The organism is Microcoleus sp. Pol8_D6 (genome assembly GCF_036700965.1).
In the GTDB taxonomy this organism is placed as follows: Bacteria; Cyanobacteriota; Cyanobacteriia; order Cyanobacteriales; family Microcoleaceae; genus Microcoleus.
In genome coordinates, this window is sequence record NZ_JAUBPW010000021.1 from 1 (window position 1) to 57,671 (window position 57,671).

Here is a 57,671-nt window from a genome sequence, read left to right on the forward strand (position 1 = left end):
TCTTGGTAATTTACTTTCATACAATCGTCCTTTTGCTAGAAGTGCTATTGTAGCATATTTTTGGAGAAGTGGTATTATATTCGCGTATAAAATTTCTCTAATTTTCTCCTCTTACTGTTCGTCCCCCTCTGCTGGAACGAAAGTTTGACTCTTAAGCGATTTCAATGGCAGAATGATCGATAATATAATCTACGATCGCCCGAATTTGATATCATAAGTAATAGCGGGAGATAATATTATAGTTTTGCACTAAAATGTCAGTCACGACTCATCAATTAATTCAGTGGAAACAACAAGGACGGTCAATTGTTGCCCTGACAGCTTATGATTATGCGATCGCCCAACTCCTCGATCAAGCAGGCGTAGATATCATCCTAGTCGGCGATTCCCTCGCCATGACAGTCTTAGGCTACGAGACAACCCTACCCATAACCCTCGATGAAATGCTGCACCACGCTAAAGCAGTGCGTCGCGGAGTTAAACAAGGATTAATTGTTGTCGATTTGCCGTTTTTGACTTACCAAGAAAGTCCCCAGCAAGCCATGCACTCGGCGGGGAGAGTTTTGAAAGAAACTGGCGCTCAAGCTGTAAAATTAGAAGGTGGATATCCAGCAATGGCTGCCACGGTTTCGCAGCTAACATCCGCCGGAATTCCGGTGATGGGGCACGTTGGTTTAACTCCGCAGTCGGTACATCAACTCGGCTACAAAAAACAAGGAAAAACGACCGAAGCAGCCGATCGCATCTTAGCAGAGTCGATCGCCCTTCAAGAAGCCGGTGCCTTTGCGATCGTGCTAGAACACATTCCCGCAGACTTAGCCGCTCAAATTACCCAAAAACTAACTATTCCGACAATTGGTATCGGGGCCGGGCCGCACTGCGACGGTCAAGTTTTAGTTACTTCCGATTTGTTGGGACTTTCCGAAAAACAGCCACCTTTTGCAAAAGCTTACGCCAATTTGCGAGAAACAATTACCCAAGCTGTGAAAGATTATTCCCTTGAAGTTAGAGAAGGCAAATTTCCCGAATAGCTTCGTAGTGAGGACATGAACCCTTAAAAAGAAGGACTAAAATCCTCACTACAAACCTAATTTACACTTTCGGCTGGCCCTCTTCCTCTTTATCCTTCTCAACAGCTTCATCCTCAGATTGACCAACCCCTTCCTTAAAACTCCGCAACGTTTTGCCCAAAGCATTTCCTAACTCAGGAATCTTCTTGGGGCCAAAAATTAGTATGGCAACCACCGCAATAATGCCCATTTCGGGCAATCCCAGACCAAACATACAAAATCTCCTGTAAAACTTGCTCGCTCGTAAGTCAATCTACTGATATTGTTAAAGTATCTACCTTTTTTCCTGCATCTTGCAACAGTAGAATCAAGTTTTATTAAGCTATCCCCCGATAAATAAGAATGTTAGAAATATCCCAGCCTTCTCTGCGCGACCAACAGCACCATCTCATCCGCGATTTAGCCGATCGGATGGAAGCAGTATGGCATCGCTATCTCGACCTCGAACCCTACCACCTGCCCGCTGAGTTGGGATACGTAGAAGGCCGCTTGGAAGGAGAAAAACTGATCATTGAAAACCGCTGCTATCAAACGCCCCAGTTCCGCAAAATACACCTCGAACTCGCTAAAGTCGGCCCCTTGCTTGACATTCTGCACTGCGTGATGTTTCCCAGACCGAATTATGCTTTGCCGATGTTCGGTACGGATATCGTAGCAGGCAAAGGCCAAGTTAGCGCCGCGATCGCAGACCTTTCTCCCCTCAATCGAGATCGAACTTTGTCGGAAACCTACCGAACCCAACTGGCAATATTGCCGATCAAGCAATTTTCTTGTCCCCGCCAAATTCCCGAATGGGGGGATATTTTCTCAGAATTTTGTCTGTTTGTGCGGCCAGAGTCGATCGAAGAAAACAGTCGGTTTTTGGATATTGTTGAATCCTACGTTGAAATTCACTGCAAACAGGCAGTCGCTTCCGAACCTGTCTCTGCCGCCGAAGCATCGGAAATTCTCGACGCTCAAATTTACTACTGCACCCAGCAGCAGCAAAACGACAAAACCCGCCGCGTACTGGAAAAAGCTTTCGGTCAAGATTGGGCCGAACATTACATGACCGAGGTGCTTTTTGATATCCCTAAATAGCTTAAATGTGTTTACAATATAGTAGGTGGACAAAACTTAATTAGGAAATCACCTACTTTATAAGTAATGGTAAAGGAATCACGGGTCAAGGATAAATCATTTTTAAAACCCCCAGGGCGAGGAATCATCGGTTTAGCGATCGCTGCAACTCTCATTACCACAGGAGTCGGTTTTTGGCAAGTATCTCAAATTAGAAAAGCCGAAGAGTTAAAGGCGGCGGCTGGTGCGGCTGCTGCAACTTCCGTCGCCACCCGCAACAGTGTTACCGCTTTGGGTAGGTTGACTCCGCAGGGGGAAGTTATCAAATTGTCAGCCCCTTCGGCGTCGGAGGGAGCAAGAATTGAACAGTTGCAGGTGGAAGAGGGCGATCGAGTCAGTCAAGGACAAATCATAGCAGTTCTCGATACGCGCGATCGGCTCCAAGCAATCCTCCAACAAGCCGACAAAGAAGTCAAAGTCAAACAAGCAGAATTAGCGAAAATTCAAGCAGGCGCAAAAACAGGGGTTGTCGGCGCTCAAAAAGCAGAAGTTGCCAAGTTTGAAGCACAAGTGCAAAGAGAAACCGAAGGCGAAGCAGCCAATATCGCCCGCTTAGAAGCTCAACTGCGAAGAGAAACCGAAGCCGAACAAGCTAACGTCGCAAAATTCGAGGCACAACTTCAAAGAGAAACCGAAGCCGAACAAGCTAATCTTGCCAAATTGGAGGCACAACTAGAAAGAGAAACAGAGGTGCAGCAATCCAAATTGGCTAGGCTAGAAGCTCAATTGCGCGGCGAAATTGCCTCTCAAAACGCTACAGTCGATCGGCTAAAAGCCGAATTGAAAAACGCCGAAGCCGAGGAACAACGCAATAAAGAACTCTCCCAAACAGGCGCAATTTCTGCTTCCGCCTACGATACCAAACGCTTAGCAGCAGAGACGGCTCGCCAGAGAGTAAAAGAAGCGCAAGCTGTATTAGAAAAAACAGTGCAAACACTGCAAGAGCAAATAGTCGAAACCAAAGCAACAATCAAACAAACAGTAGAAACAGGCAAGCAGGAAATTAATCAATCCCGCGCCAATCTCAGACGCAAGTTAGAAACAGGCAGGCAGGAAATTAACCAAGCCAGAGCCACCTTAAATCAAAAGATAGAAACTGGTAGAGAAGAAATCAATCAAGCCGAAGCAATACTCAAACAAAAAGCAGAAACAGGCCAAGAACAAATCAATCAAGCCAAAGCAAATCTAGACCAAATTGCCGAAGTCCGTCCCGAAGACGTGCAAGCCGCCCAAGCCGCCGTCGAAAGTGCGATCGCCACCAAACAAAAAGCTCAAGTAGACTTAAACTTAAGTTACATCAAAGCACCCGTATCCGGCTACATCCTCAAAGTTCACAGCCGACAAGGAGAACGTGTCAACACTCAAGATGGCATCGTAGAACTAGGCGGCACCGACCAAATGTACGCCGTAGCAGAAGTTTACGAAACCGACATCGCCAAAGTGCGACAAGGCCAGCGGGCTACCGTCAGCAGCCCCGTATTTGCAGGCACTGTGGAAGGAACAGTCGATCGCATCGGCAAACAAATCGGCAAAAAAGATGTCCTCAATACAGACCCCGCCGCCGACACTGACGCGAGAGTTATCGAAGTAAGAATTCGCCTCAATCCAGAATCTAGCAAGAAAGTTGCAGCCCTAACAAACTTGCAGGTTGAAGTGAAAATAGACATTTAAAATCGGTAATTGGTAATTGGTAATTGGTCACAGGAGCGATCGAGCTTGTTACTCATTACTCGTTCTTCCCTCTTCCTCCTTCGTTCTTCCCTCTTCGTTCTTCCTTCTTCCTTCTTCCTTCTTCCTTCATTGTATGGCAAAAATACCACTAGCTTGGGCACAATTAACCCGCGAAAAAATGCGCTTAGCCGTCGCACTAGCAGGCATTGGGTTCGCCGACTTGCTAATGTTTATGCAGTTCGGGTTTAGAGACGCGCTATTTGAAAGCTCCATCACCTTTCACTCGAAGTTAAAAGGGGATATTTTTATCACCAGCACTCAGTCAACGGCTTTAATAGCCATGAAAAGTTTTCCCCAGCGTCGCTTGTATCAAGCTTTGAGTTTTGACGGCGTTACAGCAATCAGCCCGGTATATTTAGGCTTTGGATTGTGGAAAAATCCTGACCCCAACCAGCGCAATACCCGCCAATTGATGGTAATCGGTTTTGACCCCGCTCATCCCATCTTTGATCTGCCTGAAATCCAAAATAATTTGGACAAAATCAAAATTTCGGATGTGGTTTTATTTGACCAAGCTTCCCGCCCGGAGTTTGGGCCGGTAGCAGAATATTTTAAACAGGGAAAAGTTGTTGAAACTGAAGTTGACAATCGCCGCGTTAGGGTAGATGGTTTATTTACTATAGGGGCCTCTTTCGGTGCCGACGGAAATCTTGTCACCAGCGATTTGAACTTTATGCGAATTTTTTCGACGCGGAGAACAAGAGGTTTAATCGATATAGGTATTGTTCACTTGCAGCCGGGAACAGATGTTAAGGCTGTTGTTGATAAAATGAGGGCAACTTTGCCAAAAGATGTGAGAATTTCTACTAAAGAAGAGTTTGTAGATTTTGAAAAAAAATATTGGCAGGAAAGTACATCAATCGGATTTGTTTTCACTCTCGGCGCGGCAATGGGATTTATCGTTGGGATTGTGATTGTTTATCAAATTCTTTATACTGATGTTACCGACCACTTGCCGGAATACGCGACGCTGAAGGCGATGGGATATAAGGATATTTACTTTTTGGGTGTGGTGTTTCAAGAGGCTTTGATTTTGGCAATTCTTGGCTATTTGCCAGGGTTTGGAGTTTCTTTGGTGCTGTACAATTTAGGGAGAAGTGCTACGAGTTTGCCGATGTATATGACTTTGGCGAAAGCTATGACTGTTTTTATTATGACAGTTGTCATGTGTTCTGTGTCGGGGGCGATCGCTGTTAGGAAGTTGCAGGCGGCTGACCCGGCGGATATTTTTTAAGGAAGAAAGAAGTTCGGCAACGGATTCTGTAACGGATGTCACGGATGTCACGGATGTCAGGAAGAAGGAAGAAGGAAGAGGGAAGAAGGAATTACCAATTACCAAGTATAAATTACGAATGAATACTTTACCAGTTGTCTCAATTAAAAATCTCAATCATTCCTTCGGCGAAGGACAACTTCGCAAACAGACATTATTTGACATCAACCTCGAAATTTATCCGGGTGAAATCGTGCTGATGACTGGGCCTTCCGGGTCTGGTAAAACCACATTGTTAACCTTGATTGGAGCTTTGCGATCGATCCAAGAAGGTAGTCTTAAAATTCTTGGCCAAGAATTGCGGGGAACGCCGAAAAATAAATTAGTTAAAGTCCGGCGGGACATCGGCTATATTTTCCAAGCTCACAATTTGCTCAAATGCTTGACAGCTAGGCAAAATGTGCAAATGTCTTTAGAACTGCACAGTCATCTTTCTCCCCAAGAAACTAATGATAAAATAGAGGAAATGCTGCAAGCTGTAGGCTTGGGAGAAAGAATAGATTATTACCCGGACAGCCTTTCTGGCGGGCAGAAACAAAGAGTTGCGATCGCCCGCGCATTAGTCAGCCAGCCGAAATTAGTATTAGCAGACGAACCCACAGCAGCCCTAGACAGTAAATCAGGTCGAGATGTGGTAGAAATTATGCGAGGTTTGGCTAAAGAACAGCACTGTACTATTTTGCTTGTCACCCACGACAACCGCATTTTAGATATAGCCGATCGCATTATTCACATGGAAGACGGCTACCTCGCACAAGATACATCAACAACGGCGGCAACTGGCGTTCTTTCGGGAAAATAATATTAACCCACCTAAACTTATTTCCGAGAACCGGGACGCTTTGCTCCTACCTTGGCAGGACTTTTCGTTGCACCTTTGGCTGGAGTTTTAGAACTACTTTTGCCACTTTTTTGACCCTTAGCTCCTACCAATTGGCTATCATTGGCATTGGTAGGTCTGCCGGCCGGCGTTCTCGTAGTCCTAAAGGTAACATTCACCCCTTCATTCGACTGTTCCAACACCAACATCGGCGTCGGCTTGGCTTTTTGATCCCACTCAATATGAACGATGCGACCTTGAATTGTCGGCTGCCAACTGTCGTGGTCGTCTGAAGGACTCAGATAAGTTTCCAAACAGTCAATAATTTGATTAATTGTTGCTGAGGTTGCCTGAGTCGGCAGTTTCATCAGCTTAATTTGAATCCGAAACAGCACTCGTTTTTCTATTTTTACCGCCGGATCGCCAGTTTCGTATTCGATATCAAACATCGAATCCACTTGCCTGCCACTGCCCGCATTCCCGTTTTTATCTCCCACTGCTGCCTGAGTCGGACGCAGGGCAATACTAATTTTTTCTTTAACTTTTACCTTGATCTGGTTCACAATGGCAAAGTGAAATACTTCTTCCGCCATTCGCATTCTCAGGTAGTCTAAATTAAAGTCTCGTGAGTGGATAAGGTCGGGATTCTTTTCCATCTTTAACATGGTTTCCAGAGCCATTTTGTATTTTTTCTGGAGTTCTCGATTTCTAAACTCCTCAAATTTGAGCTTTTTGCTCAAATCGTCGAGTTTTAGCTTGGTAAACACCGCTAAACCGATAAGCAATAACAACAGTAATCCCGACCCTCCCATTAAGAGTTGGTCTGAGGACGGATCTCCGGGTTTAGCCTGTTTAGGTTTGGGAGAGGCTACTGCCAACCTTGGTTCTACAAGGATTATTTGGGTTGACATGGGCTTTTAAAGGGTAAAATTTGACGCTATATTTCTACAGGACTCCAGAGTAGAGCTGGTAGTGCAACTGGATCAACCAACATTGACATCATTCCACCATCATCTTGGTACAACTGGATTTCTGCAACTGGAGCACGCACCCTCTAATTAATACTTTATCTTTAACTGCAAGCAGCTTCCCGAAATATTGGAAAATCCCGCGCTGGCACTGGCCAATAGAAATGGTGAATTGTCTGTAATATATTATACCAATATTGCTAAAAAAAATGTTTGTTCGGCGGTCTCCGTTTCTAGAAAAATAAAAAGAAATACACATAAATTAATAGTAACTCTGGGAGCGAGCAGCGGAAAACATCAAGCAGAACAGTCGATCGCCCGGACGATCGAGGGGCGGACGTTGGGAGGGTGCTAATTCCTACTGTTGGCTGACTCTCGCCGTGCCAGCCGACCTGGCGGCGTGCTGTCAAAGTCGAGCTCTCTTTGCGATCGAACAACGTCTCCTTAGCTAAGATTACAGCTAATACCACCAATATTCGATCGTGACCTACGAACCCCTGCACCACAAATATCGCCCTCAGACATTTGCCGAATTAGTCGGTCAAGAGGCGATCGCTCAAACCCTCACCAGCGCCATCCTACAAGAGCGCATAGCACCAGCATATCTATTCACCGGCCCCAGAGGCACCGGTAAAACCTCTAGTGCCAGAATTTTCGCCAAATCTCTCAACTGTATTTCTACGGTTGCCCCCACCCCCACACCCTGTGGCAAATGCAACGTTTGCCAAGAAATTGCCCGAGGTTCCACACTAGATGTCATCGAAATTGACGCCGCCAGCAACACCGGAGTAGATAACATTCGGGATTTAATCGAAAGAGCTCAATTTGCTCCCGTACAATGCCGCTATAAAGTATATGTAATCGACGAAGTTCATATGCTCAGTACCCAGGCATTTAACGCCTTATTAAAAACCCTAGAAGAACCGCCAGATCGCGTTGTATTCGTTCTCGCAACAACCGACCCACAAAGAGTATTGCCAACTATTATTTCTCGTTGCCAAAAGTTCGACTTTCGCCGCATCCCCCTCGATGCAATGATTGCTCATTTGCACAAAATTGCCAAATTAGAAAATATCAATATTGCCAGCGATGCAGTACAAATGGTAGCTCAAATCGCCCAAGGAGGTCTCCGAGATGCCGAAAGTTTGCTCGACCAACTAAGCTTATTTCAGGGTGAAGTAACAGTCGAAAAAGTTTGGGATTTAGTCGGTGCAGTTCCTGAAAATGATTTAATGGATTTGCTGCAAGCTATTGATACAGATAACGCTACAGCATTAATAGACATGACCCGCCATCTCATGGATCGCGGTCGGGAACCGCTAATCGTGCTGCAAAGTCTCGCGAGCTTTTACCGAGATTTGCTAATAGCCAAAGCTGCACCGAAACGGTCAGATTTAGTAGCTTTAACATCGGCAACTTGGGAAAAACTGGGGGATTTTGCCCGCCATTGGGATGCGGAGTTGATTTTGGCAGGTCAGAAACATTTGCAAACCCACGAAGTGCAAATTAAAAACACTACTCAGCCGCGTTTGTGGCTGGAAGTAACGCTATTGGGATTGTTGCCCTCAGCAATTAGAACTCAGCAGCAAACAACAGCCGAACCAGCGAAAAATGTTGCTCCATCACAAATTCACCCCTCCCAACCCAGGGCGGGCACGGGGGCACCGCCCCTACAATCGGGGGGGAGTCAGACATCTCATATTGAACAATCTGCAGTTCCCAATTCGCAAAATCATCCGCCTCAGTCGCCGCCTGTGGCTAATCGAACAGAAAGCCCACCTCCTGCACCAATTCCCGCACCTGTACCAACTCCTGAAACGAATCAAACAAATTATTTACCGACTAATTCAGCCGATGAAATCGATTTAAATCGAGTGTGGGAACAGGTACTTGACCGCGTGCGGCCGCATGGAACTCAATCGCTGCTTCGCCAACATGGACAGCTAGTAATTTTTAGCAATAATACTGCTCATGTTAAGATTAGTTCCCAGCCGTTGCTGAATATGGTTAAAGACAAAGTAGCTAATATTGAAGAAGCTTTTTTGCAAATTTTTAACCGTCGAGTAACAGTAAAAGTGGGATTGACAAATCCCGCTGAAACTAATAATTCCCGCGCTAAGGATTTGCCAAGTTCTAACGGACGTGTTGGCGAAAATCCCAGGAATTCTCATCCTGCGGATGATGTCGACCAACAGGTGCAGAACTCGGCGAGTTCGGAGATTACAGATGATTTTTTGGGGAATAGGGGAGAAGAACAAAAACACCTGCCAGCGCCTGAAAATACCGCCGTTAATGTGCCCCTAATTTCCGAATCGCGATCGCCCACAAACGGCTCTACAGAATCTCAAAATGACTTTAACGCTCAGGCTATAGCGGTGCGTGATGACGCTCAATATGTCGCGAATACGGCTAGGCAATTGGCTGATATGTTTAACGGGGAAGTAGTCGATTTGTCTGATGACTTGGAGATTTGGGAGGCGGAAACTTTTAGATTGGAATCGGAACCGGATTTTCCCGAGTTATCTTCTGAGTTAGGTGAGGATGATTTTATAGATTGGTAAATGGGAATTGGGCATTGGGAATTGGCTTGACATATAATATTAAGTCCAGTTGATCTTACATCTTGCACTATTCTTAGGAACGGGCTCTCCGGCCTGTTCCACAACGCTCCGCAGTCAAAATCCAGTTTATGCCATAACCGCCAAGGCTGTTGCTATTATAAAACTGTTTTCAGGGTTTCCGCCGAGTATGTCGCTCTCCGCTATTTTGAGTCTGGTAGGTATTATGCTGTGGATATCTGTTGGTATCTGGGATTTTATAGCTTCGGAACTTAAAGAAACCTTGTTTTGGGCTAGGCTTGCAGCACCAGTTATCTTAATTGCTATAATAATACGTGCCGTCCTGTTGAGGTAGATAAAAAATGAGAAAAATTTTGAGCGAATACGATTTTCCTTTTTTATTAGCAATTGATTTTGAATCGGAATGGAAGAGAGTGTTGACCGTAGTTAAAAAACATCCTTGGTTAACTGTTGATGGGTATTTTCAGACTGAACAACAATACCGCGATTACAAAATTAGAATGGGGACAGCGGCGAGTGAATTTAAGCTTTGGCAAATCGAAAATTGGAATGATAAATATTATCTTGACCAAATTTATCGCTCTAGATATTGGCTGAGTCAATTAGACTTGATCAAATCGTTTAATTATGAAGATTCAAGTTATGGGTTGAAACACGATTGTGAAAATTGGTGGGGTGTAGAGAAAAGTAAATTGGGTATTCAAGACACTGTGTCTTATGTTGCTAATGGTTGCTTGATTGTAGGAGCTTTAATTTTAGAATGGAAATTCACTGATACTTACCAAGGACATCGATCCCTTAATGTGTGTTTTCCGATTAGCAAAAAAAGTCTGAAACGATTGAAACCCGATTATCGAGGTTAAACCCGAAATGACTAAAAATTCAATTCTGTCCCTCCCTAGCTTTGCCCGACTTTTCCTCCTTTCCACAAATAGATTTCATACTTGATTCTTTAGTCTCTCGTTGCGCTGATTTCGTTAAATAATGCTTTAGAGCGGGCTATAAGAACCCACCCCCCAAGAAAATTTAATTTTTGTGGAACAGGCACGATGCCTGTTCCACGAGAATAGTAAAATATCTGAACTTAAGCCGACTCTGGCTTGGGCAGCGAAGACGGAAGTACCAACAACTCGGCGGTCGATCGCTTCTCGACCATTTCCTTAGTAATCGTACACCGAGCAACATCCTTGCGCGACGGCAACTCGTACATCACATCCAACATCAATTCTTCGACAATTCCACGCAGCGCCCGTGCTCCAGTTTTGCGGCGGTATGCTTCCTGCGCGATCGCCCGAATCGCCTCTGGCTTAAAGTCCAACTGCACATTATCCATCTTCAGCAGCTTTTGATACTGCTTAACCAAAGCATTTCGGGGTTCCGTCAAAATCGCCATCAGCGTTTCCTCATCCAGCGGTTCCAACACCGCCGCCACAGGCACCCGCCCAATAAACTCAGGAATCATCCCAAACTTCACCAAATCATCCGGTTCCAGTTGCTTGAGTACATCAGCAGCCCGCTTTTCCTTCGGCTGAGCTTCTCCGGGCTGAATAAAACCCATTGACTTTTTACCCGTTCTCTGCTCTATCACTTTCTCTAGACCGACAAAAGCACCGCCGCAGATAAACATGATATTGCTGGTATCAATTTGGATGCAGTCTTGGTAGGGATGCTTGCGGCCGCCTTGGGGAGGTACATTGGCGATCGTCCCCTCCAGCATTTTCAGCAGCGCCTGCTGCACGCCTTCACCCGACACATCCCGCGTAATCGAAGGATTTTCGCTCTTGCGGGCTATTTTGTCAATTTCATCAATATAAATAATTCCGCGCTGCGCCTCTTCCACGTCCATATCTGCCACTTGCAGCAGCCGCAGCAAAATATTTTCCACATCTTCCCCGACATAGCCTGCTTCCGTCAGCGTCGTCGCGTCAGCCACCGCAAACGGCACGTCCAGCATATCCGCCAAAGTCTGAGCCAGCAGAGTTTTTCCGCAGCCCGTCGGCCCGATTAACAAAATATTCGATTTTTGTAGTTCTACTTCTTCCGGCGGGTGCTTGCCGCTATTTTTGGCATGGATAAAGCTGAGGCGCTTGTAGTGGTTGTAAACAGCCACCGAGAGCACTTTTTTCGCCTCATTTTGCCCGATCGCGTTTTCGTCGAGGTAATTTTTAATTTCCCTCGGCTTGGGAATTTGGCTCATCGACATACTTTTGCCCGAGGTACCGCGGCGCTTTGGCGTCGTTTCCTGCTTCGGAGCCACCGCAGCAGCAGGCACTGCACTCGAATCAAACAACTCCTCATCTAAAATTTCATTGCACAAGTCTACGCATTCGTCGCAGATATACACCCCGGGCCCTGCGATCAACTTGCGTACTTGCTCTTGAGACTTGCCACAAAACGAACATTTTAGATGGGAGTCGTACTTAGACATAACAGCCTCTTAATTCAGTGCAGTGACATTCTCTCCCGCCGCCGGAAGGTTTTCTTTAGCGATAACTCGATCGACCAAACCGTAATTTTTGGCTTCCTCGGCTGACATAAAAAAGTCACGCTCTGTATCCGCCTCTAATTTGTCGATCGGTTGACCTGTGTGGTGCGCTAGCAGTTGATTCAGCTTACGCTTATGATAAAGGATTTCTTTGGCTTGAATCTCAATATCCACTGCTTGACCTTGAGCGCCTCCAAGCGGCTGGTGGATCATAATCCGGGAACTCGGAAGAGACATCCGCTTACCGTGGGCTCCTGCTGTCAGTAGAAATGCGCCCATACTCGCTGCCAAACCGTAACAAATCGTTACCACATCCGGGCGGATTTGCTGCATTGTGTCATAAATTGCCATCCCGGCTGTCACCGAGCCGCCGGGGGAATTTATGTACATTTGGACATCTTTTTCTGGGTCTTCGGCATCCAGATACAATAGCTGAGCCACTATCGAGTCAGCAACTTCGTCGGTTACGGGAGTTCCTAAAAACACAATTCGCTCCCGCAGCAAGCGCGAGTAAATGTCAAAAGCCCGCTCACCCATCCCCGACTGTTCTAGTACCATCGGCACTACATTGCTGGGGCTGGAACTGACATCAAAATCGTTATAGCTTGTAATTAGGTAATTGGAAGATTGAGATACAACCATAAGACACCAGTCAAGGATTCTAGACAATTTGCTGCTGCTGATGAAAGCTTTAAATTAAGCCGCCAGCTTTTAACTATTATGCCTCTTCTGAACGGATATCGGGGGAATGGGGAGTTTTGAGTTTTGAAATTGCTTTCTGCGCTGGGCGCAACGCTGGATTGACTAGCTAGGCTCGCAGGGTGAATGAGTTAAAATACTTACTGGTAAATCCTCGCTGCTTCTAGTGGACACCGCGAGCTTTTAGTAAGGCTCAGGCGCACCCGGAGCTTGTAGTTAAGGATCAGGTGCGCCGTTAAAATCACGGTTGATTTCATGCCCCCAATTAGGACATTTGAACACATTAAGTTCTATTCTTCGCCTACGACTTCCACTTCGACGCTCGTGGCTGCTTCTGCTGAATCTCCAGCGTCTGATTCTTCTGATTCTGCTGCTGCGGGAGTCAGAGAGCCTTCAGGTACGAGTTCGATTGTCCCTTTTTCTTCCAACCATTTCAGGGTTTTTTGTTTGAGCAAGTCTTCTGCTACAAATTCCTGCAACCTTTGGGGGTCAAAATCTCCTTTGGGAAACTGCTTTCTGATTTTTGCTACTTCGGCTGCTACTTCTGCTGGTTCCACAGATAAGGATTCCAGCTTGGCTACTTCTGCCAGAGCTAAATTCTGCTTGAGGCGCTCGATTGCTTCCGGGCGCGAGCGTTCCCGCATCGGGCCCATATTTTCTTCGGTAAACAGTTGGTTGATATCTATGCCGTAATTTTTCAATTGGACGGCTTGTTGATTCAACAAATAATCGATTTCGCGATCGACCATTGTTTCGGGAATTTCCACGTCTATTAGCTGCACGAGGGCTGCTGATATAGCTTTTTCCTTATTAGCTGATGTCTTGTTTTCTTGGTCTGCTTTAAACCGAGTTTCGAGCGATTCGCGCAGTTCTGCTAAAGTTTCAAACTCACTTACTTCTTGGGCGAAGTCGTCGTCCAACTCCGGCAATTCTTTTTCCTTAAGTTCTTTAAGGGTAATCGTAAAGACTGCCGGTTTTCCTGCTAGTTCTTCACTGCTATACTCATCTGGGAACTGCACGGAAACTTCTCTAGTTTCTCCCGGATTCATCCCGATCATGCCTTGGATAAAGCCCGGTACAAACTGATTTTCCGATAATTCTACTTGGAAGTCTTCTGCTTCGCCACCAGGAATTTCTGCGGGAGTTTCGCCTTCGGCTGCTTCCGCAAATCTACCGGAGAAATCAACCAAAGCCACGTCTCCCAACTGAGCCGGCCGGCCTTCTACGGGGATTAAAGTAGCTTTGTCCGATCGATATTTTGCCAGTACCTCATCCACCTGAGCCTCATCATACTTAGCTTCTTCTGCTTGAAGCTGCAAACCTGTGTACTGACCCATTTTCACTTCGGGTTGTACATCAACCTTCGCCGAAAAAATCAGAGGCTGTTCTGGATCGAACTTCTCTAGTAATTCTTCAAACTCGGTGCGAAGTTCAAAACTGCCAATTGCGGCAATTTTTTCTTGTTCGAGAGCTTTTTGCAGGGAATCATTGATCAAATTTTCCAAAGCCGTCGCTTTCAAGCGAGTCTGGCCTAGGCGCTGTAGCAAAACTTGACGGGGAACTTTGCCTTTGCGGAACCCAGGAATATTAACCTCGCGAGCAAATTGTTTAATTACTTGCTCGTAAGCTTGTTTTGACTTTTCTGACGGTACTTCGATTTCCAGACCAATTTGGCTAGCTGGAAGTTTTTCCTGGGTTACTTTCATCGGCTTTTGTGATATTTAACAATAGTGTAATAAAATACATACAAATCTGACTTTGCCTGCATTTTAATTTTGTACGCTTTGACTCGTAACGGCACAACTACAACACCTTTACCGGATGAGACTGTAAGTCATTGCCGGCTACTTTTTTGGCTCTTGCCAAATAGTTTTGGTTTGAGGATACTAGCTTTTGCTGCTAGGAATGTGGAGGTTAAGTCCACTAATTGCCGATGCACCATAGCACATATCGCCCTGTGATGTCAATCTTGCCGACCTCTGCGGCCAGTCAAAGTCAATGGATGCGCCTGCGAAAATGCAGATATATCGCAAAACTTAACCGGATGCGGATTGGGCGTGGGCGAGCGGCAAAAGATGCTAAACTGGCATTGGGTACGCTCGCCCGGATCAATCGGGAAGTTCGATCTGCCTTTTCGCTTAACTGCACCATTGCTATCCTCTCATGCTCCTGATATCGCATAACATTAATTAAGTTTGATATTGAGAATTGCAGTTATTTAAATTTTTGATTTCGATCGTTTAGACTTTAATTTTCGGAGGAAACTAATTTGTCTCAATCCTATCGAGTTGCCATTTTAGGAGCTACCGGCGCAGTCGGTGCCGAGTTGCTCGAACTATTGCACAGCAGGAGTTTTCCGATTTCTAACTTGAAGCTGCTGGCTTCGGAACGTTCAGCAGGCACAACTTTGCCTTTTGGCAGTGAGATGCTGCAGGTAGAAGCAGTTTCGGCGCGATCGTTTGATAATGTAGATCTGGTGCTGGCTTCGGCCGGCGGCTCTACTTCTAAGTTATGGGCTCCGCAAGCGGTGGCAGCCGGGGCAGTGGTTATTGACAATTCTAGCGCTTTCCGCATGGATGCGACCGTACCGCTAGTGGTTCCAGAAGTCAATCCCCAAGCGGTAGCAGCTCACCGAGGTATAATTGCTAATCCCAATTGCACGACTATTTTGATGGCAGTTGCCGTTTGGCCACTTCACAAAGTTAGGCCGGTACAGCGCATAGTTGTAGCCACTTACCAGTCTGCCAGCGGGGCGGGGGCGAGGGCAATGGAGGAAATGAAAGCTCAAGCAAGAGCAATTTTGCAGGGGGAAACGCCCAAAACAGATATATTTCCCTACCCCTTAGCATTTAATTTGTTTCCGCACAACACCCCGATTAATGATTTGGGGTATTGTGAAGAAGAGATGAAAATGGTAAACGAAACTCGGAAGATATTTGGTACGGACGAGATTAAAATTACGGCAACTTGTGTGCGGGTTCCCGTACTCCGCGCTCATTCGGAAGCGATTAATCTAGAGTTTGCAGAGCCTTTTAGCGCGATCGAGGCCAGGGAAATCTTAAAGCAGGCAAGCGGGGTTAAGCTGGTAGAAGACTGGCAAGCTAATTATTTCCCGATGCCCGCAGAAGCCAGCGGTAAGGATGAGGTGTTAGTTGGCAGGATTCGCCAAGATATTTCTCACCCCTGCGGGTTGGAGATGTGGCTGTCGGGCGATCAAATTCGCAAAGGGGCGGCTTTAAATGCGGTGCAGATAGCTGAGTTGCTGGTAGAAAAAAATTTGTTGCGAACCCAAGCGGCGGTGGCTTCTAATTAGGGGCAACCCTGGCAATTTGGAAATTCAAATTGGGGATTTTAGATAAACCGTTCATCTGAAATCAAAAATTTAAAATCAAAAATCAACAGTCTAAAATCGGAGAAAGTGTGGTAAAGTTTGGACGTGTTCTGACTGCAATGATTACGCCGTTTAAGGAAGACGGCAGCGTTAACTATGCGGTAGCAGAACAATTGGCAGTTCATTTAGCCGATCACGGTACGGATAGCTTGGTAGTGTGCGGCACTACTGGCGAGTCTCCCACTATGACCTGGGATGAAGAGTACGAATTATTTCAGGTAGTACAAAAGGCGGTGGCCGGTAAGGCGTTGGTAATCGCAGGAGCAGGCTCTAATTCTACTTCAGAAGCAGTCGCAGCTACGAAAAAAGCAGCTAAACTCGGGTTAGATGGTTGTTTGCAGGTGGTTCCTTATTACAACAAACCCCCGCAAGAAGGTTTATATAATCATTTTCGGGCGATCGCGCAATCTGCTCCAGAATTGCCTATAATGTTATATAACATCCCCGGTCGCACTGGTCAGAATATGTTGCCGGAGACGGTGGCTCGATTGGCCCAAATCCCCAACATTGTGGCCGTAAAAGAAGCAAGTGGCAACTTGGATCAAGCAAGTCAAATTCGGTGCTTGACATCCCCTGAATTTGCCATCTATTCTGGAGATGATTCCCTAACTTTGCCAATGTTGGCGGTAGGAGGATCTGGTGTAGTTAGCGTAGCCAGCCATCTGGTAGGAGAGCAACTGCAACAGATGATCAAAGCTTTCGAGGCCGGTCAAGTTCAAGTCGCTACCCAGATTCACTTGCAACTTTTTGACCTGTTTAAAGCTCTTTTTCTCACCACAAATCCCATTCCCGTCAAGACAGCTCTCAAACTTCAAGGCTGGGATGTAGGGTCCACCCGTCCGCCCCTGTGCGATCCGCCCGTTGAGGTAACTCAAAAGTTAAAGGACGTACTGAGTCAGCTAGCAGCAGTATCAGCTAGCAAGACGAGCGAGAACGAGTTTTCAGACAACTGAATATTGGTTGTTATCAGTCATTAGTTTTGAGTCATCAGTCATTAGTAATTAAGTGTTAGTAAGTAGCTAACAGTCAAGGATTAAAGACTGAAGATAGAAGAATGAAGGCCAAAGACAACTGACTGTACGGGAGAGTAAAACCCGCCAGGGATTTTTCCATAAATATTTGGAAAAATATCGCCCTACCAACGAACAGTAGACGACAGACGACAGACGACAGACCAAAGACCACAGACCAATAACAAAAATAACTAACAAAGGATACGCATGATCAAAAATACAACTGCATCTGCTCTAAAAGTTATTCCCCTCGGCGGGCTGCACGAAATCGGTAAAAACACTTGTGTGTTCGAGTACGGCGACGAAATCATTCTTTTAGATGCCGGTTTAGCGTTCCCGACAGATGGAATGCACGGGGTAAATATTGTCCTTCCAGACATGACTTACCTGCGGGAAAACAGCCATAAAATTAAAGGTATGATCGTGACTCACGGTCACGAAGACCACATAGGCGGTATCCCTTATCACCTCAAACAATTTGAAATTCCGGTCATCTACGGCCCCCGTTTGGCGATGGCTTTGCTAGCCGGAAAATTGGAAGAAGCGGGAGTGTCTCACCGCACTGAATTGAGAACGGTTCGACCCAGGGATACTGTAAGAATTGGCAAGAATTTCTTAGTCGAATACATCCGCAACACTCACTCGATGGCCGACAGTTTTACAGTGGCAATTCATACTCCCGTCGGAATTGTGATCCACACCGGCGACTTTAAAATTGACCACACTCCTGTAGACGGCGAGCATTTTGATTTGCAAAAGCTAGCGGAGTACGGTGAGAAAGGCGTGCTGTGCTTGATCAGCGATTCTACTAACTCGGAAGTTCCCGGTTTTACCGCTTCGGAAAGTTCTGTGGCGCCGAATTTAGACAGAATTATCGCTCAAGCACCGGGACGAGTGATGCTGACGACTTTTGCTTCGTCGGTACACCGATTGCAAATTGTTTTGGACTTGGCTAAGAAAAACAATCGGTATGTCGGAGTGGTTGGCCGGTCGATGCTTAACGTCATCGCTCACTGCCGCAATCTCGGCTACATCAAGTGCGAAGATAGTATTTTCAAACCCCTGAAAGAAATCCGCAATTTGGCTGAAGACAAGGTACTGATTTTAACTACAGGTTCCCAAGGCGAACCGATGGCGGCGATGACTCGCATTGCTAACGGCGAACATCACGAACTGAAAATCAGAAAGGGCGATACAGTCATTTTCTCAGCTAATCCGATTCCGGGAAATACGATCGCAGTGGTAAATACGATCGATAAACTGATGATGCTGGGAGCACACGTGGTTTACGGTCGCGACAAAGGCATTCACGTTTCCGGCCACGGCTGTCAAGAAGACCAAAAGTTAATGATTAACATGACTCGTCCCAAGTTCTTCTTGCCAGTGCACGGGGAACACCGGATGCTGATCCAGCACTCCAAGACGGCTCAAAGCATGGGCATTCCCGCTAGCAATATGGTGGTTATTGACAACGGCAATGTCGTAGAGTTGACCGAAAATTCTATACGAGTTGCTGGTCAAGTGCCTTCAGGAATTGAATTGGTAGATGCTTCTCGATCGGGCGTTGTCAAAGCCAGCGTCCTCAAGGAACGTCAGCAGTTGGCCGGAGATGGCGTTGTAACTGTAGCGGCGGCTTTGAATTGGGAAGGCAAATTAGTTGCCAAACCAGAAGTTCACTTGAAAGGTGTAGTGACATCAGCCGATCGCGCGGAGGTGATCAAATTAATCACTCAAACCATTGAAACAGTTTTGAGCGATCGCTGGTCAGAATTTGTCAAACCCGCCACTGCTGACTCACAAGTTGACATTGACTGGGTAGGAGTGCAAACCCAAATAGAAAAAGCAATTCAGCGAGTGATGCGCCGGGAACTGCAAAGCAATCCGCTGCTGGTATTCCTGATGCAGATTCCTGAAGAAGCAGTGCGATCGGAAAAAGCAGCAGCATCTCCCGGTTCCCTGGAAGCACCTAAGCTATTATCATCGCCATCATCGGCAGCACCATCATCGCCATCATCGCCAGCCTTGCCATCTCCTGCCAATCAGGTGACGGGCCGGCGTCGTCCCCGGACTGCTGCAAGGGCAGCTTCTTAGGGCGATAATTCTCGGACGCACTGCGAACCAAGAAAGGAGTTTGAGGTTGTGTAGTTGCGCTTGGACGCCCAAGCGCAACTACAAGCCTAGATTTGATTTCACAAATAGATTTCCTCACTAAGTGAGGGAATAGTTTTTAACCGCAGATAAACACAGATGAACGCAGATAGTAATTAATTCTATCTGCGTTCATCTGTGTTTATCTGCCACCATCTGCGGTTGCAAAATCAGCCACCAGCAACTGCTGGAACAATGCTAACTTCATCGCCATCTTGGAGAGCAGTTTTTGAGCCATCTAAAAAGCGGATGTCTTCGCTGTTGACGTAGAAGTTAAGAAATCTGCGGGGTTCTCCCTTTTCGTCGCACAGGCTTTTTTTAATGCCGGGACAATTAGTTTCCAGCGATTCAATTAGTTCGGAAATGTTATCGCCGGCGCATTCGATGGTGGCTTGATTGTTGGTAAATTTTTGCAGGGGAGTGGGAATTAAAACTTTGACGGTCATTTTTTTAGTCCTTAGTCAGTAGTCATTTATTAGTTATTAGTCCTCAGTCATTAGTCATCAGTCAGTAGTCATCAGTCAACAGCTTAACAACCTATGACTAATGACTACCGACTAATAGCTGTTAAACCGAAACTTGTTGCCATTCTAAGCGTTCCAGTGTGCGGGCACGTTCTAGGGCGCGCTCGAACGCTTCTAGTTTCGGTTCGAGGGTGATGGGTTCGCCGATGTAGCCTTGAACTGCTTCTTGCGTTTTCAAACCGTTGCCGGTAATGTAAGCGACGGTGGTTTCATCGGGATTGATTTTACCTGCTTCTACGAGTTTCTTCAAGACTGCGATGGTCGTGCCGCCTGCGGTTTCAGTGAAGATGCCTTCAGTTTCTGCTAGCAGTTTCATGCCTTCGATGATTTCGGTGTCGCTGACAGATTCAATGTTGCCGTTGGTTTTGCGGGCGATTTCCAAGGCGTACATACCGTCGGCTGGATTGCCGATCGCGATCGACTTAGCAATTGTATTCGGTTTCACCGGTTTGACGAAATCGCGACCTTCGCGGAATGCTTGGGCGATGGGGGAACAGCCGTCAGCTTGGGCACCGCTGAATCTGACTTTCTTTTCATCCACTAAACCGACTTCGATGAATTCATTAAAGCCTTTGTAAATCTTTGTGAACAAAGAGCCGGAGGCGAGGGGAGCGACGATGTGATCCGGCAATTGCCAGCCTAGCTGTTCGGCAACTTCGTAACCGAGGGTTTTTGAGCCTTCGGAATAGTAGGGACGCAAGTTGATATTGACAAATCCCCAGCCATGTGTATTGGCGACTTCGCAACACAGGCGGTTAACTTGGTCGTAGTTGCCGTGAACTGCCATGACAGTTGGATTGTAAATCAGAGTGCCGAGGACTTTGCCTGCTTCTAAGTCGGAGGGGATGAAGACTACGCAGTCGAGTCCTGCGTGGGCGGCGATCGCAGCCGTAGAGTTAGCTAAATTGCCGGTGCTGGCACAGGATACCGTTGTGAAACCCAATTCTCTCGCTCTGCTGAGGGCGACTGACACCACTCTGTCTTTAAAGCTGAGAGTGGGCATATTGACGGCATCGTTTTTAATATAAAGATTTTTTAGACCGAGGCGGCGCGCCAAGCGGTGGGATTTTAATAGAGGAGTCATCCCCGTGCCGACATCGATGACGTTATCTGTAGCGACTGGTAAAAATGCGCGGTAGCGCCAGATCGAGTTGGGGCCTGCTTCGATGGTTTGGCGAGTGACGGTGCGGCGGATGGCGTCGTAGTCGTACTTGACTTCAAGCGGGCCAAAACAGCAATCGCAGACGTGCTTGGCTTGGAGTTCGTACTCTTCGCCGCATTCTTTACATTTGAGGGCTGTGAAGGTTGCTGCTGTGGATTGTGTTCTGGTGGCCTGGGTCATAGCTCAACTCTCTAGTTTTGCGATGTTTTCTTAGTCTTGTGCAAGATTAACACGGTCAATTTACCCCGTCAACCATACCCGATTTTTTTAGTCGGGATTGATTTTTTAGTTACTTTTGAGGTAAACAGTGGTGTATTTAACTTTGATATTTGGGCGAGCGGGACGCCCACTCCACAAGGATTTGACTTGTTTTAAGGATCGGGCTGGACCTCCAGATTGTCAGACCCGCACGCGAGCCCGATCGAGTTCAAGGATGATTTGGCGACGGAATTGTTACAAAACTTAATAAATCTTTTTTGGGCGAACAATTGGGCAGTGGTGCGATCGAACACAACTACAAAACCTCGAATTTTTGATTAACTGAGATGTTGCACCATTCTCAAAAACAGGCAAGATGCCTGTTCCACAAAAAAATTCATCTCTTGTGGAACAGGCATCTTGCCTGTTCATAAAAAGCTTATTGAGAATGGTGCAACATTTCAGATTAACCAACTTAGGCTACCCGCCACTGACGGGAGGGATGAGCACAACTTCGTCGCCGTCTTGGAGGATGGTGTCGGGGGAGACGAATTCCAGGTTGAGGCCGAAGCGGGTACGATCGCGCCATTGTTCTAATTGAGGATATTGGGCGATCGAGTTTTCGAGCACTTGAGACACTGGGGTTTCGGGAGGAAGTTCTAATGTAAGTTCCGAAACGCCGTAGGCTTCACCGAAGGCGGCGAACAGTTTAACTGTGACGGTAATTGAAGAGTCAGACACGGTAGTTTAGTGCGATCGACGGTTTGGCAATTATCAACTACACCATACAATTAATTAGGAATTAGGCGCGCCGAGGCTTAGAATTGAAAGCGGCAACCTCTAGTTAAGTTTTACCCCATCGGGTAAAGATGATAGTTGATTGCAGCAAAAAGTCTTAACAATATTGTATGCCGATCGCTCTCACCAACCAGGCGTTAGAAGCAGTTGGCATCCAGTTAGATGCAGCTAGCTAAGGTCTACTTAGCTGCTGTTGAGGCTAATGCGAGAATAATTTTTGAGGATGCGGTATAGATACTTTACGGTAATTGTGGGAGAGTACAAAAAGCTCGCACTACATTTAGCGGGCAACAACGCAGACAAAGCCTTGTCAACCCGCTTCTCCTGACAAAAAATCAGGTTATCAATTGCGGCTGGGAATGTTCAAACCTTTACCCTGCTTAGCAAGCTAGCCTTTTTATCTAAGAACAATACTGAAGTTAACGCGATAGAGATATATGGCAAATAACGATTTTAAAGTGCTTCAAATTATTGAAGCTAAAGGCTGGTATGCCTTTGGGAGCACGAAGCAAAGCCAGCACGTTGAGAGATGGGTAAGGCCTGTCGTGTGTTGGGTTTTAATAGAAGATAAAAAAAAGCGACGGGTTGTGACAGCTACCGCTAGCTATCAGATCCAGATTGACGACAAAGAAGTCGAGTTTTTTGCCCACGAAAGCGAAATTCAAGATCTGGAGAGTCTCCCGAAGTCGGTCTCGGTATCGGAATTTCTGAAAACCGAAGATTGAGAGAAGGGTAGAAGGAGATAATTTAACAAGTTATTAATTATTCCTTAGTGATTCCTTAAACTTGCTGTCGGATTCTATGGGAATTAGAGGCAGAAGCTCTAGATTGGGGAGAGGAGGAGATGAGGACAGGGGGAGAATTTATACTTTTGCTTTGCCTTCTGCATCTTGTCTCCAATGCCTTAAGTAACCCAAAAAATAAAGAGGCCGGAAGATTGCTGGCAATGCCAACACGCTTCCGACCTTGCTGAATAACAGGGTATGCATATGTTTTTAAAGTATGGCAGGCAGGCTTTTGAGATATCAAGAGGACTATTGCAATCACCCACTTTTGCTTTCAGGCTGTGTTTGCAAGGCTCCTATTATTTTAGACTGAGAATTTGAAAATTGAGAGGGGGGAGGCTTACAGGTTAAGGATTCTAGCTATTTATCTGTAGCGGGTGCTACAAAAAATCGGGGCATTGGCGGACGATCGCACCTTCTCGGTAAATTGTTCGCACTCAAAGCTGAAAGTTCGATCGCCCGCTGTAACCGCTGCGACTTTAAACCCCAGTAGCGACAGGTTCAGGCTTCTGCTGCCGCATCCGCCGCCCCAGCAGGGCCATCCGCACGCCGCCGGCAGGCCCTAAAGTTACCCCCCGGCGTTTGGCCTGTACGGGCTTTTTCTCGGCCAATACGAGGTCGAAATCGCGCAAAATTGTTGCCAGCACCAGTTTCATCTCCAACTGCGCCAGCGCCAAGCCGATACAGCGGCGGCTGCCGCCTCCAAAGGGCAAATACTCGTAAGGCGAGAATTGCCTCTCCAAAAACCGTTCCGGTTTAAATTGCAGGGGTTCTGGATACAAATCCTCCCGTCTGTGGGTCAAATAAATCGAGGCGAAAACAACCGTGCCCGGTTCGAGTTGATGTCCCATCAGTTCCACGGGTGTGATCACTTCTCGCGGAAACGTCAGCATTCCCACCGGGTAAATTCGCACCGTTTCTTGACAAACTGCACTCAGATAAGGCAAGCGGGAAATCTCCATCGGGTCGGGATTTTCCCCCAAACTGTCCAATTCTTGCAGCAACTTCTGGCGCACCGAGGGCAAGTGGTGAATCCAGTAAAACGCCCAAGCTAGGGCAGTTGCTGTGGTTTCGTGGCCTGCAAACAGCAGCGTCATCAACTCGTCGCGCAATTCTTCATTGGTCATTGGTTGCCCGTTTTCGTCGCGCGCGGCCATCATTAAGCTGAGAATGTCGGTGCGGTTGGCATCAGGTTGCAGTCTGCGTTCTGCAATTTCGCCGTCCATCAGTTCGTTAATTTTCCGCTGCTGCTGTTTCATCCGTCCCCAAGGACTCCAGGGTCCCCAATCTTGCTGCATCCAGCCTAGAAACAGCATACTTGATCGCAAAGGAGAGCCGATCGTATCGATAATCGCAGCCAGCAGCGGGGACAGTTGCTGCAACCGTGGCCCGTCATCCAGACCGAAGACAGCCTGCAAGATTACCCGCATGGTGACTTCCTGCATCGCGCTGCGGGCCACAAAAGGTCGATCGACCGACCATTTGCTGGCAACATCTTGAGCGATATCGCAAATTAGTTGGCCGTAATTCCGCATCCGTTCCCCATGAAAAGGTGGCATTAATAATTGCCGATCGCGTTTGTGCTTTTCTCCAGAGATCACAATCATGGATTGTTCTCCCAGCAAGGGTTTAAGAATACCGTTGATCTCGCCTGGAGCGTCAAAAGCTTTGCTGTTGAACATTTCCTGGATGGCTTGCGGGTTGTGGATCATCACGAATGGTTTGAGCTTGCTCCATCGAGTCGTGAAAATCTCCCCGTACTTTTTGGCAGATAGATCCAGGTATGTCAGCGGATCGCCAATCCATTGAATTAGCTGCACGAAGCGGGGGCTTTTGGGGCCGTCAGGTAGTGTCATAGGAATTACCGGGTTTTTGGTCACAGGACTTAGCAGCATCAAAAAACCTCAAAGGGTTTGAAGGTTTATTCAATCCCTCCCAATCCTTGTTTTTAAGGGGAGAATTGCGTAAGTCCCATCTCCAATAATTTTAATAGCTTATTCTTTAACCGTGTTCAAAATATCCTCTCCAAGCTCTGTAAAACGCACAGTTTTGATTTGCCAAGGAGCATAACTGGTTAAAGTTTGGCGCACGCCCCCGAACAAACCTAACATTTGACAACTAGACAGATTTTGCAATTTTTGCCGCGAATTTCCGGAGGCTCGCAGATCCACGGTAGCTATTCCGAGGTCGCGATCGATCTTGAGGCGATAACCAGCCAAACCAAGACTATCGAAAATCTGCTGCTTTAACACTTCATTAACCGCCGATGACATTAACTGGTTGTCTGGACCTGTAACTGTTTCCGGCTTCAGAGTTTGACACAAAGTATCTACCTTATAAACCGTAACGGTGGCAGTATTTTCTGAGAGGGCAGCACTACCTAAAACTGAGGCAACAGAGTTAGAAGGCTGCGTTAATTGACTCGATTGAGCCTCAATTTGATTTCCCGTTAGCTGTAGCTGTTGAAACTGATGGGCGCTTCGGGAGAGTTGGCTCTGGTTTTCGGTTGAGGTAGCTGCATCTGAGCTAGAACAACCGCTACCGCCTATCAAAATTAACCAAACGCCTAAATATCCTAACTGTTTGCAGATACGGTTCATAGTTTTTAATACTCAACTAAACTTCTGTGTACGGAGGGTGAACTTTGGTAGTAGAAAGCAGTTAGTCCCTGATTACACTCACTTAGAAGTATTTCTAGGTATCCGTAATACGGAGATGAAAACAAGTTAAGAGTTCTGGTCAATACCTTCATTTTCATATTCGATCAATCTGGCACAGGAAGTATTAGTCATCATTTGTGCAACCCTGCAGTCTCGGTATCTCAGCAGATCAAGCTAGGGACCCCGATCGCAAAGTGATATCAAATACCGTGTCAGTAGGTGTGATGTCCCGTTGCAATTCGAGCCATTTCAATATCGGAGGTAAAGAGCCTCTTTCCGGTTTGCGATAGTCCCAGCTGGATTAGTAGTAATGAGGACAGAATTCCGACTGGCGCGCGCATTTTAAGCTCGCCTTCGGAGCGGTTTTTGAACAGCGCCGAAAGCGCGGTTAGATGGAATGCACAAGTCGCGAACAATATCAAAACTTACGCATTGAGAGCAAAGAAACCGGGTTGTTTAACCAGGCATAACGGCTGCAACGAAGTGTTTTCGTAAAAAAAACTGGTTTCTGGTCAAGTCGCGAATCACATAATTCCTCAGTCAGCGGATCTTTAACGAACAGGCGTGTCAAGGGTGTTATCGCAGCATTCGGTGATTTTTGTGTCGAATCCCATCAAAAAGAGTGAGAACATCATGAAACAGCAATTATTGACAAAAGTTTTGGTGGCAACAGCTTGCGCCCTCAGCGGCCTGACGGTTGCTTCTCAACCGAGTTACGGTCGGCGAGCACCGGAGGAAAGTGGATTTTGGTGTAACACCTCGACCGGTGCGCCGGTGACGGCGTACAAAAACCCTCAAGGTGCCGTAGAGCCTTGGATTGAGTGGACTTCCGATTATTTCTCCGGTTCTGGCTACGATCCGGCAACTCGGTGTCAATTAGTGAGTCAACGCCTCGAAATCTATCGCCGCCAACGAATGCTTAAGTACATTACTGCGGGCCAAATGAACGGCCAGAACGTCATCTGCACGGCGAATCAAGTCAATGGGCGGTGTCAAAATTTGATTTATACCCTCAGACCCGGCCAAGACCCGATCGGCTCCTTGTATAATTTGTTGGCTTGGCGCCAAGGATATGTCGGGATGCCGTCTTTTGATGAAAGCAGTAAAATTCCTTACATTGATGTCAGCGAAAAGCTAGGGGAAAACATCGATGATGAGGCGCAACTACCCCCTTTTCCCCACCGTTCGGACAGCCTTAAAGATTGGCAAATTTTCCATCCCATCACCAATTCCAAGGATTGAGGTGGCAAATTTGGCGCGTCAAACAGCGGTACGCATCCCGACGGGAATGTCTCCTGGTTCTGGGACGATCGTCCGGCAGCAGGGTCAAACCTATAGGATGCTGACGAACTAGCAGGTTGTGGCGATCGGACTTGTCAACGACGACAGCCTCCTCCACCCACTGCTAGGAGTTCTGAGGCGGCTTGGCGATATTGATCGGGCGATCGTTCTGTTTCGCAGCGCGATCGAGTATCACATAGCACCATTAAGCCTTGAGGCAGGATCGGTGTCTGAGGCAATGCTGGCAGTGGGCTTTCCTGCGGGTGCTGAGGTTGGGGGTTTGGCGGTGACACGGGCTTCGTTTCGGTGCTGCTACCCAAATCTTTGCCTCAAGGTTATAGGTTGGGCTATACAAATAAGGTTAAAATCGGTATGAGTCGCGACCCGATTTTTAATGCCAAAGGTTTCTTGATTGGGATTAACGGTAGGGGCAAGTATCGAGATCCAAATTTTGGCGTCTATGCTTTTGAAGATGGAAGTGAACCAACAGCGGAATGATTGGAAAAAATGGTTAAATCCAGTTGGGGAATTCCGATTCGTATATATTTGCAGTTCGCGTCGTTTCATCTAGGGAGTTATCGATGAATGTGTGGAGTTTGCGGTTTGACGCGCTGACAATCATCTTGACAGGTGCATTAACAGTGACGGCGGTTGTCTGCCAACAATATGCTGCCTGTGCCAAAACAGCCGAAGAAATTGCCCAGCTAGCGACGTTGACAACTGTGGAAGTCAACAATACGCTGGGTTTTTTTGCTAGTGGATCGGGAGTAATTATTGCCAAACAGGGTAATATTTACACTGTTCTGACAGCTAATCATGTGGTGGCAAGCCTCGCTCAAAAATACAGCATTCGCACTCATTTGGAAAAGGATTATGCTGCGATTAGAATACAGCGCCTACCGAAAAATGACACGGATATAGACTTGGCTTTGATACAGTTTCAGAGCCGAGAACAGTATCGAGTAGCACCAATGGGCGAGTCAGAACGTGCTGTTGTGGGTTCTGCTATTTACGTTTCTGGCTATCCGCTGCCCATTTCGGGATTTGAACGAAAACTTGAGTTTACTGCTGGTATCATTTCTTCTCGCTTGGGCCGCGCCTCATCAGGGTATCGTCTGCGCTACCAAGCTGTAACCAGGCGCGGGATGAGCGGCGGGCCTGTATTTGATGCGGATGGCAGGGTGGTAGGAATTCACGGCCAGGGGGATACTGTTGGCACAATTAGGAGTCAGTGGAACGGTCAGATTGAGGAGATTAAAACGGGGTTGAATGCAGCAATCCCGATCGATGCTTTTAGGGAATTGCTATCACAAAATAAGCGAAACAGCTTTGATATTCTCAGCAATCTTTCTCTCAGCAACGCCTTCGATCAAAACCAACCGAATCGGGGTGATGGAGGATTTGTGTGCGATACCTCGACCGGGGAACCAGTTACTGTGTATCAAAACCCACAAGGGTTTAGGGAGCCTTGGATTCGCTGGAATTCTAATTTCTTTTCTAGTTCGGGCTACGATCCTCTAACTCGCTGCCAACAAGTGACTCAGCGCCTTGAGAATTATAACCGCAATAAACAGCTAAATTATGTGACTGTGGGTATTGTAAATAACCAGAAAGCGATTTGCACGACTAGCCGTGTTAATGGGCCTTGCGAAGGTCTGATCTACACGCTGCGCCGCGATCAAGATCCGACTCCTGCACTTAGTAGTTTTTTTGTTTGGCTGAGGAATCAAAAGGCTGTGCCTTCTCTTTCTGAAAGCGGTAGTGTGCTTTATATCGATGTCCGGGAACGGCTGGAACAATTTTAGATTGGGGATTTAATATTTGTAATGGATTAGTAATGGATTAGTAATGGGTAAACACAGAACCGCGACTTTTTGCATAAGTCGGGGCTCTCAAACAACTACTTATTAGCTTAAAAATTGAGATATTTTACTTATTTATCATTCACATAATAGAACTAATGATTTTTTGGAACACAGAAGCTATAAAATTACTCTTACATTAATCCAATTCAAATTTTTCCGGTATCAAGCATGACAGCAACTACCCCGCAGGCAACGTCAACAACGCCCGCTTTTTGCGAAGGCATTCAATATTTTTCTGAAACAGTCCCTGGTTTTGATACTTATGGGAAAGTACCTGCGATCGCCGAGGGGAGCAACTCGATCGCCGATCCTGCCGATCCCGTCGCCGTCTTTCAAACGATGCTGGGAGCAGACGCGCTGCGCTACCTGACACTGCAAGTCACCGCCAGCAAGGCATCGGGACATCCAGGGGGTTTTGCTAGCCAAGCTGAGGCTTATGCCGCTTTGGTGATGCTGGGACACAAGAACATTGTCACCGAAGTCGGCCATCACGCCCCCGGCTTTTACAGTGCCATGTTTCTCGATCGATCTTTGGAGGATATGGGAATTTTCAACGTGCAGCAAGTGCGCGATAAATTCCGAGAAAAAGACGGTTTGTTAGGACATCTTTCCGGTTTCATTCCCGGCCTTTTAGCACCGGCGGGTCCCCTCGGACAAGGGCAGCATTTCGCAATGGCTGGAGCGCTTTTGCACCGCGAAAAACTGTTTGCTTTCACCATGGGCGACGGCGGCATGGGCGAACCCTATCCGATGAGCAGCATGGCGCATTTCCACACTGCTTATCCCAGCGTTACTAACTTTTTGCCTGTGTTGGTTTGGAACGGATATTCTCAGGAACATCACAGCATGGTTTCGACTAAAACTAATGCTGAAATGATTGCTTATTGGCAAGGCAACGGTTTTGAAGAAGTTATCTTAGTTGATGCTAAGGAATTTGACGATAAAAATCAACCGGAAGATTATGTTGACAGCACTGCTTTTTCGCTCGAACAGCGGATGGCATTTACCAAAGCTGTTTTACAAGGAGTTGACAAAGCGGCAAAATCTGCTCTCGGCGGCAAATTAACTGCGTTTATTATCAAACAGTTGAAAGGTGCCGGCGTCCACGCGCGCGGAGCAAAATCTCACAACCTTTATCCCAAAGATACGCTGGATGCACCGCACATTATCAGTGCTTTAAAAGAGCGCGCTTTGACTGCGGCCGCTTGGGATATGGTGCGGAAAAATTGCGAGCGTGCGGGCGGCGGGCCGGCGGCGAAAACTGTTGTTACGGAGTTTACATTGCCGCTGCCAGATTTAGGCAAATTGCCTTTAGAAGAATTTGCAGTTGGGGGAGAACCGAAGATTTCGACAACAGCAATGGGGGTTTTGGTAGGGAAAGTTGGCGAGCGCGATCGTAATTTTCTTGTCACTAATGCTGACGGCAATGAAGCATCAGCAATTGCCAATATCAACCAAGCTCTCAAAATTATTCACCCGACGACAGATGACCTGTACAATCAATCGCCAAACGGTCAAGTTTATGAACCGTTAAGCGAAGATGCTTGCGCGGGTTTAGCTGTAGGTTTATCGCTATTCGGAGCGCGGAGTTTGTGGTGTTCCTACGAATCTTTTGCCATTAACGGTTTACCAATTTGGCAAACTGTAACCCAAGCAATGGCAGAATTGCGCCGTCCAACTCCGGCAACTGTCACCTTATTTACAGCGGGTGCATTGGAACAAGGCCGCAACGGTTGGACGCACCAGCGGCCGGAAATTGAGGCTTATTTTGCGGCGATGATGCGGAACGGAAATGTGTTTCCTTTGTTTCCACCAGATGCTAACAGCATTCAAGCTTGTTACGAGTGGGCTTTGACTGCTAAAAATAAGGGAGTTGTGATTACTGCGAGCAAGTCGCCGCTGCCAATTCGCACTACTTTTGAACAGACTCGCCAAGCTTTGCAAGACGGTGCAATAGTCCTGCACGAAGTCGATTCCCCGCAAGCTACCCAGAATCAAGGAGGGAGCAAGAAAGTTGTGTTTGCAGTTGTCGGCGACATGACGTTAATGCCAGTGTTTGAAGCGGCGGCATTTTTGGAAACAGAAGGGATTGGAGTGCGGATTGTTTCTGTTGTGAATCCCCGCCGTTTGTACCGTGCTAGCGATGTTGCTTGGGATACTTGTTCGGAAGCTGACGGCGGCTTTTTGAGCGATGAGAAATTTGCTGAATTGTTTGGCGGAGATGCCTTGATTGGCGTGACAGGCGGCGCTTCTGGGATGTTGGAACCTGTGATGCTCCGCAGCAATTGCAAGCGGGATACTTTCGCTTGGAAGCGGGGGGAAACTACTGCTAGTGCTGGTCAGTTGATGGCGTTTAACGGGTTGACTGCTGAGGCGTTGACTAAAAGGGCGATCGAGCTAGTTCATTAAGTTAGAATGTGAGTGAATGCCCCTGCCTGGTTTGTGCTGGGTAGGGGCTAGTAATATTTATTTAAAATAGGATGGTGATACCTGTGACTGCACAACTTTTAGAAGAAAGAGGTACGCTTGCAGAACAGCGATTGCTTCTCCCCGGTTATTATACTTGGGAGCAATTTGAGGATCTCGAATCTTTGATGGCCGACTCTCCGGGTTTACGGATAACTTATCTTGATGGGTGGATCGAGTTTATGACAGTGGGCGAAAAACACAAACAAATTAAAAGTGTTTTGGCTATATTTATAGGACTTTACTTTTTTGAGAAAGGGATTAATTTCATTCCTGTAGGGAGTGCAACTCGCAGAGACCGGGCAAGAGATGTATCATTTGAACCAGACGAGTCTTATTATATAGGTTCAAGAAAAGAGCACCCCGATTTAGCCGTGGAAGTAACGATTACTAGCGTTAGCACAAATAAACTCGCTAAATATCTGCGACTTCGGATTGCTGAAGTTTGGTTTTGGGAAAATAATCGGCTTGCTGTCTATCGGCTGCGCGAGGATGATTACGAGCAAGTTTCAAGAAGTGAGTTTTTGCCGGAGTTGGATTTAGCATTGTTGGTACGCTGCGTTTTAATGCCTTCAATAATTGAGGCAAGGACGGAGTTTCTTAATGGAATTAGGCAAGTGGGTTGAATGCTGAGGAGTTGCTAAAAAGTGGGATCGTCTAGGAGAGCTTCGCTAAGGACTTGATTGGTTAAGCTAAAATGTGACAGACAACCATTGGCTCTCACAAACAGCCTTTGCGCGATCGGCTCCAACGATTGGTTAGACTTGTAGGTGTAAAGTTATTAAATTATTCCTATCTCTCTTCCTTCATCTGCGTGAATTAGCGTCAATCGATTTTCATCTGCGGTTCGAGGAATTCTCTTTTTTTTACCGCAGATGAGGGCAGATAAACACAGATTAACGCAGATGGATTATCTCAAGTTCGGTTGCACGATCCGTGATTTTTGGCTTATGTGCAGCTTTAACCTAATATTTAGGGGAGAATTTATTCTCAAGTTTTTCGTATTTTACTGTTAGATAAGTTTGCTTTGTTAGCTGGGAATGTAGCGAGAGTGTTAGAGGTTGTGCTGCGACGGGATATCAATATTGTGTGAAATATGTGTCTTAATTTTATTGCTTTTTTCCCCGCAAGCCATTAACCAAAAACTCATCATCGATCGATCGCCCGCAGCGACAAACTCATCCCGCGAAACCAGATAGCTGGCTATTTCCGACTCGGAAATCAACCCTTGTTTGACCATTTGCAAAATGGGCCCGGAGTCCAGCAAAGGTTCAAACGCTTCAATTCCAATTAAATCGCTGTGGCTGACAACCGCTTCTAAATCAATGCTACCAAACCCAGCTTCTTTGAGAATGCGGCACAGATTTCGCCCTACGCATAAATTGCCGCCCCGCGATGCCATTACCTGCTTGAATTTCTCCCTGACAATCTCGACTGACCAAGGCGGATTTGTTAGCCAAAACAGATCCGCATCGCTATCGATAATCACCAGTTTTCCCCCAGGCTTCAAGATGCGGAATATTTCTTTAGCTGCTGCGACGGGATCGGGAAGGTGAACGAACAGCAAACGGGCGATCGCAAAGTCAAACGTGTTATCCTCCAAACCAGTATCCGCCACCGATGCTTGAATGCGATTTACTCGATCGCCCCCTTTGTCCTGCAAATATGCTACTGCTTTTTCGTGCAGTACCGGGTCGATTTCTACCGCTGTCACCGAACTGTTTGGCAGCAATTCTAAGAGTTTTTCAGTGAAAAATCCCGGCCCGCTACCAGCTTCCAAAACATTCATCCCGTCCGCTAAACCGAACCAAGTTAAATTGCGCGCTTCCTTTTCCCAACTGAGGAGAACTTGACTTTTTAACCGCTGGATTTCTGCGTCAAGTTCCAGATTGTACGTGCTGGCTTGATACGAACCTTCTGCTACCATAAAATCATTCTTTTTCCTGCTGCAACACCTAGATTATAATAGAACTGCGCTTTAGCGCAATTCTCGTTGCGGACATCCACAACCCCAGTTGGCGGACAGATGCAGGACGGGAGCCAGGTAATTCCTCTATTGTAAGAAGATGACAGAGACAATTTTAGATTTAGGATTTTGAATGAGAATTTCAGCGGTTTAAAACCCCTAGTTTCAACTAGGTCACAAATCGAAAATTGTAAATTCCAAATCTAAAATGGGTGGACGGATTACCTAAACTGACGATGTTGTGTGGCAACGAATAAATTATGCCCCAGACTTTACCTCAACCGGAGAAACGAACATTTTTAGTTGTGGATGACCATGCGATGGTGTTAGGTGGCACGCTTAACATTCTGAAGCAAGAATATCCAGAGGCAGACATTCTGACGGCTCCGACGGCTCAGGCAGCCCTTCAACAAATAGCGCAGACGACCCCGGATTTGGTGATTGTGGATCTGGTGATGCCAGAGACGAGTGGCGAAATAGCTCAAGCGAATTCAGGGCTTCAACTCCTCAAAACGTTGATGGAGCAGTATCCGAGTCTGAATATTGTGGTGCAGAGTGCCCATGTTCGGACTTTAGTTTGGCTGAAACCGTCGATCGACAATCACATGGGCGGCTTCACAGTTGTCGATAAGAGCCAGCCGATGAAAGACTTGCTGGCAATGGTTGATTGGGCGCTGCATGAGCGGATTTATACACCCAGAGAGATCCGCAATGGGCTGCAACTCAAACCCGCCTGGATGCAGGTGTTGCAATTTGCTTTTCACGAGAGCTTGCAGGATACTGCGATCGCCAAACGGATGAATGTTTCTGAACGCACTGTGCAGTATTACTGGACTAAGATTCGAGATGTGCTAGAGGTGTATCCTGATGATGATAAGAATCTGCGGATTCAAACGGAAGTGCGAGCTAGGGAAGAAGGATTGATTGATTAGTGATATCAAGTCTGGTTAATTACTTATAAATCCTGTACGGGCATCGGGCATCGGGCATCGGGCAAACAGTCGTACAAAAGTATGATAACTATTCAACCGGACATTATTATGAAGCCCGATCGATGGCAAGCAGTGAAATCGGATGTCACGACTTGGGGACGAGGAGCGCTTCCAGGGGTGATGGTGATTGTCGCTGTGATGATGGCTAGATTGAGCGGTGCGCTTCAGTTTTGGGAGTTGGTTGCGTTCGATCAATTTCTGCGTTTGCGTCCTCCTGAGCCAATGGATGAACGGATTGTAATTGTCGGCATCACTGAGGAGGATATTCAACGCGCTAGAACTTATCCGATTCCCGATCGCGATATTGCCGATTTACTCAAACGGTTGCAAACGTATCGACCGATCGCGATCGGGCTGGATATTGTCCGTGATATTCCGGTGGAACCAGGTCATGCTGAACTAACATCGGTGTTTCGCAGCAGCAAGAATGTGATCGGAGTGGAGATTGCTTTGCCCGATCGCAGTGGCTTTATCGTCAAACCTGCGCCCGCGCTACCACCCGAACAGGTTGGCTTTGCAGATGCCGTTCTCGATGCTGATGGCTACCAGCGCCGCAGTTTATTGGGCACTGGTAGCCATCAGCAGGAATACCGTTTTTCCTTCGCAATCCGGCTGGCAGAGCGCTATTTAGCAACCCGAGGAATTAAGCTAGGTAATGGAATTCGCGATCGGGAGGCAATGCGCTTTGGCAGCATTGAATTTACCAGAGTGCAGTCAAACTCTGGCGGATATGTGGGGGCGGATGCAGGCGGGAACCAAATTTTACTGAATGTTCGCAGCGGGACAATGCCATTTCGCGTGCTTTCCCTGGAGCAAATCAAGGCGGGACAAGTAGATCCGAACTGGATTCGAGGCAAAATTGTGCTGATTGGGATGATGTCTTTTAGCGCGAAGGATTTGGCAAGTTCAGGTGCGATCGCAAGTATCAATCCCGGACGGATTTACGGAGTCGAAATGCAAGCCCACGAAACCAGCCAGATGATTAGCGCGGTGCTCGATCGGCGGCCGTTGCTTCAGGTTTGGGGGGAGGGCTGGGAAACGCTCTGGATTGCGGTCTGGGGACTCTTGGGGATGAGTTTGGGACAATTTCTGCGATCGCCCTGGAAAATTTTGATCGGGCTCTTAGTCGCTAGCATTAGCCCGATCGCGCTCTGTTACTGGCTGATTCTTTTGGGATGGTGGGTGCCGATCGTGCCTGTGTTGCTCGTACTCGTGTTGAATGGGGCTGGGTTGACGGCAGCGTTATTTTATCGCCACGAACAGGAACTCCGACTGCGGTTGGAGGAACGTCAGTTTGCGATCGAGCAGACCTTTAATGCAATTCATAGCGGCCCGTTACAAACATTGGTGGGAATTTTGAGAACTGCTCAAGGAGAAGCCACACCGTCGCCATTTCTACCGGAGTTGCAACGCTTGAATCAAGAATTGCGGGCAGTTTACGGCTCTGTGCAACGAGACGCGATCGCAGATGAACCGCATCTCCGCATGGGAAGTGCGATCGAATTGGCCCTGCAGGCTCCATTGCATGAATTGCTCTACAAGGTCTATTCCAACACGCTCGAACAAGAATTGCCCTACCTCAAAACGATCAAATTCAAAATTGTGCAGTTCGATCCCTTGAATACCTCGCATCTGCGGTTGGAACACAAGCGAGCACTCTGCCGCTTTCTGGAAGAAGCGCTCTGCAATGTCGGGAAACACGCGATCGAAGCTACTCGCTTGACTGTAATTTGCACTCAGGAAGGCGATCGGCAGGTGATTCGGGTGGCGGATAATGGTAGGGGGAAACCGTCTCAGTCAGAAACGCTTAGCTTGGCTGCAATGGATCGAGACAAGGAAATAACCGAAGATCCAAACCCTAAACTTCAACCTTCAGGATTAGGAACCCAGCTTGCAAAGAACTTAGCCAAACAGTTAGGCGGAGCATTTCGGCGCTACCCGAATCAACCGAAGGGGACAGTGTGCGAGTTAACCTGGCCAGCAAAACGGCAGTGGTTCTGGTGATCGCTGTGGCTCACGCTTGTTATATCAACCGTTAAGACGGTTAGGGTTCGATCCCCCCTAGCGAGCGGGCGGGCACGAGGGCACAGCCCCTACTAAGGGGGGGAAAAGAACTTGGTCCAAGTCCCCCTTATTAAGGGGGATTTAGGGGGATCGAGACTCGGCTACCAGCGACAGATACATAGGGTTTCAGGCTTAAGTTGCCACCAAGAGTCTAGGACTATGCCCAATGCCCCATGCCCAATGCCCCATGCCCGATTCCCAATATCTTTGCACCTTCCCGCAAACGAAGCTTGCGGACAGTCCTCTATTGTGTTTGTGTATTCTTGATTACTCTAGAAGATAGTTACAGATGAGGATTCAGATGATGACTCACGAGTTGAAGCGTCGAACCGTTTACTCTGCCGGCATTGCGAGTTTAATGCTGAGTGTTTCGTTCTGGGTCGCTCCTGTAGCGCTGGCAAAATACACTCCTCCTGAAAACCCTTCTAAACCGAAAGAAACGGGGACGAATACCACTCGCAGCGGCGGTTGTGAAGGTAATTCATCGGCTAGATTGACTGCCTTAGTGCCGTTTAGCCATGTGGGAGTGACGATTTCTGGGCATCCGACCTTTACCTGGTTTGTACCCGATAGCCCTCCTCGTCCGCTGCAATTGAGGCTGTTTACTCGCACGGGACAACTGCTCTACAGAACCGAGATGCAGAGTCAGCAAGGGATTATGTCGGTTGCTTTGCCCTCAAATCTCCCCCAACTGTCGATCGGGCAATCCTATCAGTGGCAAGTGGTGTTGGTCTGCGATCCGGATGATCCTGCGAGCAATGTGGTGGCGGCGGCAGAAATCCAAGTGGTGCAGCCTGCTGCGTCGTTGCAGACTCAACTGGCAGCAGCGCAAACTCCCCAGCAGCGGATCGACTTATATGCGGAGGCGGGGCTGTGGTATGACGCGATCGCCGAAGCGCGCAAGGCCTCTGAGACTTCTCAAAACCAAGCGGCTGTGCTGGAATTGCTAGATTCTCTCGCTAGTTCGGAAGCCGAACCTTTGAAAGATTGGAGCGATCGATTGCGACAAATTAGGGCGATCGAACAACAGCGCCAAGGACAGCGCTAACCCTCGCAATCCAAAGACTAAATCCTATGAAATCTTTCTCGCTAAAACTGCTTAAATCCAGCGATCGTAAAGTGCGATCGGGCTTCCTCTTTCCCCTCGCCTTTTGCTTTTTGTCTGTTGCTTTTTACATTCCTCGGCACTCTCAACTCCCGGTTGTTGCTCAGGCGATCGATGCTCGATTTATCGAGGCCGATCGACTAATACAGCAGGGGCTTCAACAGTATCAGACTGGTCAATTCCCAGCAGTGCTGAATTCCTGGCAACAGGCACTCCAAATTTATCGCGCCATCAAAAACCGCCAAGGGGAGGGTGTAGCACTGGGCAATTTGGGAGCCGTTTACATCAATCTGGGCGACTATGCCAAAGGCATTGAGTATACACAGCAGAGTTTAGCCATCGTCCGCGAAATTAAAGATCGCCAAGGTGAAGGTAGGGTACTGGGCTTTTTGGGAGCTGCTTACGGCGCTTTGAGCAACTATGCCAAAACCATTGAGTATGCACAGCAGAGTTTAGCTATCGCCGGCTCCCTTAAAGACCGCTACGGGGAAGGTTTCGCACTGAGCAATTTGGTACGTGCTTACCGCTCTCTGGGCAACTATGTCAAAGCCATTAAGTATTCACAGCAGTGGTTAGCCATCGCCCGCTCCATTAAAGACCGCAAGGGGGAGGGTAATGCACTGGGCAATTTGGGAAAGGCTTACAGCTCTCTGGGCAACTATGCCAAAGCCATTGAGTATGCACAGCAGAGTTTAGCTATCGCCCGCTCCATTAAAGACCGCCAGGGGGAGGGTGAAGCACTGGGAAATTTGGGGAACGCTTACTCCTCTCTGGGCAACTATGCCAAAGCCATTGAGTATACACAGCAGTGGTTAGCCATCGCCCGCTCCATTAAAGACCGCAAGGGGGAGGCTGGAGCACTGGGAAATTTGGGAGGCACTTACCACTCTCTGGGCAACTCGGCCAAAGCCATTGAGTATTTACAGCAGAGTTTAGCGATCGCCCGCTCCATTAAAGACCGCCAGGGGGAGGCTGGATTACTGGGAAATTTGGGAGTCGTTTACCACTCTCTGGGCAGCTCTGTCAAAGCCATTGAGTATACACAGCAATATTTAGCCATCGCCCGCTCCATTAAAGACCGCCAGGGGGAGGGTATGGCATTGGGCAATTTGGGAGCTGCTTACCTCTTTCTGGGCAACTCGGCCCAAGCGATCGAGTATATAAAGCAGAGTTTAGTCATCGCCCGCGAAATTAAAAACCGCGACGGGGAAGGTATGGCGCTCAACAACCTCGGAGTGGGGTTCTTGAAAGCTGGGAACCTAACAGAAGCTGAAAAAATGCTCGTCAATGGCATTCAAGTTTGGGAATCCATGCGTCAAATGCTCGGCTCCAACGACGCGAATAAAGTCTCCATATTTGAAGAACAAGCTCGCACCTATCGGACTTTACAAGAAGTCCGAGTGGCTCAGAATAACCCGATCGCCGCTTTAGAAATTGCCGAGCGGGGACGTGCCCGTGCGTTTGTCGATCTCCTGACAGAGCGCTTATCGTCAGGTTCTACCAATCCGGTGATTACCCCTGCTCCCAACGGCGAGCAAATCCGCCAAATCGCCAAAGCACAGAATGCCACTTTGGTGCAGTATTCCATCATCTCCGACAACTTTCAGATTCAGGGCAAGCAAGTAGGACGTGAATCCGCACTCTACATCTGGGTGATTCAACCTACGGGCGAAATTACCTTCCGTCAAGTCGATCTCAAACCCCTCTGGCAGAAACACAACGCCTCTCTAGCCAGCTTAATCATTGGCAATCAAGAATTCCTCGCCGTTCGCAGTCGCAGCAGTTTTGGCTCCACCCAACCCCAACCCGACTTACCGACACTGCATCAATTGCTGATCGATCCCATTGCCAGCCTCCTACCCAAAGATCCCAATGCCCATGTCATTTTCATTCCTCAAGGTTCCTTGTTCCAGGTGCCTTTTCCCGCTCTCCAAGATGCCAACGGCACTTACTTAATCCAAAAACACAGGATTCTCACCGCCCCCTCGATTCAAGTTCTGGCATTAACCCGACAACAACGACAGAAGTTAGCGCCTCAGCAATCCCACAGCGGCAGGGCTCTAGTATTGGGCAATCCCACTATGCCAAGCGTGTCTCTCTCTCTGGGAGAACCCAAACGGCAATTGTCTCCTCTACCTGGGGCTGAAGCCGAAGCTAGAGCGATCGCCCCTCTGCTCAACACCCAAGCCACCATAGGCGCACAAGGTACAAAAGCTGCGATCGTCCAAAAAATGCCCCAGGCATCGATTATTCACTTAGCAACCCATGGATTGCTGGATAATGTGCGCGGATTGGGAAGTGCGATCGCCCTTGCTCCTTCTGGTAGCGATGACGGCTTATTGACCGCAGAAGAGATTTTCGACATGAAACTGCAAGCAAATTTAGTCGTTTTGAGTGCTTGCAACACTGGAGAGGGCAGAATTACCGGGGATGGAGTAATTGGTTTGTCGCGCGCTTTGATTTCGGCCGGAGTGCCGAGTGTGATTGTTTCTTTATGGGCGGTTCCCGATGCGCCGACATCGGAATTAATGCAGGCATTTTATCAAAACTTGCAAAATAATCCCGACAAAGCACAGGCATTGCGACAGGCAATGTTAACCACGATGAAAACTCATCCCCAGCCGCGAAATTGGGCGGCATTTACTTTAATTGGGGAGGCAGAGTAAGTTTTTATTAATAGCGAATTGGCTCAATGTTTTTCTCCTAAATTTTCTCCTAAATTTTCTCCTAAATTATATCAATTCCGGTTGTACCTGAATAATAGAGCAGACGGCAGTGCGGTTTCCCTACCCAAAATAACATTGTAGGGAAACGGCTCTGTCGTCTCCTTTTCGGAGAGTAATAATTCCGATGCAATCGGGAACAATCTTTATTTTTTAGTCGGCGCAGGCATACTTTGTTTGTGTGGATGGGGTTTCAATCGCCGAGTTATCTTCTCAATATCAAAACTGATGGGAGTGAACCATCTACTCTACATATTCACATACTTTGCACTTTCCCGCAATCTATTTTGCACCTCCTACTTCATCAAGTCTGTGGCTATAACGAATGATTTTCCCATCTGGGTTACTTAAGATTTAAGTCAAGTGTTAAGAGGATTTTTTTTATGGCTTTACAACCCGCTCCGTCAGAATCTAGACAATTACTTGGCGACAATACATCCGAAGTTGTTACTTTGTCGATCGCAGATGCAACTAATTTTCCTTTGGGAGTTTGGATGCTTGCAGGTGACGATGTAGTCACTGGCTCAACAGCTAATGATTTGGTTTATGGCAATGAAGGAGAAGATTTTATCAGCGGAGATTTGGGCAACGATTCTTTATTCGGAGGCAAAGGTAAAGACTTCCTGACTGGAGAAGAGGGAAATGACTCTCTCAGTGGCGGTCAAGATGCAGATTTTCTAATAGGTGATGCAGGAAACGATATTCTCTTGGGCGGCAGAGGCAATGATTTGTTAATCAGCGGTAGCGGAAATGACACTCTGGTGGGAGGTTTGGGTCAGGATATTTTAGCAGGTTTGGATGATAATTATTCAATCAAAATCGGGGGCAGTAACTTGTACGTCATCCAAGCAGAACCCGGAGTTACAGATGTCAATAATGCCGATTTTGTTCTAGGTTTCAGAGTTGGCGTCGATCGAATTGGATTGGCAGGTGGTTTGAATGCTACTGATGTAGACTTGCAATACGTGACAAACATCACAGTTTTATTGGACTTTGATGCACCAGAAATTTTCAACCTATTGACCCCGCCCGGTACATTAGATGATCAACCAGTACAGACTCAAGGCACTCTAATTAAAGTTAGGAATTCCGGCGAGATAGTAGGCTTTGTGGAAAATGCAAGAGTGGCAGATATTCAAGGTAGTATTATCTCTGCTCCGGGATTTTGATCGCTTTTTACAGCTTCGTAGCGAGGAATAAATTCCTCATCAATGGCTCTTGAAAACTTCAGTGCCTAAAAGCGACATTTATATCTGAAAGAGGACTATTGAGTTATATTCTTCAGTCCTCTTTTAGAGGACTTGTGCTATGAGACAGGGAATTAATTCCCTGGTGGACTGTGGAATGAATCTTTGTTCGCGATCGCGTCTCAATAATCTTAACACTGATGGAAGTGAACCATCTACTCTACATATTCACCTACATTGCACTTTCCCGCAATCTCTTTTGCACCCCGTACTGGATCAAGTCTGTGGGTAGAACAGATGATTTTTCGATCTGTGCTGCGTAAGATTTAAATCAAGAATGAATCTAAATATCTGAGGTTTTAAATTATGTTAGACATCACAACTAATCCTAACGATCGCCTTTATTTCAATCAACAGCCAAACGATCTCGCCACATCAACATTTCCGGCTAACAAGGACTTGCTCAACAGAGCGATCGAGCCATTGAATATTCCTGGTTATAGTGCTGAATCTAGCTTGACTAATCCCACAGCATCCAGCTTCGACCCACAGAAACAGATAGCAGATTTTATTGTAGCTAATGCAGGCGCTGGCTTCAGTTACTCTGCGAGCGATCGAGTTAGTGGCGATGTCCCCGATTCTCAACTCAAACCGCAGTCACAATCGGCGAATGTAAACGCAGATATGCTAACAGGAACAATATCTGATTCTGGGTTGAATTTCTCCGAGCCAGGTAACTCTCTTTCGACAGCTCGTAATATTCTTGGTGTTGAAAATGGTAGCATCAGCTTAACTGATTTTGTCGGAGTTGGAGATTCCAACCATTTTTATCGATTCGATATCAACACTAAAAGCAATTTTAACCTGCGTCTCGACGGTTTGAGAGCGGATGCTGACGTAAAGCTAATTCAAGATAGAAACCGCAACGGTGTAGTTGATTTGGGGGAAACTATTGACTACTCTCTTGAGATTGGCACAGTTCCCGATGTCATTAATGTATCCAATCTGGCTCCAGGAACATACTATGTCCAAGTCTCTAGCTTCTTAAACAACTCTACTAATTACAACCTGAATCTTTCTGCCACCTCTATTCCTGAACTAAATATTCCCACACCGAGCGGCACTTTTAATAGTAATTACGGCTATGGCTTGGTGAATGCAAATGCAGCCATTTCCAGCACCTTAAACCGCTCAATTACTTTCCCTGATATTCCCGATTTGGGCGAGAATAATTGGGCGCTAGATGTCATGAACGCACCGGAAGTTTGGCATCAAAACATTACCGGAAATGGCATTGTTGTAGCTGTCGTGGATAGTGGTGTTGACTACACCCATCCTGACTTGGATGACAATATTTGGCAGAACCCTGGTGAAATTGCTGGAAACGGCATTGATGACGATCGCAACGGATATATTGATGATATTCGGGGTTGGGATTTTGTGGCTAGCGACAACAACCCAATGGATCTGGATTTCGACGGTCACGGGACTCACATAGCAGGTGCGATCGCGGCAGAACGAAATGATTTTGGCATCACAGGAGTTGCGCCCAATGCTAAGATTATGCCTGTCAGAGTGTTAGACGCCTTTGGTTACGGCGAGTTGAATAATGTTGCTGCTGGAATCCGGTATGCTGTTGATAATGGAGCCAATGTAATTAACCTTAGTTTGGGAAATGAGTTTTACCCTTCCAACCTGGTGAATGACGCAATTGAGTATGCAAATAACAAAGGCTCTGTTGTGGTGATAGCAGCGGGAAATTCGGGTTTTAGCCAACCTGATTACCCAGCTCGTAATGCCGATCGCTTGGGAATTGCAGTGGGCAGCATTGATATAAACGGCAGGATGGCTGACACCTCGAACCGTGCGGGTTCCACACCTTTGGATTACTTAGTTGCTCCGGGAGTAGACATCTATTCTACAACTCCCTATAGCACCTATGACACCCTAACTGGCACATCTATGGCAACGCCACAGGTAGCGGGTGTAGCGGCTTTAGTTTTGAATGCCAATCCGACTTTAACTCCAGCTCAAGTTGAGTATATTTTGACGACAACAGCTAATCGGAATGGGTTGATAGGATAGCATTGCAAATTTCCACTTAAGTCCTGCGGACATTAATCGAGCATTAGAGCAGACGGCTCTGGATATGGACTATCTAAACACGCCAGGTTTTGATTTTGGACTTGACTATGCCAGTGGGTAATGGTTTGATTCAAACCGATCGGGCGATCGCTAAAATTGTCGTCTAATTCAGATTAGAGTCCCCATCCCTGCGGCGAGATTGGGGAGACAGACTAAGCTTCTATGAAGGTCGATCGCCTGTGGCAGATTGAGGCGATCGCACGACGACGGCAGAAAGAGCGATCGGGCTAATTCTCTAAATTCCAACTCTAGAATCCTATGCTGTATTCCCCATTTAAGCGAGTCAAATCAACCCACTCTAGGGTCACTAATGTTTTCCTAGCTTCCATTTCCCTGTTCGTGCTTGCCACTATCCCGCTATTAACTACTCCTGACTCTTTCTTCCCAGCGATCGCTCAAACTACCGATGCTCGTAAAACCGAGGCCGATCGGCTAATGCAGCAGGGGCTTCAACAGTATCAAACTAGCCAATTAAGAGCAGCCCAGAATTCTTGGCAACAGGCACTCCAAATTTACCGCGCCCTGAAAGACCGCCAGAGCGAGAGTATGGCACTGGGCATTTTGGGAACAGTTTACCTCTCTTTGGGCAACTCGGCCAAAGCCATTGAGTATTCACAGCAGAGTTTAGCCATCGCCCGCTCCATTAAAAACCGCCCCCTTGAAGGTATGGCACTGCGCAATTTGGGGATCGCTTACGACTCTCTGGGCAACTGGGCCAAAGCCATTGAGTATTCACAGCAGAGTTTAGCCATCGCTCGCTCCATTAAAGACCGCGAATTGGAAGGTAGGGTAGTGGGCATTTTGGGAGTCGCTTACCTCTCTTCGGGCAACTCGGCCAAAGCCATTGAGTATTCACAGCAACTGTTAGCCATCGCCCGCTCCATTAAAGACCGTCTAGGAGAAGGCGTGGCACTGGCTACTTTGGGAGGTGCTTACGACTCTCAGGGAAACTATGCCAAAGCCATTGAGTATATGCAGCAGAGTTTAACCATCGCCCGCGAATTCAAAAACCGCGAATCGGAACGGGCAGCACTGGTCATTTTGGGAGGTGCTTACAACTCTCTGGGAAACTATGCAAAAGCCATTGAGTATGGACAGCAGAGTTTAGCCATCGCCCGCGAAATCAAAAACCGCAAAGGGGAAGGTACGGTATTAAATAATTTGGGACGTGCTTACGACTTTCTGGGGAACTATGCAAAAGCCATTGAGCATATACAGCTCAGTTTAGCTATTGCTCGATCAATTAAAGACCGCGAATTGGAAGGTAGGACACTGGGCAATTTGGGAGATCTTTACCTAAATCTGGGCAACTCGGCCAAAGCCATTGAGTATTTACAGCAGAGTTTAGCCATCGCCCGCGAAATTAAAGACCGCAAAGCAGAGGGTAGAGCACTGGGCATTTTGGGAGGTGCTTACATCAAGCTGGGCAACTCGGCCAAAGCCATCGAGTATATACAGCAGAGTTTATCGATCGCCCGCGAAATTAAAGACCGCTGGAAGGAAGGGACAGCACTGGGCAATTTGGGTAGCGCTTACCTCTTTCTGGGCAACTATGCCCAAGCCATCGAGTATTCACAGCAGAGTTTACCCATCGTCCGCGAAATTAAAGACCGCAAAGGGGAAGGTACGGTACTAGGCAATTTAGGAGTCGCTTACCGCTCTCTGGGCAACTCGGCCAAAGCCATTGAATATGGGCAGCTCACGTTAGCCATAGCCCGCTCCATTAAAAACCGCCAAGGTGAGGGTGTGGCGCTCAACAACCTCGGATTGGCTTTATTGAAAGCTGGCAACCCCACAGAAGCTGAAAAAATGCTCGTGAACGGGATTCAAGTTTGGGAATCGATGCGTCAAATGCTCGGCTCCAACGATGCGAATAAAGTCTCCATCTTTGAAGGACAAGCTCGCACCTATCGGACTTTACAACAAGTCCGGGTGGCTCAGAATAACCCGATCGCAGCCTTAGAAATTGCCGAACGTGGACGTGCCCGTGCCTTTGTCGATCTACTCACACAACGCTTATCAACTGGTGATGCCAATCCGGTCATCGCCTCTGCTCCCAACCAGGATCAAATCCGCCAAATCGCCAAAGCACAGAATGCCACTTTGGTGCAGTATTCCATCATCTACGACGCCTTCGAGATTCAGGGAAAAAGTGAACCGCGAGAATCCGCGCTCTACATTTGGGTGATTCAACCCACGGGCGAAATCACCTTCCGTCAAGTCGATCTCAAACCCCTCTGGCAGCAGCACAAAGCCTCTCTAGCCGACTTAATTATTGGCAACCAAGAATTCCTGGCTGTTCGCAGTCGCAGCAGTCTTGGCTCCACCCAACCCCAACCCGACTTACCGACACTGCATCAACTCCTGATCGATCCCATTGCCAGCCTCCTACCCAAAGACCCTAATGCCCGCGTCATTTTCATTCCCCAAGGTTCCCTCTTCCAGGTGCCCTTTGGGGCCCTGCAAGATGAAGGCGGCACTTACTTAATCCAAAAACACACGATTCTCACCGCCCCCTCGATTCAAGTCTTGGATTTAACCCGACAACAGAAGTTAGCACAGAAGCAACCTAACAGCGGCAGGCCTCTAGTCTTGGGCAATCCCACCATGCCAAGCGTGTCTCTCTCTCTGGGAGCTCCCAAACAGCAATTGTCTCCTCTACCTGGAGCCGAAGCTGAAGCTAGAGCGATCGCGCCTCTGCTCAATACTCAAGCGATCTTAGGCGCTCAAGGGACAAAAGCTGCGATCGTTCAAAAAATGCCCCAAGCATCAATTATTCACTTAGCAACCCATGGATTGCTCGATGATGTGCGCGGATTGGGAAGTGCGATCGCCCTTGCTCCTTCTGGTAGCGATGACGGCTTATTGACCGCAGAAGAGATTTTCGACATGAAACTGCAAGCAAATTTAGTCGTTTTGAGTGCTTGCAACACTGGAGAGGGCAGAATTACCGGGGATGGAGTAATTGGTTTGTCGCGCGCTTTGATTTCGGCCGGAGTGCCGAGTGTGATTGTTTCTTTATGGGCGGTTCCCGATGCGCCGACATCGGAATTAATGCAGGCATTTTATCAAAACTTGCAAAATAATCCCGACAAAGCACAGGCATTGCGGCAGGCAATGTTAACCACTATGAAAACTCATCCCCAGCCGCGAAATTGGGCGGCATTTACTTTAATTGGGGAGGCAGAGTAAGGACGATCGCGACAAGCAGATTACAGAGTACGATCGAGGATACTGCCCCTATCGGGAAACTGGCGGCTGCAAAAGTTTAGTATCCTTTGCTATTTCCGCTGACTCCAAAACCTCCTCTAAAACCGGAGAAGGAATCGGCACTTCTTCAACTACCTGATGCTTTTCCAAAGTCAAACGAGACTGAGATGAACCCGACAATCTTTTCAACAATTTCGGTGTCGGATCGTACAACAAATAAATTATTTTATCTCCTGCTTGCCAAATCTGAGTCGCCGACACTACTTGCAAGTATCCTTGCCTTTCCAGCAGCAGTGGCGCCAACTCCCCGGCTTTAACCAAAGCTTGTAAGTGAGCAATCTGAAACTGCAATCCCTCTGTTTTTAACTCAGTTTCCCCCAATTTCACTTCGCTGTCATTCAAATATTCGTTCCAATCCTTCAGCGACAAATCCGAGACAAAAGCTTGATTAATTTTAGTCGAATTTGCAGGCGTATTTGCTTGCGGATCTTTGGGGAATATTGCCAAAACCCTCGGCGGTGCAAACTCTTCGGCTGCTCGCTGAGCTAACACTAAGTTTACCTCCCCGTTGTTAGTCATTGCCAGAAAAGTTCCCATCGATTCTAGTCCGGCTTCTTCTAACACGCTGTGGTCGAGAGCACTGCTCAAAAATACCCGCAAACCCTCTCGTTCTGCTTGTGCACAAGCTTCCGGGTTGGTGTCGATAATTGCCACCGATTCTCCGCGTTCTTGAAACAAGCGAGCAATTAATCTGCTCAAAGGATTTGACCCTACAATTGCTGCACCAGTTGCCGATTTTGAGGTGATGCCCAACAGTTGAGCGATCCGGCCGGCCGTTAGTCCCTGCACGAAAACTGTCATAATAATTGTTAGGAAAACTAAGGCTTTAATTGAGTCCCCGCCGTTGATTCCCCGCTGGGTGAGCAAAATTGCAAATAAAGATGCGATCGACGCTGAGACAATTCCCCTCGGCGCTACCCAACAAACAAATAATTTCTGCCGCCAATTCAGTCCGCTATTCCAAGTACAAAGCCAAACGTTGATCGGCCGTACTACCCACATTAAAGCTAAAACTGTAAACAAACTTCCCCAACCGAGGGCGACCACACTAGCGAGGGATAAATCGGCCGCCAGCAGCACAAACAGCATGGAAATAGCCAGGACTGTCAGTTGACCTTTAAACCTCCTCAGCAGCCTTTCTTCCGGTACAGCAGCGGCTCTGAGGACGATGCCGGAGAGGACTGTTGCCATCAGTCCCGATTCGCTGCGGATTTCTTCTGCTAAGCCGAAAAATCCCCACAAACCGGCTAAAACTACTAAGTTTTTGAGGTCTTCTGAGAGAAATTGCGATCGCTTGAGAATGAATCCCAGCAGCCAACCTCCCGCAACTCCGATGACTGCGCCAACTAATAGTCGCACGATTAAATCTCGGAACAAAACCAGCAAATCAGCATTGCCGTTCAAAATAATATTCAGCACCAATACTGCCAGAATTGCCCCGACTGGATCGATTAAAACGCCTTCTGCTTCTAGCAAGGCGGCAACTTTTTTGTCAACGGATACTTGTTTGAGCAAAGGGCCGATTACCGTCGGGCCTGTGACCACTACTAGAGAAGCATACAAAAATGCGATCGGCCAGGGAAATTCCCCCAACCAGTGTGCGGCCATTCCGCCGCCTATTAGGGTAATTAAAGTGCCTACGGTAACTAAATTGCGGATGCTGCCGGAAAGTTTTCCTAAATCTCGCAATTCCAAATTCAAGCCGCCTTCAAACAGAATTAACGCTACGCAAAGCGATACCATAACTTCCAAACCGCTGCCCAGCAGATTTGGGTGCAGCACTCCCAAGCAGTCTGGGCCGGCTAAAATGCCAAACAACAGCAAAAAAACGATCGCCGGAACTTTCAAATAAGCGGCGAGAACTTGAGCGCTGATGCCACAGATGACGGTCATGACCATCAACAGGGTGATGTTAAAGGAGATTTCCATAGATATAATTGTTACAGGCTGCCCGCTTAGTTTTAAATGTTCGATCGCGGGTAATTGGAGTGCAGGCGCTATTTTCGGCGCAGCTTACAAACTCGGCACGGCCCTGGATTTTTCCCAATAAGATTAAAAAAACTTGATAGTCGCTATAACTTTATCAGATAATTCTCTTGGCGTCAAAGATGGGAGTAAGCTGTAGCTAAGCGAGAGATTGTCTGTTATGTTAGAGAGTTGGACGGGGATGCGGGCACAGAGGGAGAGGATTTGACGAATTTTGATGGGGAGTCATTCGATTTTAGATTTTAGATTTTAGATTTTGGATTGACCCCACGGATAAATTCGGAGGCTTGAGGATTTTCGATTTGGGATTGATTCCACGGATAAATCACGTGGCGCGTACTACCTTTGAAATTCGCTTGTCAATCTCAAATCTCAAATAGCAAGAGTTGTCGGCTTTCCAATTACAGAGCGATCAAACCCCCAAATTTATCTGTGGAGTCAATCTCCCATCTAAAATCTCCCATCTAAAATTTATAATCGACTGGCATTCTGCCACCTGCGAAAAAACTCCGATAGAATGGCAGGCGAAATTCGCCCTTCCAGCCAATCTAAAGCCTGGTTTTGCTGGGGTGCGGCTCGATAAAATTTGCACGCATCTATCAGCCGAATCGGAGAATTAGTGACAATAGATTGAGATCGCCATTTTTGTGCAAACTCGTTAATAATAGCCGGAGAAAGTTGTTTTTGCAGCCAATCTAGAGCTTGGTCTTGTTGTGCTAAACCGCGATAAAATTTGCCCACATCTATCAATCGCAAATTACTGTCTTGAGGTAAGGTAGTTGCCCGCCATTTTTGAGCAAATTCCCCTAAAACAGAGGTAGAAACTTGACTTTGCAGCCAAATTAAAGCAGTATCTTGGCTAGCCTTAGCTTGATAAGAGGAGAATACCTGAGTCAGCCGCACGTCTGATATGGGAGGGGGAGTCGGAGTGGGAGTCGGCTGCGGAGTGGGTGTCGGGGGTGGAGGGGGAACAATTACTTTGGGAGATTTTCGCATCAAAGCGGCCCAGGTTTTGAGGCTGGCAATACCGTCTGGATTGAGACCTTGAAATTTCTGAAACGAGATGAGCGCCGCTGTGGTGGTAGCTCCAAATTTGCCGTCCATCGCGCCTTGATAGAAACCTTTAATTCTTAATTCCTTCTGGATGTCTGCAACTTTATAACTTACGGCGCCTTCTCGGACGCTTTCAAAAATATTGGTGTCTACATTGCCCGATACGCCTGACACGGTGCCTGTGTCGCTGTACTGCCAAAAAGTCCAAGTTTTCCAGCCACCGGGCACCCAAGGTTCCTCAGCACTGGTATAGTGAGCAATCCACAGTGGGTAATCGGCAAACCGTGTTGTCCCCAGGCTGTCCCAGAAACCGGGGTAAGTGTAGATAATCGGCCGCATCAAGGTGGCTTTTTCGACTGCTTCTAACCAAATTGCGGCTTGATCGCACAATTGAGTCGCACTCAAACCCCCTGTAGTTTCCATATCCAAGACTGGCGGCAAATCCCCCGGTTCGAGTTTTACAGTTTTCAAGAACAAATCTATTTGTCCCTGAATGCTGCTTGCAGGTTGAAAAAAGTGGTAAGCACCGCGTTGAATTCCCGCCGCTTTCATCGCCGCCCAATTGCGAGCGAAAGTTTGGGCAACGAACGTTGCACCTTCGGTCGATTTGACAAAACTGAAGGTAATACCATCCCGCGCAACGGCTGGCCAATTGACATTGGGCTGGTAGTCGGAAACATCTATACCGCGAATACTCATATTACCAAGAGTTGAGAAAAGCTGGTTTGCTCTGAAGCAGCGACTCGATTAAGGGTACATTAAATTGTAATGCTAAGTCGCTAAGTGTTTTTTTTGCAGTGGAGATTGTGCGAATGAACTTCGATCGAATAGATCCCGGCCCTGGTCAAGAGTCTGTTTGGGATTACCCACGTCCCCCTCGGCTTGAGGAATCGACCAAACACGTACAGATAGTTTTTAATGGAGTGACGATCGCGGACACGCGCCGTCCTCAGCGGGTATTGGAGACAAGCCACCCTCCTGCCTACTATATCTGCCCCGATGACATCAAAATGGAATATTTGCACAAAACTTCACGAGGTTCTTGGTGCGAGTGGAAGGGACAAGCCGGTTATTACACTGTGACGGTAGAGTCGAAAGAAGTAGTAAATGCTGCTTGGTTTTATCCCAATCCTAATCAGGTTTTTGCAGCTATTAAAGATTATGTGGCTTTTTATCCGAGCAAGATGGATGCCTGTTATGTGGACGGCGAATTAGTGCAATCTCAACCAGGGGATTTTTACGGTGGCTGGATTACCAAAGATATTGTCGGCCCGTTTAAGGGAGGGTCAGGAACTTGGGGCTGGTGAGGAAAGGTTGAGTTTTGAGTTTTGAGTTGAGAATAGCGACAGAAACCACGTTTTTTTTACGCAAAACCTCATTACAGCTTCGACTAGGTTTAAATAAAAAAACCATGTTTATTGAGTTTGTGAGCGCCGTGAATGAGTTAAGGATTGGCTCTGAAATCGTCTTCTGACGACGCCAAAAGCCAACCGTAAAAAAAATGAATAATAATTCAATAGCTTTCTAATTGAGTGAGGATGAATCAATGTAATGCAATGCAATGCAGGCAAGGCATAAGCTAACGCCGCAGCTTATCCCTTGAAAGAAACAGTGTAGTCAAGAATACAGTGGCTGTTCATAAATAAATGTTAGTATAAGTTAATATCTGACACTAGCTTCGGTGCTGCTTTATTATTTATTCGGATCTGCGCTGTGTCTGTTGAATTTATTGAGCCGTCTAACTCGGCAGAAAACTCACCCAAAAATTTATCTTTAGAGTCTACTCTTAAGGATCTAGCTCTATTCAATTTTCAGGTTGACTCCTCATATCTCGCCAAAGAAGTAGCTAGGTTTTTTCAAGCTCACCCGCTGCTTCCGGGAGTTATCTTGACCGTAAATGGGGAATTTTTAGGGATGATATCGCGTCGGCGATTTATGGAACGCATGAGCCGCCCTTACGGAGTAGATATATTTGCTTGCAGACCGATTATAGCCTTGTATCAAATAGCTCAAACCGATATTTTGATTTTACCAGGAGTAGCCTTAATTGTCATGGCAGCTCAGCGAGCCGTACAGCGACCGCCGGAACTGCTTTACGAGCCAATTGTTGTGCAGTTAGAACTTCAAGTTTACCGACTTTTAGACGTGCATCAACTGTGGGTAGCTTTATCCCAAATTCACCAACAAGCTACTTGGTCTATGAGCGAACTTTATTACAATTTATCGCTTACGCAATCCGAGCTAGAAGCAGCTAATTCTCAATTAAAAGCAGCTAATTCCGAATTGTATCGCCTTGCCAACTTAGATGGCTTAACTCAGGTTGCCAACCGTCACTGTTTTAACGAATACTTAGATAAAAAGTGGCAAGAATTGGCGGAAGCAGCAGCAGAACTATCTTTAATTTTATGCGATGTAGACTTTTTTAAGAAATACAACGATACTTATGGACATCAGGCGGGAGATACTTGCTTGCAGCAGGTAGCCCAAGCTATTTTGGAAGCGGTAAATTACTCAACAGGCGAAGTTTCGGGCGAGAGTCTGGTAGCCCGTTACGGAGGCGAAGAATTTGCAGTGATTTTGCCTCGGACTTCACCGGAAATAGCTGTCTGGATTGCAGAGAAAATTCGAGTGTGGATTAAAGAACTAAACATTGAACACGTTAATTCAGAGGTGTGTTCTCTCGTGACACTGAGTTTGGGGGTAGCGAGTACGGTTCCTCGATCGTCCGCAGCACAAAAAAACTTGATAGCAGCCGCAGACCGCGCGCTTTATCAAGCTAAAGACGCAGGGCGCGATCGAGTAATTTTAGATGCCGATGGATTTTAGATTGGAAAATCGTTTCCATTACAGATTATCTGGCAAATCGCCGATCGACCTGCCGATGCTAGACAGCAATTTCTCCAAAGCTTTCATCTGCTTGACGGTGAACGTGGGTACGTTCTTTCCCAACTCCCAACGGCTGATGGTTTGCGACGAAACGCCAAGCTCTCGCGCCAAATCTTCCTGACTCATCTCCAGTTCTTCCCTGAGCTTCTTCAAATGCGACTCTTCATCTTCTGGTCGCGGAACGGGCTTTTTCGGCATAACTTTGATCGCACATTTTTTCTATAAGATGCTTAAGCATCTTGACTAAACAATAAATTGATTAGACAATATGTTTAATAGCCAGCCCAGAACCGTGGAAAGTACAAGGACTGACTCTAAAACCCCTTTGGAAAGGAGCATGAATCGATTATGCCTTACAAACAGCGTCTGAATTCCTGGATTATTGTTCGCCTGCTTCTCAATTTACAAAGAAGCCTTGTGGGTCGGTTTCGCAGTTGGTCGGATGCAGACGGTCACATCAGCATTTTGCGACAGTTACTGCCGGAGGCTCGCCTAATAGTCGTGTTCGATCCCGGCGATCGCTCGTAGAGTAGTTTGGAGAATAGAAGCGATCGCGCAACGCTAAGGCGCATAGCTGGAAAGACGCGATCGCTTCTATTCTCATTGGAACTGTTATCGGACGATCGTCCCCAGTCTACAAAGACTCGCACCAAGCACGTTCTACCGTCCAGTGTCTGTCTGAAGATTCATAAATCCTCAACCCATCCAACCCGGCATTTTGGATCATCTCTTCAACTTCATCCAGCGTAAATGCTGCTTGCAACGAATCGCTGAATAACTGTTTCTGATGCGCGTTGCAATCTCCCGCATACAGATTGACTAAATTATCCCTGATTTCCGCTTTTTCCGGCCGCAGCAAATCCCGCAAAAAAATTGCTCCCTGCGGCTTCAACACCCGCTTGACTTCCTGCAAAAACGGCAGCGGATCGGGCAAATGGTGGATAATGCTGTTGGAAATCACCATGTCAAAATAATTGTCAGGGTAAGGCATTGCCTTAGCATCGATTAATTCGAGACTAATTTGCGATCGCGCGCCCGCCTTTTCCACATTGTCCGCCCCAACTTTCAGCATATTTGCCGACAAATCAATGCAAGTCAATTTCCATGCTGGCCGGAGTTGACAAAGGGCGATCGGAATTCTCGCCGTACCCGTCCCCGCATCCAAAACGTTTCCAAAAACCGGCCCCAACGCCGCAGCACTCTGAGCAAAAGCAGCATTAACCTCAGCAAAGTCCATCGAATCGTATTCGATCGCCTCTTCCAAGGAATCCATCACTTCCGGTTCCAAAACTCGCTGCATAAAATTTATCTCGTTATCTGGCATTTTCATATAGGGGTTCAGTTTCGCCTGCAAAAGCTCGACTAACTCCGGTTCCATATATTCGTAATTGTCCGGGATTTGCAGGCAAATAACTTCCTTGCCTTCGAGACTTTCGGGAAATTTGCTGCGAAGTCGATCGCCATGCTTCTTCTCCATCACAAATATCACATCTGCCCAACCGACAAGACCCTCAGTTACTCTAATTCTTGCACCTTTTTCTGTTCCAGCCGATCGCACGCTGTAGCCGCTAGCATTCTCCCATATCTTCTCGGCAGTCAAACTTCTCCACTTATTCCGGCTGCACACAAACAATATCTTAATTTTATCCATTCAGACACAAGTACAAAATGCTATTTTATCCGCGTTCATCCGCGTTCATCCGCCCACATCTGCGGTTAAAAAGCTCGATCAAATTTCCCCCCGATCGCACCTTGCATACCACAAATACTGTATTTTGTCAAACTCAGCAAAATCTCCGTTACAATTCTTAAACCCTAAAATGCGGATTTTGCATAAACAATTGTACTTATTACATTTGCAGAGCTCGTTAATTTTACGGTTTTAAAAGCTTTCAGCGTCAAAAATTTAAATTAGTCATAATGCCCCTGGATTATGAAAATCCTACCACAAGCCTCAAAGCAAGTAAATAGGTAAAATAATTGAGAATGAAGTCAATAATTTGAGTCGTCTTTAGATTTTATTAAGATTTGAGGGGTCAAAATAGATCGAACATTTAAAACTAAATCGACTTTTAGATTGTTTTTGCTTATAAAACAAGCTGGAATTGCCCCGAAGACCGATCGACCCTCAAAAATAGATACAGATGCTCGATCACCCAATGGCATCCCACCAAACTCGATCGAACTCTGCTAGAATTAGTAAAACGAAGTCGTTATGAGTTTAAGTAAATAGCTATGACCAACGAAACCGTAGAAAACCTAGTAGTTATCGGCTCAGGGCCCGCAGGCTATACAGCAGCCATCTACGCCGGGAGGGCAAACCTGAAACCCGTAGTCTTTGAAGGCTACCAAGCCGGAGGCGTCCCCGGCGGTCAACTGATGACCACCACAGAAGTAGAAAACTTCCCCGGTTTCCCCGAAGGCATCACCGGGCCGGAACTCATGGATCGGATGAAAGCTCAAGCAGTGCGCTGGGGTGCAGAATTATACACAGAAGATGTAATTTCGGTGGATTTGAGCCAGCGTCCGTTTACAGTGCGATCGGAAGACAGAGAAATCAAAACCCACACGATAGTAATAGCTACAGGCGCGACGGCGAAAAGGCTGGGGCTGCCTAGCGAACACGTATTTTGGAGTCACGGGATTTCGGCCTGTGCGATTTGCGACGGCGCTACCCCAATTTTCAAAGGAGTAGACTTAGCTGTAATCGGCGCGGGCGATACAGCAGCGGAAGAATCTATTTATTTAACAAAATACGGCTCTCACGTACATATGCTGGTGCGGCGGGATCAAATGCGCGCCAGCAAAGCCATGCAAGACCGAGTGCTGAGCAACCCTAAAATTACCGTGCACTGGAACACCGAAGCAGTGGATATTTTGGGCGAACCGGGCGGCAAAATGGACGGGGTGAGAATTAGAAATATCGAGACCGGTGCCGAAAGCGATTTGCTGGTGAAAGGATTGTTTTACGCGATCGGTCACACTCCCAACACTCAACTATTCCAAGGTCAGCTAGAACTCGACGAAGTAGGCTATATCGTTACCAAACACGGTTCGGTAGAAACCAGCGTCGAGGGAGTTTACGCCGTCGGCGACGTACAAGACCACGAGTTTCGCCAAGCCATCACCGCCGCCGGTAGCGGTTGTATGGGGGCGATGCTGGCAGAAAGGTGGCTGTCGTCCAATGGTTTAGCTCAGGAATTCCGCCAAACCGAGGAATCCGAGCAACCCGTCGCAGCGCCGGAAGCTCAAAAAGTACGCAAAACCAGCGCGAACTTTGATATCCAAGACACGCGCCACGAAGGAGGTTATGCTTTGCGGAAGTTGTTCCACGATAGCGATCGACTGATTGTGGTCAAATATGCTTCTCCGAGTTGCGGGCCTTGCCACAGCCTCAAGCCGATTTTGAGCAAAGTAGTAGATGAGTTCGAGGGCAAAATCCACTACGTGGAAATTGACATCGAAGAAGATCCAGAAATTGCTGAAAATGCTGGCGTGATTGGTACGCCGACGATTCAGTATTTCAAAGACAAAGATTTGGTGGCTGAGCTCAAGGGAGTTAAGCCGAAAAGCCAGTACCGCGAGTTAATTGCCAGTAATTTGTAGAAAGGCAAATTAGCGAAGACTTTTTAACCGCAGATATCTGCGGATGAACACAGATAAACGCAGATAAGATTACATCTGCGTTTATCTGTGTTTATTCGCGGTTCAAAAGTCTTCTTATGGTTTTCGGTAAATATTGATATGCTGATGAAAACAAATCTGACGCACGAATTATCAATTATGGCTCAAAGCCGCCTCCGACTGCCGCGATTTCTCAACAACATAGCCTCACCGTCAAGCCTGTCAATGAAAATGATGTGGGCAGGTTTGACAATAACTGCCGTGTTTATATTGGTAGCCACCTTGTCTCCAGCTATGCAAGCTTGGGGATGGCTGCAAAATCCTACCGAGGCTTTGATTAACCCCATCCACGAACCGCCGTCGGCGAATTATTGGTTTGGTACTAGCCGCAGCGGCTACGATGTGTTTTCCCGCACGCTGTTTGCTTCTCGGGCGGCTTGGCAAGTGGTAATTTTAGCCACTGCTTTGAGTTTGTTTATCGGTGTGCCGCTGGGTTTGGTTAGCGGTTATTTGGGCGGTAAGCTCGATCGAGTGTTGTTATTTTTAATGGATACAATTTATACTTTGCCGGGGCTGCTACTTTCTTTGACGCTAGCGTTTGTAGTGGGAAAAGGAGTTTTGAATGCTGCGATCGCCCTGAGCATTTCCTACATCCCTCAATACTACCGCGTCGTCAGGAATCACACCGTCAGCGTCAAAACCGAATTGTTTGTCGAAGCCGCGCGAGCAATGGGTGCTGACACTTGGACAGTGCTTTCGCGCTACCTGTTTCTAAATGTGATTCAGAGCGTACCGGTGCTGTTTGCGCTCAACGCTGCCGATGCAATTTTAACATTAGGAGGTTTGGGATTTCTCGGATTAGGACTTCCCGAAGCAACTCCCGAATGGGGACACGACTTGCGTTTAGCTTTAGATGCGCTACCTACTGGCATTTGGTGGACGGCTTTGTTTCCCGGTTTGGCGATGACTTTAATGGTGGTGGGACTGTCTTTGGTGGGGGAAGGATTAAACGAGTTTGTTAACCCTCGCCTGCGGAATCAGCAGTAATCTGTCTCGCGGTTACATTAAGTTCGCAGTCAGGACTTTAGTGCTTATTCACAAATATAAAAAAAACTGAAGTCCTGACTAGAACAGGCGCTATAAAGAGATGGTAATCTCGGCCCGATTAATTACTAAATCTTTCTCTCAAGAAGGTGAATTATTTCTAGTAAACCTTCATTGGGTTGTCAATAGAAACACGGATCTGAATTTTTTCTTGATAGCTTCATTTTCTAAAGGTCAAGCCACATAATTTAAAGCCGACTAGAGGATAAAGCACGGCTCTGTGCTTTCTGATGACACGCTGTAAATAATAACAAAATTTTGAGCATAGCACTAGCGTCCTACCGTTCGATTGCTTTAAGTATCCTGGAGTTTAGGCTTTCTCTAACCATAGCAAGCACATCGCTAACTGGGTAAATTTTTATTCCTTGGCGGATTTATCATCTGCAGGCAGTTGCATCAACATCCGCTGGGAATTTTTTTGCGTCTGCTTGAAATTATCAAGACAATTCGGGAATGCTACCTAAAATTGATTGAGAGGCTTTATGGAATCTTCACACGGTCACGATATATTTAAAGGAATCGTGAAGTTAT

47 protein-coding genes (1 of these 47 running past the window's edge) are annotated in these 57,671 nt (G+C 47.1%); 29 read left to right on the forward strand and 18 right to left on the reverse strand.

Going from position 1 to position 57,671, the window contains the following annotated elements:
* Nucleotides 1–254: 254 nt before the first annotated feature.
* The gene (gene panB / locus QUA10_RS10935; protein WP_333082871.1) at nt 255–1,031 is read left to right on the forward strand and encodes a 3-methyl-2-oxobutanoate hydroxymethyltransferase; all 777 of its coding nucleotides are present in this window, start codon (nt 255–257) and stop codon (nt 1,029–1,031) included.
* Nucleotides 1,032–1,092: 61 nt separating this feature from the next.
* Here panB and tatA read toward each other — a convergent pair whose 3' ends face one another.
* Nucleotides 1,093–1,284 (reverse strand): twin-arginine translocase TatA/TatE family subunit, encoded by a 192-nt coding sequence (tatA, locus tag QUA10_RS10940; protein WP_006632937.1) that lies wholly within the window; start codon nt 1,282–1,284, stop codon nt 1,093–1,095.
* A gap of 128 nt (nt 1,285–1,412) precedes the next feature.
* On the opposite strand from tatA, the gene QUA10_RS10945 reads away from it, so the two are divergent.
* The 4 genes from QUA10_RS10945 to QUA10_RS10960 all read left to right on the forward strand — a co-directional run bounded on the left by QUA10_RS10945 (nt 1,413) and on the right by QUA10_RS10960 (nt 5,995).
* Nucleotides 1,413–2,150: a phycocyanobilin:ferredoxin oxidoreductase gene (locus tag QUA10_RS10945; protein ID WP_333082870.1), complete on the forward strand. Its 738-nt coding sequence runs from the start codon at nt 1,413–1,415 to the stop codon at nt 2,148–2,150.
* Nucleotides 2,151–2,216: 66 nt separating this feature from the next.
* Entirely contained in the window at nt 2,217–3,860 is a 1,644-nt protein-coding gene (locus QUA10_RS10950; protein ID WP_333082869.1) for an HlyD family efflux transporter periplasmic adaptor subunit, read from the forward strand.
* 133 nt (nt 3,861–3,993) lie between these two features.
* Nucleotides 3,994–5,154, forward strand: coding sequence for an ABC transporter permease DevC (gene devC, locus QUA10_RS10955; RefSeq protein WP_333082868.1), 1,161 nt, complete (start codon nt 3,994–3,996; stop codon nt 5,152–5,154).
* A gap of 118 nt (nt 5,155–5,272) precedes the next feature.
* Nucleotides 5,273–5,995: a DevA family ABC transporter ATP-binding protein gene (locus tag QUA10_RS10960; RefSeq protein ID WP_333082872.1), complete on the forward strand. Its 723-nt coding sequence runs from the start codon at nt 5,273–5,275 to the stop codon at nt 5,993–5,995.
* A gap of 17 nt (nt 5,996–6,012) precedes the next feature.
* On the opposite strand, the gene QUA10_RS10965 is transcribed toward QUA10_RS10960, so the two are convergent.
* Together QUA10_RS10965 and QUA10_RS10970 are read right to left on the reverse strand one after the other, a co-directional pair.
* On the reverse strand, nt 6,013–6,924 hold the full coding sequence (locus QUA10_RS10965) for a hypothetical protein (protein ID WP_333082867.1): 912 nt from the start codon (nt 6,922–6,924) through the stop codon (nt 6,013–6,015).
* A 290-nt stretch (nt 6,925–7,214) separates the two neighbouring features.
* Nucleotides 7,215–7,484: a hypothetical protein gene (locus QUA10_RS10970; protein WP_333086242.1), complete on the reverse strand. Its 270-nt coding sequence runs from the start codon at nt 7,482–7,484 to the stop codon at nt 7,215–7,217.
* On the opposite strand from QUA10_RS10970, the gene QUA10_RS10975 reads away from it, so the two are divergent.
* A complete protein-coding gene (locus QUA10_RS10975) occupies nt 7,464–9,542 on the forward strand; it encodes a DNA polymerase III subunit gamma/tau (RefSeq protein ID WP_333082864.1) in 2,079 nt (692 codons plus the stop codon). The genes QUA10_RS10970 and QUA10_RS10975 overlap by 21 nt on opposite strands.
* A 359-nt stretch (nt 9,543–9,901) precedes the next feature.
* Complete coding sequence (locus QUA10_RS10980; protein WP_015179197.1) at nt 9,902–10,423, forward strand: hypothetical protein; 522 nt, start codon at nt 9,902–9,904, stop codon at nt 10,421–10,423.
* Between the two features lie 221 nt (nt 10,424–10,644).
* On the opposite strand, the gene clpX is transcribed toward QUA10_RS10980, so the two are convergent.
* From clpX to tig, 3 genes are all read right to left on the reverse strand, one after another.
* Nucleotides 10,645–11,988 (reverse strand): ATP-dependent protease ATP-binding subunit ClpX, encoded by a 1,344-nt coding sequence (gene clpX / locus QUA10_RS10985; RefSeq protein WP_333082863.1) that lies wholly within the window; start codon nt 11,986–11,988, stop codon nt 10,645–10,647.
* A 9-nt stretch (nt 11,989–11,997) separates the two neighbouring features.
* Nucleotides 11,998–12,687, reverse strand: a complete 690-nt coding sequence (gene clpP, locus QUA10_RS10990) for an ATP-dependent Clp endopeptidase proteolytic subunit ClpP (RefSeq protein ID WP_333075055.1) — start codon at nt 12,685–12,687, stop codon at nt 11,998–12,000.
* 347 nt (nt 12,688–13,034) lie between these two features.
* Nucleotides 13,035–14,450, reverse strand: coding sequence for a trigger factor (gene tig, locus QUA10_RS10995; RefSeq protein ID WP_333082862.1), 1,416 nt, complete (start codon nt 14,448–14,450; stop codon nt 13,035–13,037).
* Nucleotides 14,451–15,013: 563 nt separating this feature from the next.
* Between tig and QUA10_RS11000 the strand changes: the two genes are divergently transcribed.
* The 3 genes from QUA10_RS11000 to QUA10_RS11010 all read left to right on the forward strand — a co-directional run bounded on the left by QUA10_RS11000 (nt 15,014) and on the right by QUA10_RS11010 (nt 19,239).
* On the forward strand, nt 15,014–16,057 hold the full coding sequence (locus tag QUA10_RS11000) for an aspartate-semialdehyde dehydrogenase (protein WP_333082861.1): 1,044 nt from the start codon (nt 15,014–15,016) through the stop codon (nt 16,055–16,057).
* A gap of 107 nt (nt 16,058–16,164) precedes the next feature.
* Nucleotides 16,165–17,088, forward strand: coding sequence for a 4-hydroxy-tetrahydrodipicolinate synthase (gene dapA, locus QUA10_RS11005; RefSeq protein WP_333082860.1), 924 nt, complete (start codon nt 16,165–16,167; stop codon nt 17,086–17,088).
* A gap of 267 nt (nt 17,089–17,355) precedes the next feature.
* A complete protein-coding gene (locus tag QUA10_RS11010; protein WP_333082859.1) occupies nt 17,356–19,239 on the forward strand; it encodes a ribonuclease J in 1,884 nt (627 codons plus the stop codon).
* A gap of 227 nt (nt 19,240–19,466) precedes the next feature.
* Here QUA10_RS11010 and QUA10_RS11015 read toward each other — a convergent pair whose 3' ends face one another.
* The 3 genes from QUA10_RS11015 to QUA10_RS11025 all read right to left on the reverse strand — a co-directional run bounded on the left by QUA10_RS11015 (nt 19,467) and on the right by QUA10_RS11025 (nt 21,921).
* The gene (locus QUA10_RS11015) at nt 19,467–19,742 is read right to left on the reverse strand and encodes a MoaD/ThiS family protein (RefSeq protein WP_006632924.1); all 276 of its coding nucleotides are present in this window, start codon (nt 19,740–19,742) and stop codon (nt 19,467–19,469) included.
* A gap of 121 nt (nt 19,743–19,863) precedes the next feature.
* Nucleotides 19,864–21,162, reverse strand: coding sequence for a threonine synthase (thrC, locus tag QUA10_RS11020; protein ID WP_333041631.1), 1,299 nt, complete (start codon nt 21,160–21,162; stop codon nt 19,864–19,866).
* 498 nt (nt 21,163–21,660) lie between these two features.
* Entirely contained in the window at nt 21,661–21,921 is a 261-nt protein-coding gene (locus QUA10_RS11025) for a MoaD/ThiS family protein (RefSeq protein WP_190660528.1), read from the reverse strand.
* Nucleotides 21,922–22,415: 494 nt separating this feature from the next.
* Here QUA10_RS11025 and QUA10_RS11030 point away from each other — a divergent pair, with 494 nt between their 5' ends.
* Entirely contained in the window at nt 22,416–22,703 is a 288-nt protein-coding gene (locus QUA10_RS11030) for a hypothetical protein (protein WP_006632921.1), read from the forward strand.
* Between the two features lie 539 nt (nt 22,704–23,242).
* Here the strand turns inward: QUA10_RS11030 and QUA10_RS11035 are convergent.
* Entirely contained in the window at nt 23,243–24,619 is a 1,377-nt protein-coding gene (locus tag QUA10_RS11035) for a cytochrome P450 (protein WP_333082858.1), read from the reverse strand.
* Nucleotides 24,620–24,757: 138 nt separating this feature from the next.
* Complete coding sequence (locus QUA10_RS11040) at nt 24,758–25,363, reverse strand: hypothetical protein (RefSeq protein WP_333082857.1); 606 nt, start codon at nt 25,361–25,363, stop codon at nt 24,758–24,760.
* Nucleotides 25,364–26,056: 693 nt separating this feature from the next.
* Here QUA10_RS11040 and QUA10_RS11045 point away from each other — a divergent pair.
* The gene (locus tag QUA10_RS11045) at nt 26,057–26,665 is read left to right on the forward strand and encodes a COP23 domain-containing protein (protein ID WP_333082856.1); all 609 of its coding nucleotides are present in this window, start codon (nt 26,057–26,059) and stop codon (nt 26,663–26,665) included.
* Between the two features lie 134 nt (nt 26,666–26,799).
* On the opposite strand, the gene QUA10_RS11050 is transcribed toward QUA10_RS11045, so the two are convergent.
* Nucleotides 26,800–27,024 carry a hypothetical protein gene (locus tag QUA10_RS11050; RefSeq protein ID WP_333086243.1) on the reverse strand — a complete coding sequence of 75 codons (225 nt, stop codon included), beginning with the start codon at nt 27,022–27,024 and terminating at the stop codon, nt 26,800–26,802.
* A 52-nt stretch (nt 27,025–27,076) separates the two neighbouring features.
* Between QUA10_RS11050 and QUA10_RS11055 the strand changes: the two genes are divergently transcribed.
* From QUA10_RS11055 to QUA10_RS11070, 4 genes are all read left to right on the forward strand, one after another.
* On the forward strand, nt 27,077–27,202 hold the full coding sequence (locus QUA10_RS11055; RefSeq protein ID WP_333082854.1) for a hypothetical protein: 126 nt from the start codon (nt 27,077–27,079) through the stop codon (nt 27,200–27,202).
* An 83-nt stretch (nt 27,203–27,285) separates the two neighbouring features.
* Nucleotides 27,286–28,509 carry a COP23 domain-containing protein gene (locus tag QUA10_RS11060; RefSeq protein ID WP_333082853.1) on the forward strand — a complete coding sequence of 408 codons (1,224 nt, stop codon included), beginning with the start codon at nt 27,286–27,288 and terminating at the stop codon, nt 28,507–28,509.
* Nucleotides 28,510–28,737: 228 nt separating this feature from the next.
* A complete protein-coding gene (locus QUA10_RS11065) occupies nt 28,738–30,978 on the forward strand; it encodes a phosphoketolase (RefSeq protein WP_333082852.1) in 2,241 nt (746 codons plus the stop codon).
* 83 nt (nt 30,979–31,061) lie between these two features.
* Entirely contained in the window at nt 31,062–31,661 is a 600-nt protein-coding gene (locus QUA10_RS11070; protein ID WP_333082851.1) for a Uma2 family endonuclease, read from the forward strand.
* Nucleotides 31,662–32,089: 428 nt separating this feature from the next.
* Here the strand turns inward: QUA10_RS11070 and QUA10_RS11075 are convergent, their stop codons facing one another.
* Nucleotides 32,090–32,962 (reverse strand): class I SAM-dependent methyltransferase, encoded by an 873-nt coding sequence (locus QUA10_RS11075; RefSeq protein ID WP_333082850.1) that lies wholly within the window; start codon nt 32,960–32,962, stop codon nt 32,090–32,092.
* Between the two features lie 299 nt (nt 32,963–33,261).
* Between QUA10_RS11075 and QUA10_RS11080 the strand changes: the two genes are divergently transcribed.
* The 6 genes from QUA10_RS11080 to QUA10_RS11105 all read left to right on the forward strand — a co-directional run bounded on the left by QUA10_RS11080 (nt 33,262) and on the right by QUA10_RS11105 (nt 43,157).
* Nucleotides 33,262–33,933, forward strand: a complete 672-nt coding sequence (locus QUA10_RS11080) for a response regulator transcription factor (RefSeq protein ID WP_333082849.1) — start codon at nt 33,262–33,264, stop codon at nt 33,931–33,933.
* A gap of 81 nt (nt 33,934–34,014) precedes the next feature.
* Nucleotides 34,015–35,997 carry a CHASE2 domain-containing protein gene (locus QUA10_RS11085; protein ID WP_333082848.1) on the forward strand — a complete coding sequence of 661 codons (1,983 nt, stop codon included), beginning with the start codon at nt 34,015–34,017 and terminating at the stop codon, nt 35,995–35,997.
* Between the two features lie 361 nt (nt 35,998–36,358).
* Nucleotides 36,359–37,105, forward strand: a complete 747-nt coding sequence (locus tag QUA10_RS11090; RefSeq protein ID WP_333082847.1) for a DUF928 domain-containing protein — start codon at nt 36,359–36,361, stop codon at nt 37,103–37,105.
* Nucleotides 37,106–37,131: 26 nt separating this feature from the next.
* Nucleotides 37,132–39,828, forward strand: coding sequence for a CHAT domain-containing tetratricopeptide repeat protein (locus QUA10_RS11095; protein ID WP_333086244.1), 2,697 nt, complete (start codon nt 37,132–37,134; stop codon nt 39,826–39,828).
* Between the two features lie 440 nt (nt 39,829–40,268).
* Nucleotides 40,269–41,054: a calcium-binding protein gene (locus QUA10_RS11100; RefSeq protein WP_333082845.1), complete on the forward strand. Its 786-nt coding sequence runs from the start codon at nt 40,269–40,271 to the stop codon at nt 41,052–41,054.
* A gap of 384 nt (nt 41,055–41,438) precedes the next feature.
* Complete coding sequence (locus QUA10_RS11105) at nt 41,439–43,157, forward strand: S8 family serine peptidase (protein ID WP_333082844.1); 1,719 nt, start codon at nt 41,439–41,441, stop codon at nt 43,155–43,157.
* 168 nt (nt 43,158–43,325) lie between these two features.
* Here QUA10_RS11105 and QUA10_RS11110 read toward each other — a convergent pair whose 3' ends face one another.
* Nucleotides 43,326–43,463 carry a hypothetical protein gene (locus QUA10_RS11110; protein WP_333082843.1) on the reverse strand — a complete coding sequence of 46 codons (138 nt, stop codon included), beginning with the start codon at nt 43,461–43,463 and terminating at the stop codon, nt 43,326–43,328.
* A 12-nt stretch (nt 43,464–43,475) separates the two neighbouring features.
* Between QUA10_RS11110 and QUA10_RS11115 the strand changes: the two genes are divergently transcribed.
* The gene (locus tag QUA10_RS11115; RefSeq protein ID WP_333086245.1) at nt 43,476–46,409 is read left to right on the forward strand and encodes a tetratricopeptide repeat protein; all 2,934 of its coding nucleotides are present in this window, start codon (nt 43,476–43,478) and stop codon (nt 46,407–46,409) included.
* A gap of 48 nt (nt 46,410–46,457) precedes the next feature.
* Here the strand turns inward: QUA10_RS11115 and QUA10_RS11120 are convergent, their stop codons facing one another.
* Entirely contained in the window at nt 46,458–48,416 is a 1,959-nt protein-coding gene (locus QUA10_RS11120; RefSeq protein ID WP_333082841.1) for a cation:proton antiporter domain-containing protein, read from the reverse strand.
* A 528-nt stretch (nt 48,417–48,944) separates the two neighbouring features.
* On the reverse strand, nt 48,945–50,225 hold the full coding sequence (locus tag QUA10_RS11125; RefSeq protein WP_333082840.1) for a GH25 family lysozyme: 1,281 nt from the start codon (nt 50,223–50,225) through the stop codon (nt 48,945–48,947).
* A gap of 113 nt (nt 50,226–50,338) precedes the next feature.
* Between QUA10_RS11125 and QUA10_RS11130 the strand changes: the two genes are divergently transcribed.
* Together QUA10_RS11130 and QUA10_RS11135 are read left to right on the forward strand one after the other, a co-directional pair.
* On the forward strand, nt 50,339–50,833 hold the full coding sequence (locus QUA10_RS11130; RefSeq protein ID WP_333082839.1) for a DUF427 domain-containing protein: 495 nt from the start codon (nt 50,339–50,341) through the stop codon (nt 50,831–50,833).
* A gap of 406 nt (nt 50,834–51,239) precedes the next feature.
* Nucleotides 51,240–52,352 (forward strand): diguanylate cyclase, encoded by a 1,113-nt coding sequence (locus QUA10_RS11135; RefSeq protein WP_333082838.1) that lies wholly within the window; start codon nt 51,240–51,242, stop codon nt 52,350–52,352.
* 18 nt (nt 52,353–52,370) lie between these two features.
* On the opposite strand, the gene QUA10_RS11140 is transcribed toward QUA10_RS11135, so the two are convergent.
* A complete protein-coding gene (locus QUA10_RS11140) occupies nt 52,371–52,610 on the reverse strand; it encodes a helix-turn-helix transcriptional regulator (RefSeq protein ID WP_333041566.1) in 240 nt (79 codons plus the stop codon).
* 150 nt (nt 52,611–52,760) lie between these two features.
* Between QUA10_RS11140 and QUA10_RS11145 the strand changes: the two genes are divergently transcribed.
* Entirely contained in the window at nt 52,761–52,940 is a 180-nt protein-coding gene (locus QUA10_RS11145) for a hypothetical protein (protein ID WP_333082837.1), read from the forward strand.
* 106 nt (nt 52,941–53,046) lie between these two features.
* Here QUA10_RS11145 and QUA10_RS11150 read toward each other — a convergent pair whose 3' ends face one another.
* A complete protein-coding gene (locus tag QUA10_RS11150; RefSeq protein WP_333086246.1) occupies nt 53,047–54,063 on the reverse strand; it encodes a methyltransferase domain-containing protein in 1,017 nt (338 codons plus the stop codon).
* 584 nt (nt 54,064–54,647) lie between these two features.
* Between QUA10_RS11150 and trxB the strand changes: the two genes are divergently transcribed.
* The 3 genes from trxB to QUA10_RS11165 all read left to right on the forward strand — a co-directional run.
* Nucleotides 54,648–56,018, forward strand: a complete 1,371-nt coding sequence (trxB, locus tag QUA10_RS11155) for a thioredoxin-disulfide reductase (RefSeq protein WP_333082835.1) — start codon at nt 54,648–54,650, stop codon at nt 56,016–56,018.
* Between the two features lie 177 nt (nt 56,019–56,195).
* Nucleotides 56,196–57,083, forward strand: coding sequence for an ABC transporter permease (locus tag QUA10_RS11160; protein ID WP_333041561.1), 888 nt, complete (start codon nt 56,196–56,198; stop codon nt 57,081–57,083).
* 539 nt (nt 57,084–57,622) lie between these two features.
* A protein-coding gene (locus tag QUA10_RS11165) for a hypothetical protein (protein WP_333082834.1) crosses the window boundary here: on the forward strand, nt 57,623–57,671 show its beginning. Its footprint extends 80 nt past the window's final position; only the first 49 of its 129 coding nucleotides appear in the window; it begins with the start codon at nt 57,623–57,625; the stop codon falls past the right edge of the window.

Bases quoted from the DNA above. Each gene is read 5' to 3' on its own strand.
- panB (WP_333082871.1), top strand. From the start codon at position 255: ATGTCAGTCACGACTCATCAATTAATTCAGTGGAAACAACAAGGACGG.
- tatA (WP_006632937.1), bottom strand. From the start codon at position 1,284: ATGTTTGGTCTGGGATTGCCCGAAATGGGCATTATTGCGGTGGTTGCC.
- QUA10_RS10945 (WP_333082870.1), top strand. From the start codon at position 1,413: ATGTTAGAAATATCCCAGCCTTCTCTGCGCGACCAACAGCACCATCTC.
- QUA10_RS10950 (WP_333082869.1), top strand. From the start codon at position 2,217: ATGGTAAAGGAATCACGGGTCAAGGATAAATCATTTTTAAAACCCCCA.
- devC (WP_333082868.1), top strand. From the start codon at position 3,994: ATGGCAAAAATACCACTAGCTTGGGCACAATTAACCCGCGAAAAAATG.
- QUA10_RS10960 (WP_333082872.1), top strand. From the start codon at position 5,273: ATGAATACTTTACCAGTTGTCTCAATTAAAAATCTCAATCATTCCTTC.
- QUA10_RS10965 (WP_333082867.1), bottom strand. From the start codon at position 6,924: ATGTCAACCCAAATAATCCTTGTAGAACCAAGGTTGGCAGTAGCCTCT.
- QUA10_RS10980 (WP_015179197.1), top strand. From the start codon at position 9,902: ATGAGAAAAATTTTGAGCGAATACGATTTTCCTTTTTTATTAGCAATT.
- clpX (WP_333082863.1), bottom strand. From the start codon at position 11,988: ATGTCTAAGTACGACTCCCATCTAAAATGTTCGTTTTGTGGCAAGTCT.
- clpP (WP_333075055.1), bottom strand. From the start codon at position 12,687: ATGGTTGTATCTCAATCTTCCAATTACCTAATTACAAGCTATAACGAT.
- tig (WP_333082862.1), bottom strand. From the start codon at position 14,450: ATGAAAGTAACCCAGGAAAAACTTCCAGCTAGCCAAATTGGTCTGGAA.
- QUA10_RS11010 (WP_333082859.1), top strand. From the start codon at position 17,356: ATGATCAAAAATACAACTGCATCTGCTCTAAAAGTTATTCCCCTCGGC.
- QUA10_RS11015 (WP_006632924.1), bottom strand. From the start codon at position 19,742: ATGACCGTCAAAGTTTTAATTCCCACTCCCCTGCAAAAATTTACCAAC.
- thrC (WP_333041631.1), bottom strand. From the start codon at position 21,162: ATGACCCAGGCCACCAGAACACAATCCACAGCAGCAACCTTCACAGCC.
- QUA10_RS11030 (WP_006632921.1), top strand. From the start codon at position 22,416: ATGGCAAATAACGATTTTAAAGTGCTTCAAATTATTGAAGCTAAAGGC.
- QUA10_RS11035 (WP_333082858.1), bottom strand. From the start codon at position 24,619: ATGACACTACCTGACGGCCCCAAAAGCCCCCGCTTCGTGCAGCTAATT.
- QUA10_RS11040 (WP_333082857.1), bottom strand. From the start codon at position 25,363: ATGAACCGTATCTGCAAACAGTTAGGATATTTAGGCGTTTGGTTAATT.
- QUA10_RS11045 (WP_333082856.1), top strand. From the start codon at position 26,057: ATGAAACAGCAATTATTGACAAAAGTTTTGGTGGCAACAGCTTGCGCC.
- QUA10_RS11055 (WP_333082854.1), top strand. From the start codon at position 27,077: ATGAGTCGCGACCCGATTTTTAATGCCAAAGGTTTCTTGATTGGGATT.
- QUA10_RS11060 (WP_333082853.1), top strand. From the start codon at position 27,286: ATGAATGTGTGGAGTTTGCGGTTTGACGCGCTGACAATCATCTTGACA.
- QUA10_RS11065 (WP_333082852.1), top strand. From the start codon at position 28,738: ATGACAGCAACTACCCCGCAGGCAACGTCAACAACGCCCGCTTTTTGC.
- QUA10_RS11075 (WP_333082850.1), bottom strand. From the start codon at position 32,962: ATGGTAGCAGAAGGTTCGTATCAAGCCAGCACGTACAATCTGGAACTT.
- QUA10_RS11080 (WP_333082849.1), top strand. From the start codon at position 33,262: ATGCCCCAGACTTTACCTCAACCGGAGAAACGAACATTTTTAGTTGTG.
- QUA10_RS11085 (WP_333082848.1), top strand. From the start codon at position 34,015: ATGATAACTATTCAACCGGACATTATTATGAAGCCCGATCGATGGCAA.
- QUA10_RS11090 (WP_333082847.1), top strand. From the start codon at position 36,359: ATGATGACTCACGAGTTGAAGCGTCGAACCGTTTACTCTGCCGGCATT.
- QUA10_RS11095 (WP_333086244.1), top strand. From the start codon at position 37,132: ATGAAATCTTTCTCGCTAAAACTGCTTAAATCCAGCGATCGTAAAGTG.
- QUA10_RS11100 (WP_333082845.1), top strand. From the start codon at position 40,269: ATGGCTTTACAACCCGCTCCGTCAGAATCTAGACAATTACTTGGCGAC.
- QUA10_RS11105 (WP_333082844.1), top strand. From the start codon at position 41,439: ATGTTAGACATCACAACTAATCCTAACGATCGCCTTTATTTCAATCAA.
- QUA10_RS11115 (WP_333086245.1), top strand. From the start codon at position 43,476: ATGCTGTATTCCCCATTTAAGCGAGTCAAATCAACCCACTCTAGGGTC.
- QUA10_RS11120 (WP_333082841.1), bottom strand. From the start codon at position 48,416: ATGGAAATCTCCTTTAACATCACCCTGTTGATGGTCATGACCGTCATC.
- QUA10_RS11125 (WP_333082840.1), bottom strand. From the start codon at position 50,225: ATGAGTATTCGCGGTATAGATGTTTCCGACTACCAGCCCAATGTCAAT.
- QUA10_RS11130 (WP_333082839.1), top strand. From the start codon at position 50,339: ATGAACTTCGATCGAATAGATCCCGGCCCTGGTCAAGAGTCTGTTTGG.
- QUA10_RS11140 (WP_333041566.1), bottom strand. From the start codon at position 52,610: ATGCCGAAAAAGCCCGTTCCGCGACCAGAAGATGAAGAGTCGCATTTG.
- QUA10_RS11145 (WP_333082837.1), top strand. From the start codon at position 52,761: ATGCCTTACAAACAGCGTCTGAATTCCTGGATTATTGTTCGCCTGCTT.
- QUA10_RS11150 (WP_333086246.1), bottom strand. From the start codon at position 54,063: ATGGATAAAATTAAGATATTGTTTGTGTGCAGCCGGAATAAGTGGAGA.
- trxB (WP_333082835.1), top strand. From the start codon at position 54,648: ATGACCAACGAAACCGTAGAAAACCTAGTAGTTATCGGCTCAGGGCCC.
- QUA10_RS11160 (WP_333041561.1), top strand. From the start codon at position 56,196: ATGGCTCAAAGCCGCCTCCGACTGCCGCGATTTCTCAACAACATAGCC.